54 protein-coding genes and 1 tRNA gene (2 of these 55 only partly in view) are annotated in these 56,083 nt (G+C 66.7%); 31 read left to right on the top strand and 24 right to left on the bottom strand.

Going from position 1 to position 56,083, the window contains the following annotated elements:
• From C5F75_RS16440 to lpxC, 12 genes are all read left to right on the top strand, one after another.
• Positions 1 to 1,365: the 3' portion of a UDP-N-acetylmuramoyl-tripeptide--D-alanyl-D-alanine ligase gene (locus C5F75_RS16440; protein ID WP_059580834.1), read on the top strand. It extends 42 nt beyond the left edge of the window; 1,365 of the gene's 1,407 nt are visible here — the last part of the coding sequence; its start codon lies off the left edge, out of view; the stop codon is at positions 1,363 to 1,365.
• A gap of 16 nt (positions 1,366 to 1,381) precedes the next feature.
• Positions 1,382 to 2,551 (top strand): phospho-N-acetylmuramoyl-pentapeptide-transferase, encoded by a 1,170-nt coding sequence (gene mraY / locus C5F75_RS16435; protein WP_006477019.1) that lies wholly within the window; start codon positions 1,382 to 1,384, stop codon positions 2,549 to 2,551.
• 28 nt (positions 2,552 to 2,579) lie between these two features.
• On the top strand, positions 2,580 to 4,088 hold the full coding sequence (murD, locus tag C5F75_RS16430; protein WP_059608821.1) for a UDP-N-acetylmuramoyl-L-alanine--D-glutamate ligase: 1,509 nt from the start codon (positions 2,580 to 2,582) through the stop codon (positions 4,086 to 4,088).
• The gene (gene ftsW, locus C5F75_RS16425; protein WP_059580840.1) at positions 4,085 to 5,368 is read left to right on the top strand and encodes a putative lipid II flippase FtsW; all 1,284 of its coding nucleotides are present in this window, start codon (positions 4,085 to 4,087) and stop codon (positions 5,366 to 5,368) included. The genes murD and ftsW overlap by 4 nt, the downstream gene beginning before the upstream one ends.
• Before the next feature lie 121 nt (positions 5,369 to 5,489).
• Positions 5,490 to 6,593: an undecaprenyldiphospho-muramoylpentapeptide beta-N-acetylglucosaminyltransferase gene (murG, locus tag C5F75_RS16420; protein ID WP_059580842.1), complete on the top strand. Its 1,104-nt coding sequence runs from the start codon at positions 5,490 to 5,492 to the stop codon at positions 6,591 to 6,593.
• On the top strand, positions 6,590 to 7,987 hold the full coding sequence (murC, locus tag C5F75_RS16415; protein ID WP_059580845.1) for a UDP-N-acetylmuramate--L-alanine ligase: 1,398 nt from the start codon (positions 6,590 to 6,592) through the stop codon (positions 7,985 to 7,987). The genes murG and murC overlap by 4 nt, the downstream gene beginning before the upstream one ends.
• Positions 7,988 to 8,071: 84 nt before the next feature.
• The gene (locus C5F75_RS16410; RefSeq protein WP_034206326.1) at positions 8,072 to 9,013 is read left to right on the top strand and encodes a D-alanine--D-alanine ligase; all 942 of its coding nucleotides are present in this window, start codon (positions 8,072 to 8,074) and stop codon (positions 9,011 to 9,013) included.
• A gap of 19 nt (positions 9,014 to 9,032) precedes the next feature.
• A complete protein-coding gene (locus C5F75_RS16405; RefSeq protein ID WP_034186356.1) occupies positions 9,033 to 9,785 on the top strand; it encodes a cell division protein FtsQ/DivIB in 753 nt (250 codons plus the stop codon).
• A 26-nt stretch (positions 9,786 to 9,811) separates the two neighbouring features.
• Positions 9,812 to 11,044, top strand: coding sequence for a cell division protein FtsA (ftsA, locus tag C5F75_RS16400; RefSeq protein WP_006487138.1), 1,233 nt, complete (start codon positions 9,812 to 9,814; stop codon positions 11,042 to 11,044).
• 116 nt (positions 11,045 to 11,160) lie between these two features.
• On the top strand, positions 11,161 to 12,357 hold the full coding sequence (gene ftsZ / locus C5F75_RS16395) for a cell division protein FtsZ (RefSeq protein WP_021159911.1): 1,197 nt from the start codon (positions 11,161 to 11,163) through the stop codon (positions 12,355 to 12,357).
• A 188-nt stretch (positions 12,358 to 12,545) separates the two neighbouring features.
• A complete protein-coding gene (locus tag C5F75_RS16390; protein ID WP_059580848.1) occupies positions 12,546 to 13,052 on the top strand; it encodes a peroxiredoxin in 507 nt (168 codons plus the stop codon).
• A gap of 240 nt (positions 13,053 to 13,292) precedes the next feature.
• A complete protein-coding gene (gene lpxC / locus C5F75_RS16385) occupies positions 13,293 to 14,210 on the top strand; it encodes a UDP-3-O-acyl-N-acetylglucosamine deacetylase (RefSeq protein ID WP_059580853.1) in 918 nt (305 codons plus the stop codon).
• An 80-nt stretch (positions 14,211 to 14,290) separates the two neighbouring features.
• Here the strand turns inward: lpxC and C5F75_RS16380 are convergent, their stop codons facing one another.
• The gene (locus C5F75_RS16380) at positions 14,291 to 14,767 is read right to left on the bottom strand and encodes a DUF721 domain-containing protein (RefSeq protein ID WP_059580855.1); all 477 of its coding nucleotides are present in this window, start codon (positions 14,765 to 14,767) and stop codon (positions 14,291 to 14,293) included.
• 256 nt (positions 14,768 to 15,023) lie between these two features.
• On the opposite strand from C5F75_RS16380, the gene secA reads away from it, so the two are divergent.
• The 4 genes from secA to C5F75_RS16360 all read left to right on the top strand — a co-directional run bounded on the left by secA (position 15,024) and on the right by C5F75_RS16360 (position 20,537).
• A complete protein-coding gene (gene secA / locus C5F75_RS16375; RefSeq protein WP_059580857.1) occupies positions 15,024 to 17,822 on the top strand; it encodes a preprotein translocase subunit SecA in 2,799 nt (932 codons plus the stop codon).
• Between the two features lie 144 nt (positions 17,823 to 17,966).
• The gene (argJ, locus tag C5F75_RS16370; protein ID WP_104012453.1) at positions 17,967 to 19,208 is read left to right on the top strand and encodes a bifunctional glutamate N-acetyltransferase/amino-acid acetyltransferase ArgJ; all 1,242 of its coding nucleotides are present in this window, start codon (positions 17,967 to 17,969) and stop codon (positions 19,206 to 19,208) included.
• 19 nt (positions 19,209 to 19,227) lie between these two features.
• Positions 19,228 to 20,097: an ATP-binding protein gene (locus C5F75_RS16365; protein WP_027783462.1), complete on the top strand. Its 870-nt coding sequence runs from the start codon at positions 19,228 to 19,230 to the stop codon at positions 20,095 to 20,097.
• Positions 20,094 to 20,537, top strand: coding sequence for an NUDIX domain-containing protein (locus C5F75_RS16360; RefSeq protein ID WP_059580864.1), 444 nt, complete (start codon positions 20,094 to 20,096; stop codon positions 20,535 to 20,537). Before C5F75_RS16365 ends, C5F75_RS16360 begins: the two co-directional genes overlap by 4 nt.
• A 57-nt stretch (positions 20,538 to 20,594) precedes the next feature.
• Here the strand turns inward: C5F75_RS16360 and C5F75_RS16355 are convergent, their stop codons facing one another.
• The 9 genes from C5F75_RS16355 to C5F75_RS16315 form a co-directional block, all read right to left on the bottom strand.
• Positions 20,595 to 20,795 carry a DNA gyrase inhibitor YacG gene (locus C5F75_RS16355; RefSeq protein ID WP_021159902.1) on the bottom strand — a complete coding sequence of 67 codons (201 nt, stop codon included), beginning with the start codon at positions 20,793 to 20,795 and terminating at the stop codon, positions 20,595 to 20,597.
• A gap of 28 nt (positions 20,796 to 20,823) precedes the next feature.
• Positions 20,824 to 21,579: a cell division protein ZapD gene (gene zapD / locus C5F75_RS16350; protein ID WP_059580870.1), complete on the bottom strand. Its 756-nt coding sequence runs from the start codon at positions 21,577 to 21,579 to the stop codon at positions 20,824 to 20,826.
• Positions 21,580 to 21,688: 109 nt separating this feature from the next.
• Complete coding sequence (gene coaE, locus C5F75_RS16345) at positions 21,689 to 22,294, bottom strand: dephospho-CoA kinase (protein ID WP_059580872.1); 606 nt, start codon at positions 22,292 to 22,294, stop codon at positions 21,689 to 21,691.
• A gap of 1 nt (position 22,295) precedes the next feature.
• Positions 22,296 to 23,207: a prepilin peptidase gene (locus tag C5F75_RS16340; protein WP_099316051.1), complete on the bottom strand. Its 912-nt coding sequence runs from the start codon at positions 23,205 to 23,207 to the stop codon at positions 22,296 to 22,298.
• A 46-nt stretch (positions 23,208 to 23,253) separates the two neighbouring features.
• Positions 23,254 to 24,459 (bottom strand): type II secretion system F family protein, encoded by a 1,206-nt coding sequence (locus C5F75_RS16335; protein WP_104012452.1) that lies wholly within the window; start codon positions 24,457 to 24,459, stop codon positions 23,254 to 23,256.
• Between the two features lie 2 nt (positions 24,460 to 24,461).
• On the bottom strand, positions 24,462 to 25,724 hold the full coding sequence (locus C5F75_RS16330) for a GspE/PulE family protein (RefSeq protein WP_059638018.1): 1,263 nt from the start codon (positions 25,722 to 25,724) through the stop codon (positions 24,462 to 24,464).
• 83 nt (positions 25,725 to 25,807) lie between these two features.
• Positions 25,808 to 27,100, bottom strand: a complete 1,293-nt coding sequence (locus C5F75_RS16325) for an HlyC/CorC family transporter (RefSeq protein WP_081066450.1) — start codon at positions 27,098 to 27,100, stop codon at positions 25,808 to 25,810.
• Between the two features lie 140 nt (positions 27,101 to 27,240).
• A tRNA-Pro gene (locus C5F75_RS16320) sits at positions 27,241 to 27,317 on the bottom strand.
• Between the two features lie 148 nt (positions 27,318 to 27,465).
• Positions 27,466 to 28,461 carry a polyprenyl synthetase family protein gene (locus tag C5F75_RS16315; RefSeq protein WP_059580886.1) on the bottom strand — a complete coding sequence of 332 codons (996 nt, stop codon included), beginning with the start codon at positions 28,459 to 28,461 and terminating at the stop codon, positions 27,466 to 27,468.
• A 210-nt stretch (positions 28,462 to 28,671) separates the two neighbouring features.
• Between C5F75_RS16315 and rplU the strand changes: the two genes are divergently transcribed.
• The 4 genes from rplU to proB all read left to right on the top strand — a co-directional run bounded on the left by rplU (position 28,672) and on the right by proB (position 31,780).
• The gene (gene rplU / locus C5F75_RS16310; RefSeq protein ID WP_006025184.1) at positions 28,672 to 28,983 is read left to right on the top strand and encodes a 50S ribosomal protein L21; all 312 of its coding nucleotides are present in this window, start codon (positions 28,672 to 28,674) and stop codon (positions 28,981 to 28,983) included.
• A 24-nt stretch (positions 28,984 to 29,007) separates the two neighbouring features.
• Positions 29,008 to 29,271, top strand: a complete 264-nt coding sequence (gene rpmA, locus C5F75_RS16305; protein ID WP_006476999.1) for a 50S ribosomal protein L27 — start codon at positions 29,008 to 29,010, stop codon at positions 29,269 to 29,271.
• 186 nt (positions 29,272 to 29,457) lie between these two features.
• Entirely contained in the window at positions 29,458 to 30,570 is a 1,113-nt protein-coding gene (gene obgE / locus C5F75_RS16300) for a GTPase ObgE (RefSeq protein WP_059580889.1), read from the top strand.
• 91 nt (positions 30,571 to 30,661) lie between these two features.
• A complete protein-coding gene (gene proB, locus C5F75_RS16295) occupies positions 30,662 to 31,780 on the top strand; it encodes a glutamate 5-kinase (RefSeq protein ID WP_059580892.1) in 1,119 nt (372 codons plus the stop codon).
• 96 nt (positions 31,781 to 31,876) lie between these two features.
• Here the strand turns inward: proB and C5F75_RS16290 are convergent, their stop codons facing one another.
• On the bottom strand, positions 31,877 to 32,485 hold the full coding sequence (locus tag C5F75_RS16290) for a CNP1-like family protein (protein ID WP_059580894.1): 609 nt from the start codon (positions 32,483 to 32,485) through the stop codon (positions 31,877 to 31,879).
• Positions 32,486 to 32,498: 13 nt separating this feature from the next.
• Positions 32,499 to 33,143, bottom strand: coding sequence for an RNA pyrophosphohydrolase (locus tag C5F75_RS16285; protein WP_104012451.1), 645 nt, complete (start codon positions 33,141 to 33,143; stop codon positions 32,499 to 32,501).
• A 228-nt stretch (positions 33,144 to 33,371) separates the two neighbouring features.
• Here C5F75_RS16285 and C5F75_RS16275 point away from each other — a divergent pair, with 228 nt between their 5' ends.
• Both C5F75_RS16275 and C5F75_RS16270 read left to right on the top strand, forming a co-directional pair.
• A complete protein-coding gene (locus C5F75_RS16275) occupies positions 33,372 to 35,108 on the top strand; it encodes a proline--tRNA ligase (protein WP_059580899.1) in 1,737 nt (578 codons plus the stop codon).
• Positions 35,109 to 35,128: 20 nt separating this feature from the next.
• Entirely contained in the window at positions 35,129 to 35,731 is a 603-nt protein-coding gene (locus C5F75_RS16270; protein WP_059638023.1) for a MarC family protein, read from the top strand.
• Between the two features lie 92 nt (positions 35,732 to 35,823).
• Here the strand turns inward: C5F75_RS16270 and C5F75_RS16265 are convergent, their stop codons facing one another.
• Positions 35,824 to 36,375, bottom strand: a complete 552-nt coding sequence (locus C5F75_RS16265) for a hypoxanthine-guanine phosphoribosyltransferase (protein ID WP_059580903.1) — start codon at positions 36,373 to 36,375, stop codon at positions 35,824 to 35,826.
• 94 nt (positions 36,376 to 36,469) lie between these two features.
• Complete coding sequence (gene ffh / locus C5F75_RS16260) at positions 36,470 to 37,837, bottom strand: signal recognition particle protein (RefSeq protein ID WP_059580906.1); 1,368 nt, start codon at positions 37,835 to 37,837, stop codon at positions 36,470 to 36,472.
• Between the two features lie 89 nt (positions 37,838 to 37,926).
• On the opposite strand from ffh, the gene C5F75_RS16255 reads away from it, so the two are divergent.
• From C5F75_RS16255 to C5F75_RS16215, 7 genes are all read left to right on the top strand, one after another.
• Positions 37,927 to 38,820 (top strand): cytochrome C assembly family protein, encoded by an 894-nt coding sequence (locus tag C5F75_RS16255; protein ID WP_059580909.1) that lies wholly within the window; start codon positions 37,927 to 37,929, stop codon positions 38,818 to 38,820.
• A 13-nt stretch (positions 38,821 to 38,833) separates the two neighbouring features.
• On the top strand, positions 38,834 to 39,142 hold the full coding sequence (locus C5F75_RS16250; protein WP_104012450.1) for a PP0621 family protein: 309 nt from the start codon (positions 38,834 to 38,836) through the stop codon (positions 39,140 to 39,142).
• Complete coding sequence (ampD, locus tag C5F75_RS16245) at positions 39,139 to 39,729, top strand: 1,6-anhydro-N-acetylmuramyl-L-alanine amidase AmpD (RefSeq protein WP_059580913.1); 591 nt, start codon at positions 39,139 to 39,141, stop codon at positions 39,727 to 39,729. The genes C5F75_RS16250 and ampD overlap by 4 nt, the downstream gene beginning before the upstream one ends.
• Before the next feature lie 452 nt (positions 39,730 to 40,181).
• Complete coding sequence (locus C5F75_RS16235; protein ID WP_059580916.1) at positions 40,182 to 43,196, top strand: ribonucleoside-diphosphate reductase subunit alpha; 3,015 nt, start codon at positions 40,182 to 40,184, stop codon at positions 43,194 to 43,196.
• Positions 43,197 to 43,561: 365 nt separating this feature from the next.
• The gene (locus C5F75_RS16225; protein WP_006476978.1) at positions 43,562 to 44,773 is read left to right on the top strand and encodes a ribonucleotide-diphosphate reductase subunit beta; all 1,212 of its coding nucleotides are present in this window, start codon (positions 43,562 to 43,564) and stop codon (positions 44,771 to 44,773) included.
• A gap of 82 nt (positions 44,774 to 44,855) precedes the next feature.
• Positions 44,856 to 45,182 (top strand): hypothetical protein, encoded by a 327-nt coding sequence (locus C5F75_RS16220; protein WP_081059043.1) that lies wholly within the window; start codon positions 44,856 to 44,858, stop codon positions 45,180 to 45,182.
• Between the two features lie 28 nt (positions 45,183 to 45,210).
• On the top strand, positions 45,211 to 45,858 hold the full coding sequence (locus C5F75_RS16215; protein ID WP_081059044.1) for a histone H1-like DNA-binding protein: 648 nt from the start codon (positions 45,211 to 45,213) through the stop codon (positions 45,856 to 45,858).
• Positions 45,859 to 46,100: 242 nt separating this feature from the next.
• On the opposite strand, the gene C5F75_RS16210 is transcribed toward C5F75_RS16215, so the two are convergent.
• From C5F75_RS16210 to C5F75_RS16165, 10 genes are all read right to left on the bottom strand, one after another.
• Entirely contained in the window at positions 46,101 to 46,574 is a 474-nt protein-coding gene (locus C5F75_RS16210) for an outer membrane lipoprotein (protein WP_059580922.1), read from the bottom strand.
• A 19-nt stretch (positions 46,575 to 46,593) separates the two neighbouring features.
• Positions 46,594 to 47,532 carry a carbohydrate kinase family protein gene (locus C5F75_RS16205; RefSeq protein ID WP_059580925.1) on the bottom strand — a complete coding sequence of 313 codons (939 nt, stop codon included), beginning with the start codon at positions 47,530 to 47,532 and terminating at the stop codon, positions 46,594 to 46,596.
• Positions 47,533 to 47,617: 85 nt separating this feature from the next.
• Positions 47,618 to 48,121, bottom strand: a complete 504-nt coding sequence (tpx, locus tag C5F75_RS16200; RefSeq protein ID WP_050013872.1) for a thiol peroxidase — start codon at positions 48,119 to 48,121, stop codon at positions 47,618 to 47,620.
• A gap of 71 nt (positions 48,122 to 48,192) precedes the next feature.
• Positions 48,193 to 49,602, bottom strand: a complete 1,410-nt coding sequence (locus C5F75_RS16195) for a DUF3426 domain-containing protein (protein WP_104012449.1) — start codon at positions 49,600 to 49,602, stop codon at positions 48,193 to 48,195.
• 45 nt (positions 49,603 to 49,647) lie between these two features.
• Entirely contained in the window at positions 49,648 to 50,550 is a 903-nt protein-coding gene (gene prmA / locus C5F75_RS16190; protein ID WP_034186386.1) for a 50S ribosomal protein L11 methyltransferase, read from the bottom strand.
• Positions 50,551 to 50,552: 2 nt separating this feature from the next.
• Positions 50,553 to 51,920, bottom strand: coding sequence for an acetyl-CoA carboxylase biotin carboxylase subunit (gene accC, locus C5F75_RS16185; protein ID WP_059580930.1), 1,368 nt, complete (start codon positions 51,918 to 51,920; stop codon positions 50,553 to 50,555).
• A gap of 85 nt (positions 51,921 to 52,005) precedes the next feature.
• A complete protein-coding gene (gene accB / locus C5F75_RS16180; RefSeq protein ID WP_059580933.1) occupies positions 52,006 to 52,479 on the bottom strand; it encodes an acetyl-CoA carboxylase biotin carboxyl carrier protein in 474 nt (157 codons plus the stop codon).
• A gap of 66 nt (positions 52,480 to 52,545) precedes the next feature.
• Positions 52,546 to 52,998, bottom strand: a complete 453-nt coding sequence (aroQ, locus tag C5F75_RS16175) for a type II 3-dehydroquinate dehydratase (RefSeq protein ID WP_040143361.1) — start codon at positions 52,996 to 52,998, stop codon at positions 52,546 to 52,548.
• Between the two features lie 194 nt (positions 52,999 to 53,192).
• Positions 53,193 to 53,744: a TlpA family protein disulfide reductase gene (locus C5F75_RS16170; protein ID WP_059580937.1), complete on the bottom strand. Its 552-nt coding sequence runs from the start codon at positions 53,742 to 53,744 to the stop codon at positions 53,193 to 53,195.
• A 7-nt stretch (positions 53,745 to 53,751) separates the two neighbouring features.
• On the bottom strand, positions 53,752 to 54,396 hold the full coding sequence (locus C5F75_RS16165) for a hypothetical protein (protein ID WP_059580939.1): 645 nt from the start codon (positions 54,394 to 54,396) through the stop codon (positions 53,752 to 53,754).
• Positions 54,397 to 54,643: 247 nt separating this feature from the next.
• On the opposite strand from C5F75_RS16165, the gene mpl reads away from it, so the two are divergent.
• Both mpl and C5F75_RS16155 read left to right on the top strand, forming a co-directional pair.
• Positions 54,644 to 56,029, top strand: a complete 1,386-nt coding sequence (mpl, locus tag C5F75_RS16160; RefSeq protein WP_059580941.1) for a UDP-N-acetylmuramate:L-alanyl-gamma-D-glutamyl-meso-diaminopimelate ligase — start codon at positions 54,644 to 54,646, stop codon at positions 56,027 to 56,029.
• Positions 56,026 to 56,083, top strand: the start of a protein-coding gene (locus tag C5F75_RS16155) for a YqiA/YcfP family alpha/beta fold hydrolase (RefSeq protein ID WP_059580943.1). Its footprint extends 512 nt past the window's final position; 58 of the gene's 570 nt are visible here — the first part of the coding sequence; its start codon is at positions 56,026 to 56,028; the stop codon falls past the right edge of the window. The genes mpl and C5F75_RS16155 overlap by 4 nt, the downstream gene beginning before the upstream one ends.

The raw sequence follows: 56,083 nt of genomic DNA, 5'->3' as shown, positions 1-56,083 counted from the left end.
GGCGCCACCGTCCACGGCGACGCGGGCGTCACGTTCGATCGCGTGTCGACCGACAGCCGCACGGTCGGCCCGGGCGACCTGTTCGTCGCGCTGAAGGGCGAGCGCTTCGACGCGCACGACTTTCTCGGCGACGTCGCCGCGCGCGGAGCGGCCGCGGCACTCGTCGCGCACGCGTCGGCGGGCATCGCGATGCCGATGATCGAAGGCGGCGAAACGCGTGCCGCGCTCGGCGCGCTCGCGCACGGCTGGCGGATGCGGTTCCCGCTGCCGCTCGTCGCGGTGACGGGCAGCAACGGCAAGACGACCGTCAAGGAAATGATCGCGTCGATCCTCGCGGCGGCGGTAGGCGCCGACGCGCGGCTCGCGACGGCCGGCAACCTGAACAACGATGTCGGCCTGCCGCTGACGCTGCTGCGCCTGTCGGCCGCGCATCGTCTCGCGGTGATCGAGATCGGCATGAACCACCCGGGCGAAACCGAAGTCCTCGCGCGTCTTACCGCGCCGACGGTCGCGCTCGTCAACAACGCGCAGCGCGAGCACCAGGAATTCATGGCGACGGTCGAAGCCGTCGCGCTCGAACACGCAGCCGTGATCCATGCGCTGCCGCCGGACGGCGTCGCGGTGTTCCCGGCCGACGACGCGTACGCAAGCATCTGGCGCGTCGCGGCGACCGGCAACCGGATCCTCGATTTCGCGCTGCACGACGCCGAACGGCAGAACGACGCGCAGGTCGTCGGTCGCCTGCACGGCGGCGAACTCGCGATCGACACGCCGGCGGGTGCCGTCACGGTGCGGCTGCGCGCGCTCGGCGAACACAACGCGCGCAACGCACTCGCCGCGACGGCCGCGGCGCTCGGCGCCGGCGTCGCGCTGTCGGCGATCCGGCAGGGGCTCGAATCGTTCGAACCGGTCAAGGGCCGGCTGCAGGTGAAGCAGGCGAGCGTCGGCAGCCTCGCCGGCTCGACGGTCGTCGACGATACGTACAACGCGAACCCGGATTCGATGCGCGCCGCGATCGACGTGCTCGCCGCGCATCCGGCGCCGCGCGTGCTGGTGATCGGCGACATGGGCGAGGTCGGCGACGAAGGGCCGGCCTTCCACCGCGAGATCGGCGCGTACGCGCGCGAACGCGGGATCGACGCGCTGTTCGCGCTCGGCGACGCATCGCGCGACGCGTGCACGGCCTACGGCGACACCGCACGCCATTTCGGCGACGTCGGCGCGCTCGTGTCGGCGCTGCTCGCGGCCGGTTACGGCGCGCAGGCGACGGTGCTCGTGAAGGGCTCGCGGTACATGAAGATGGAGCGCGTGGTCGACGCGCTGACGAACCAACCCGCGGCGGGCACGGTGCCCGCCGCACACTGAGTAGAAGGAAGGAAGCATGCTGCTGGCGCTGGCGCAATGGCTGCAAGGAGACGCAAGCTTTTTGCGCTTGTTCACGTACCTCACGTTCCGTGCGGTGATGGCCACCATCACCGCGCTCGGGATCGGGCTCGTGTGCGGACCGTGGGTGATCCGCAAGCTGACGCAAATGAAGGTCGGGCAGGCCGTGCGCAAGGACGGCCCGCAGACCCACCTCGTCAAGTCCGGCACGCCGACGATGGGCGGCGTGCTGATCCTGATCGGCATCGCGGTCGCGACGCTGCTGTGGGGCGACCTGACGAACCGTTTCATCTGGATCGTGATGCTCGTCACGTTCGGTTTCGGCGTGATCGGCTGGGTCGACGATTACCGCAAGGTCGTCCACAAGGACCCGCGCGGGATGTCGTCGCGCGAGAAGTATTTCTGGCAGTCGGTGATCGGACTGTTCGCGGCCGTCTATCTCGCGTTCAGCGTGTCCGAGGCGAACAACGTGCGCGTGTTCGACCTGTTCATGGCGTGGGTGAGGAGCGGCCTGTCGATGGGGCTGCCGGCGCGCGCCGACCTGATGCTGCCGTTCCTGAAGTCGATCAGCTACCCGCTCGGCGTGTGGGGCTTCATCGTGCTGACCTACTTCGTGATCGTCGGCGCGAGCAACGCGGTGAACCTGACCGACGGCCTCGACGGCCTCGTGATCATGCCGGTCGTGCTGGTCGGCGCGTCGCTGGGTGTGTTCGCGTACGTGATGGGCAGCGCGGTCTATTCAAAATACCTGCTGTTTCCGCACATCCCCGGCGCGGGCGAACTGCTGATCTTCTGTTCCGCGATGGGCGGAGCCGGGCTCGCGTTCCTCTGGTACAACACGCACCCCGCGCAGGTGTTCATGGGCGACGTCGGCGCGCTGGCGCTGGGCGGCGCGCTCGGCACGGTCGCGGTGATCGTGCGCCAGGAAATCGTGCTGTTCATCATGGGCGGCATCTTCGTCGCGGAAACGCTGTCGGTGATGCTGCAGGTGTCGTGGTTCAAGTACACGAAGAAGCGTTATGGCGAAGGCCGGCGCCTGCTGAAGATGGCGCCGCTGCATCACCATTTCGAATTGTCCGGCTGGAAGGAAACGCAGGTGGTCGTGCGTTTCTGGATCATCACGCTGATGCTGTGCCTGTTCGGTCTGACCACCCTCAAGCTGCGGTAAAGGAAAGGTAACAAGGATGTCTGGCGAGATGTTTGGAGATCGGCAACGGCCGATGGTGCTCGTACTGGGGCTCGGGGAATCGGGTCTTGCGATCGCGCGATGGTGCGCGAGGCACGGGTGCCGGCTGCGTATTGCCGATACCCGCGAGGCGCCGCCGAACCTTGCCGCGCTGCAGGCCGAAGGCATCGACGCGGAATTCGTCGGCGGGGCGTTCACGCCCGCGCTGCTCGACGGCGGCGTCGAGATCGTCGGGCTGAGCCCCGGGCTGTCGCCGCTGGAGCCGGCGCTCGCGGCGCTGGTCGCGGCCGCGAACGAGCGCGGCATCGCGGTATGGGGCGAGCTGGAATTCTTCGCGCAGGCGCTGCGCGCGCTCGGCACGAGCGGCTACCAGCCGAAGGTGCTCGCGATTACCGGCACCAACGGCAAGACCACGACGACGAGCCTCACGGGCCTGCTGTGCCAGCGCTCGGGCAAGAAGGTCGCCGTCGCGGGCAACATCAGCCCGGCGATGCTCGACCGGCTCGCGAGCGCGATCGACGAAACCGCGTTGCCGGACGTCTGGGTGCTCGAACTGTCGAGCTTCCAGCTCGAGACCGCACGCACGTTCGCGCCCGATGCGGCCGCGATCCTCAACATCACGCAGGACCACCTCGACTGGCACGGCAGCTTCGACGCGTACGCGCAGGCAAAGGGCCGGATCTTCGGCGCGACGACGACGCGCGTGCTGAACCGCGACGACGCGGCCGTGATGAAGTTCGCGCCGGCAGCCGGCGCGGCCGACGCGCCGCGCACGGTCACGTTCGGCCTGAACGAGCCGACGCAGGACGGCGACTACGGGCTGTCGCGCGACAACGGCATCGCGTGGCTGGTGGAGGCCGTCGATCGCGACGCGCCGGATGAGGCGACGACCCGCCGGCGCAAGCGCGACGCCGCGCACACGCCCGACATCGCGCAGAAGCGCCTGATGCCGGTCGACGCGCTGCGCATCCGCGGGCTGCACAACGCGGCGAACGCGCTGGCCGCGTTTGCGCTCGCTCGCGCGATCGATCTGCCGGCCGCGCCGCTGCTGCACGCGCTGCGCGAATACCGCGGCGAAGCGCATCGCGTCGAAGTGATCGCGACGATCGACGACGTCGACTACGTCGACGACAGCAAGGGGACGAACGTCGGCGCGACGGTGGCCGCGCTCGACGGGCTCGCGCAGAAGACCGTGCTGATCGCGGGCGGCGACGGCAAGGGGCAGGATTTCGCGCCGCTCGTCGCGCCGGTCGCGCGCTGGTGCCGCGCGGTGATGCTGATCGGCCGCGACGCGCCGGCGCTGCGCGACACGCTCGCCGAAACGGGCGTGCCGCTCGCCGACCACGCGACGCTCGAAGGCGCCGTGCACGCGGCGGCCGAGCTGGCCGAGCCTGGCGATGCGGTGCTGCTGTCGCCCGCGTGCGCGAGCCTCGACATGTTCAGGAACTACGCCCATCGTGCGGAAGTGTTCCGCGCGGCGGTCGACGCCATCGCCATCGACAAAGGAGCGACGCCATGAGCTGGTCCGATCGCCTCGTCTCCCGTTTCAACGACCGACGCGACACCGGCGGCAACGCCGCGGGCGGCCGCGTCGCATCGGCCACGCGCGCCGCGACGGGCGGCCTCGCCAGCGTCGTCAACGGCGTGCGTCCGACCCGTTCGCGGATGCTCGATTTCGACTATTCGCTGCTGTGGGTCGCGATCGCGCTGCTCGGGCTCGGCGTCGTGATGGTGTATTCGGCGTCGATCGCGATGCCCGATTCGCCAAAATACGCGTCGTATCACGATTACGCGTTCCTGATGCGCCACTGCGTGTCGCTCGGCGTCGCGTTCGGCGCGGCGGTGATCGCGTTCCGCGTGCCGGTGTCGACCTGGGATAAATACGCGCCGCATCTTTTCCTGATCGCGCTCGTCGGCCTCGTGATCGTGCTGATTCCGCACGTCGGCAAGGGCGTGAACGGTGCGCGCCGCTGGATTCCGCTCGGCATCACGAACATGCAGCCATCGGAAATCATGAAGCTCGCGGTGACGATTTACGCGGCGAACTACACGGTGCGCAAGCAGGAATACATGCAGAGTTTCGCGAAGGGCTTCCTGCCGATGGCCTTCGCGGTCGGTCTCGTCGGCGCGCTGCTGCTGCTCGAGCCCGACATGGGCGCGTTCATGGTGGTCGCCGCGATCGCGATGGGCGTGCTGTTCCTCGGCGGCGTGAACGGCAAGCTGTTCGGCGGCCTCGTCGCGACGGCGGTCGGCACGTTCACGATGCTCGTGTGGCTGTCGCCGTGGCGTCGCGAGCGGATCTTCGCGTATCTCGATCCGTGGGACGAACGCTACGCGCAGGGCAAGGCCTACCAGCTCACGCACTCGCTGATCGCGTTCGGCCGCGGCGAATGGTTCGGCGTCGGTCTCGGCGGTAGCGTCGAGAAGCTGAACTACCTGCCGGAAGCGCATACCGACTTCATCCTCGCGGTGATCGGCGAGGAGCTCGGTTTCATCGGCGTGCTGGTCGTGATTCTGCTGTTCTACTGGATCGTGCGCCGCGCGTTCGAGATCGGCCGCCAGGCGCTCGCGCTCGATCGCACGTTCGCGGGCCTGATGGCGAAGGGCATCGGCATCTGGTTCGGCGCGCAGACGTTCATCAACATGGGCGTGAACCTTGGGCTGCTGCCGACCAAGGGCCTGACGCTGCCGCTCGTGAGCTACGGCGGTTCGGGCATTTTGCTGAACTGCGTCGCGCTCGCGGTGCTGCTGCGGGTCGATTACGAAAATCGCGTACTGATGCGGGGAGGGAAGGTATGACCTCCCCGCGTCAGTACGCGATTTCGGTGAAGGCTAACTTCGTGCGCGAAGCGCGCGAAGTTAAGCGAAGCGGCCGTAGCCAAAACATGCGTTCATTCTTGCTGATGCGGGGAGGGAAGGTATGACCGCGTCGCAACGCACGCTGATGGTGATGGCAGGCGGCACCGGGGGCCACGTGTTCCCGGGGCTCGCGGTCGCGCACCGGATGGAAGCGGCGGGCTGGCGCGTCGTATGGCTCGGCAATCCGGCCGGGATGGAAGCGACGCTCGTGCCGAAGCACGGCATTCCGATGGAGTACGTGCGGTTCGGCGGGCTGCGCGGCAAGGGCCTGAAGACCAAGCTGACGCTGCCGGTCAACCTGCTGCGCGCATGCTGGCAGAGCCTCGGCGCGCTGCGCCGCGTGCGGCCGGACGTCGTGCTCGGGATGGGCGGCTACATCACGTTCCCGGCGGGTGTGATGACCGCGCTGTCGGGGCGTCCGCTCGTGCTGCATGAACAGAATTCGATCGCGGGCCTGACGAACAAGGTGCTCGCGAAACTCGCGAAGCGCGTGCTCGTCGCGTTCCCCGGCGCGCTGCCGCACGCGGAATGGACGGGCAACCCGATTCGCGCGGAACTTGCGCACACCGAGCCGCCCCAGGCGCGCTATGCGTCGCGCAGCGGCCCGCTGAACGTGCTGGTCGTCGGCGGCAGCCTCGGGGCGGCCGCGCTGAACGAAGTCGTGCCGCGCGCGCTGGCGCTGCTGGCGCCGGGCGAGCGCCCGCGCGTCGTGCACCAGGCCGGCGTGAAGCACATCGATGCATTGAAGGCGAATTACGAAGCGGCCGGTTTCGCGGCCGGCGAAGACGTGCGGCTCGTGCCGTTCATCGACGACATGGCGGCCGCGTATGCGGCGGCGGATCTGGTGATCTGCCGGTCGGGCGCGATGACGGTGTCGGAGATCGCGGCGGTGGGCGTGGCGGCGCTATTCGTGCCGTTCCCGTACGCGGTCGACGATCACCAGACGACCAACGCCGCGTTCCTCGCCGATGCCGGTGCGGCCGTGCTGGTGCAACAACGCGACCTGTCGGCGGAACTGCTCGCCGACTGGCTGCGCGGCCAGTCGCGGGCATCGCTCGCGGAGATGGCGGAACGTTCGCGCTCGCTCGCGAAGCCCGAGGCCACCGACGAAGTCGCGCGTGTGTGCGCGAAGGCGGCCGGCGCGAACCTGGAACAACTGCAATGAAACACATCGTCAAACACATTCATTTCGTCGGGATCGGCGGCGCGGGCATGAGCGGCATCGCCGAAGTGCTCGTCAACCTCGGCTACGCGGTCAGCGGCTCGGACCTGTCGCGCAACGCGGTGACCGATCGCCTCGCGGCGCTGGGCGCGCGGATCGCGATCGGCCACGACGCGGCGAACATCGAGGGCGCGAACGCGGTCGTCGTGTCGACGGCCGTGCGTTCGGACAATCCGGAAGTGCTGGCCGCTCGCCACCAGGGCGTGCCGATCGTGCAGCGCGCGGTGATGCTGGCGGAACTGATGCGCCTGAAGCAGGGCATCGCGATCGCCGGCACGCACGGCAAGACCACGACGACGAGCCTCGTCGCGAGCGTGCTCGCGGCGGGCGGGCTGGACCCGACGTTCGTGATCGGCGGCCGGCTGATCAGCGCCGGCGCGAATGCACGGCTCGGCACGGGCGACTTCATCGTCGCCGAGGCCGACGAGTCGGACGCGTCGTTCCTGAATCTGTATCCGGTGATCGAAGTCATCACGAACATCGACGCCGACCACATGGACACCTACGGCCACGATTTCGCGCGGCTCAAGCAGGCGTTCATCGAGTTCACGCAGCGCCTGCCGTTCTACGGCAGCGCGGTGGTGTGCGTCGACGATCCGAACGTGCGGCAGATCATTCCGTTCATTTCGAAGCCGGTCGTGCGCTACGGCCTGTCGCCGGACGCGCAGGTGCGCGCGGAGGACATCGACGCGCGCGACGGCCGGATGCATTTCAACGTGATCCGCGAAGGTCGCGCGCCGCTCGCGGTGGTGCTGAACATGCCCGGCCTGCACAACGTGCAGAACGCACTCGCGGCGATCGCGATCGCGACCGATCTCGGCGTGTCGGACGACGCGATCCAGCTGGCGCTGGCGGAATTCAACGGCGTCGGCCGGCGCTTCCAGCGTTACGGCGAAGTGCCGAGCGCGGACGGCGGCCAGTACACGCTGATCGACGACTACGGCCATCACCCGGTCGAGATGGCCGCAACGATCGCGGCCGCGCGCGGTGCGTTCCCGGGCCGCCGCCTCGTGCTGGCGTTCCAGCCGCACCGCTACACGCGCACGCGCGACTGCTTCGACGATTTCGTCAACGTGCTGTCGACGGTCGATGCGCTGGTGCTGACGGAAGTCTACGCGGCCGGCGAGGCCGCGATCCCGACGGCCAGCGGCGACGCGCTGTCGCGTGCGCTGCGCGCGGCGGGCAAGGTCGACCCGGTGTTCGTCGCGACGGTCGACGACGTGCCGGACGCATTGGCGAAAGTCGCGCAGAACGGCGACGTGGTGATCACGATGGGCGCGGGTTCGATCGGCGGCGTGCCGGCGAAGCTCGTGCAACACACTGAACAGAAGGCATGACATGAAACGACTCCCACGCTTACTTCGTTCGCTGCCCCCCGCGGGGGCGGTCAGCCTCCTTGGGGCGGCCCGGCGGAGGTCGGCATGAGCGGAATCGATCCGAAACGCTTCGGCAAGGTGGCGGTGTTGTTCGGCGGCGAATCCGCCGAGCGCGAGGTGTCGCTCACCTCGGGCCGCCTCGTGCTGCAGGGCCTGCGTGACGCGGGCGTCGACGCGCATCCGTTCGACCCGGCCGAGCGGCCGCTGTCGGCGCTGAAGGACGAAGGCTTCGTGCGCGCGTTCAACGCGCTGCACGGCGGCTACGGCGAGAACGGCCAGATCCAGGGCGCGCTCGATTTCTACGGGATCCGCTACACGGGCAGCGGCGTGCTCGGGTCGGCGCTCGGCCTCGACAAGTTCCGCACGAAGCTCGTGTGGCAGCAGACGGGCGTGCCGACGCCGCCGTTCGAGACGGTGATGCGCGGCGACGATCTGGCCGCGCGCGCGACCGACATTGTCGCGAAGCTCGGCCTGCCGCTGTTCGTGAAGCCGGCGAGCGAAGGCTCGAGCGTCGCGGTCCTGAAGGTGAAGACGGCCGACGCGCTGCCGGCCGCGCTCGCGGAAGCCGCGACGCACGACAAGATCGTGATCGTGGAGAAGAGCATCGAAGGCGGCGGCGAATACACCGCGTGCATCGCCGGCGATCTCGACCTGCCGCTGATCAAGATCGTGCCGGCGGGCGAGTTCTACGACTACCACGCGAAGTACGTCGCCGACGATACGCAGTACCTGATCCCGTGCGGCCTGCCGGCGCAACAGGAGGCGGAATTGAAGCGCATCGCGCGCCGCGCGTTCGACGTGCTCGGCTGCACCGACTGGGGCCGTGCGGATTTCATGCTCGACGCGGCCGGCAATGCGTATTTCCTGGAAGTGAACACGGCCCCCGGGATGACCGACCACTCGCTGCCGCCGAAGGCCGCGCGCGCGGTCGGCATCGGCTATTCGGAGCTGGTCGTGAAGGTGTTGTCGCTCACGCTCAACGACTGACGCAGGAACGGAACGACGTATGTGGAACAACGTTCGCCAACTCAACCTTGCCGCCAGCGCGCTGTACGCGCTGCTGCTGCTCGTGTTGGCGGCGGCCGGCTGCTACTGGCTGATCCAGCGCCCGACGTTCGCGCTGCGGGAAATCCGGATCGACGGCGACACCGAGCACATCAACTCGCCGACAGTGCGCGCGGGCGTGGTCGGCCGGCTCAAGGGCAATTTCTTCACGGTCGATCTCGATGCGGCGCGTGCCGCGTTCGAGCAGATGCCGTGGGTGCGTCACGCGAGCGTGCGCCGGGTGTGGCCGAATGCGCTGGCTGTCACGCTCGAGGAGTACAAGCCGCTCGGGACCTGGGGCAGCGATCAGCTGGTGAGCGTCGACGGCGAGCTGTTCACCGCGAACCAGGGCGAGCTGGAGCAGGAACTGCCGGCGTTCGACGGCCCGGAAGGCAGTGCGAAGGAAGTCGTCACGCGGTATCGCGACTTCGGGAAATGGTTTGCGCCGCTGAAGGCGGCGCCGGAAGAAGTGACGCTGTCGGCGCGGTACGCGTGGACGGTGAAGCTGTCGAACGGCATGCAGGTCGAGCTGGGCAAGGAACGCAACAGCGACACGCTGCATGACCGGAGCCAGCGCCTGGTGGCCGCGTGGCCGGCCGTCACGGAGCGTTGGGGCAACGACATCGAGTACGCGGATCTGCGTTATCCGAACGGATTCGCGATTCGCGCGGCAGGCATGCGGTTCCTCACCGATACCGACAAGCGCAAGAAGTAACGAGAGATCACACGCAAGAGCACTTTATGAGCAAAGACTACAAGGATCTGCTGGTTTCCCTCGACATCGGCACGTCGAAGGTAGTGGCCATCGTCGCCGAGCTGAAAGGCGAGGGCCACTACGAGGTGATCGGTCTCGGCCAGAGCGAGTCGAAGGGTCTGAAGAAAGGTGTGGTGGTCAACATCGAGGCCACCGTGCAGTCGATCCAGCGCGCGCTCGAGGAAGCCGAGCTGATGGCCGACTGCAAGATCACCAACGTGTTTACGGGGATCGCGGGCAGCCATATCCGCAGCTTCAACTCGAGCGGGATGGTCGCGATCAAGGACAAGGAGGTCACGCAGACGGACGTCGCGCGCGTGATCGAGACCGCGAAGGCGATCAACATCCCGACCGACCAGCAGGTGCTGCACATCCTCACGCAGGAATTCATCATCGACGGCCAGGAAGACGTGCGCGAGCCGATCGGGATGAGCGGCATCCGGCTGGAAGTGAAGGTGCACATCGTGACGGGCGCGGTGAGCGCCGCGCAGAACATCGTCAAGTGCGTGCGCCGCTGCGGGCTGGAAGTGAACGACCTGATCCTGCAGCCGCTCGCGTCGTCGCTGGCGGTGCTGACGGAAGACGAGAAGGATCTCGGCGTGGTGCTGGTCGACATCGGCGGCGGCACGACGGACATCGCGATCTTCGCCGAAGGCGCGATCCGCCACACAGCGGTGATTCCGATCGCCGGCGACCAGATCACGAGCGACATCGCGATGGCGCTGCGCACGCCGACGCCGGATGCGGAAGACATCAAGGTCGGCTACGGGATCGCGAAGCAGGCGCTCGCCGATCCGGACGAAATGGTCGAAGTGCCGGGCCTCGGCGAACGCGGCCCGCGCACGCTGTCGCGCCAGGCGCTCGCGGCCGTGATCGAGCCGCGCGTCGAGGAACTGTTCTCGCTCGTGCAGCAGGTCGTGCGCGAGTCCGGTTACGAAGAACTCCTGAGCTCCGGCGTGGTCATTACCGGCGGCGCGTCGATGATGCCGGGCATGGTCGAGCTCGGCGAAGACATTTTCCTGAAACCGGTGCGCATCGGCGCGCCGGAATATGCAGGCGGCCTCTCCGACGTCGTGCGCAATCCGCGCTACTCGACGGCGATGGGGTTGCTCGTCGAAGGCAGTGCGCAGCGCATGCGCGGCCGCAAGGTCGCCGTGCAGTCCGGCAACGCCGGGCAGGTGTTCTCGCGGATGAAGGAGTGGTTCCTGAGCAACTTCTGACGAGTCGAACCGAATCGAAATTCGCGCTGGTGCCGGCGGCTGGCGCGCGACAGGGGGTTGCCCGATCTCCTGCCGAATAACGGCCGAGTAGCAGTCATTCTCTTGACGGAGGCAACATGGAATTCGAAATGCTGGAAACCGAGACCAACGGCACCATCATCAAGGTGGTCGGCGTTGGCGGCGCTGGCGGCAATGCCGTCCAGCACATGATCAACCGCGGCGTGCAGGGCGTCGATTTCATCGTGATGAACACGGACGCCCAGGCGCTGTCGCGTTCGCGCGCATCGTCGGTGATCCAGCTCGGCAACACGGGTCTTGGCGCCGGTGCGAAGCCGGAAATGGGCCGTGCGGCAGCGGAAGAGGCGCGTGAGCGCATCGCCGACGCACTGCGCGGCGCGCACATGGTATTCATCACGGCCGGCATGGGTGGCGGCACGGGCACGGGCGCGGCGCCGGTGGTCGCGCAGATCGCGAAGGAGATGGGCATTCTGACGGTCGGTGTCGTCAGCAAGCCGTTCGAGTTCGAAGGCGGCAAGCGCATGCGCGTCGCCGAAGCAGGCTCGCAGCAACTGGAGGATCACGTCGACTCGCTGATCGTCGTGCTGAACGACAAGCTGTTCGACGTGATGGGCGACGACGCCGAGATGGACAAGTGCTTCCAGTGCGCGGACGACGTGTTGAACAACGCGGTGGCGGGTATCGCGGAAATCATCAACGTCGACGGCCTCGTGAACGTCGACTTCGAGGACGTGAAGACGGTGATGGGCGAGCAGGGCAAGGCGATGATGGGCACGGCGACGGTCGCCGGCGTCGATCGCGCGCGCCTCGCGGCGGAACAGGCCGTGGCGAGCCCGCTGCTCGAAGGCGTCGATCTGTCGGGCGCGCGCGGCGTGCTGGTCAACATCACGTCGAGCCGTTCGCTGCGCCTGTCGGAAACGCGCGAAGTGATGAACACGATCAAGAGCTACGCGGCGGAAGATGCGACGGTGATCTTCGGTGCGGTGTACGACGACGCGATGGGCGATGCGTTGCGCGTGACGGTCGTGGCGACGGGTCTGGGCCGTGCGGCGAAGAAGCAGCAGTCGGCACCGATGACGCTGCTGCGCACGGGTACGGACAACCAGCCGGTCAGCGCGGTGTCGCACGGCTATGCGCCGGCGCATCACGTCAGCACGGCCGACTACGGCGCGCTCGATACGCCGGCGGTGTGGCGCAACTCGCGCGAAACCGCGGCATCGCACGTGCAGGCGCTGCAGGAGAAGGGGGTCGACACGTACGACATCCCGGCTTTCCTGCGCAAGCAGGCTGACTGACGCAAACACAGGCGAAGCCGCGGCGACACCGCCGCGGTATCGCCGGCGTGACGGATGCCACGGACCACGACAGGCCGCGTCGGATGCGACGCCGGGCCGGGAAAGGTGCCCTCTTCGCTTGAGCGGAGCGGGATGGGCCGTGCTGTCCGCGACACGCTGAAAAACCGTATCGCTATGAGGGACCAGCCATGATTCAAGTGGGCGACGCGCTGCCCGACGCGCAATTGTTCGAGTTCGTCGACGACGCGCGCGAAGGGTGCACGCTGGGGCCGAATGCCTTCAGCGTGCGCGACCAGGTTGCGGGAAAGCGGGTGGTGATCTTCGGATTGCCGGGCGCGTTCACGCCGACCTGCTCGGCGCAGCATGTGCCGGGCTACGTCGAGCACGCCGAGCAACTGCGCGCGGCGGGTATCGACGAGATCTGGTGCGTGTCCGTCAACGACGCATTCGTGATGGGCGCATGGGGACGTGATCTGCACACCGCGGGCAAGGTGCGCATGATGGCGGACGGCAGCGCGGCTTTCACTCATGCGCTGGGGCTGACGCAGGATTTGTCCGCGCGTGGCATGGGAATTCGTTCCCTGCGCTACGCGATGGTGATCGACGGCGGTGTGGTCAAGACGCTGGCCGTCGAGGCGCCGGGCAAATTCGAAGTGAGCGATGCGGCGAGTGTGCTCGCGACGTTGACGTCCTGATCGTGCGGCGCGCCGTTGCCTTCCGGCAACGCTGCTCGCCGGCCTCAGGGCAGTTGTAACACGGGTCGATGACCGGAAACGCCTCCGTTCCGGGCATCGGCCCGTCCCGTATCGGCGCGGGTAAACAGTCGAAACAGATTGATACGCAGTTTCAGACAGCGTTGAATTGGGAATTACGCTATAATCGCGCCTATCGAATATAACTCCTGATTGATATCCTCAATCAAGACGAAGAAGACCATGTTGAAGCAGCGCACCATCAAATCCATCGTGAAGACCGTCGGTATCGGTCTCCACTCGGGCCGCAAGGTCGAACTGACGCTCCGTCCGGCCGCGCCGGGCACGGGTATCGTGTTCTCGCGCGTCGACCTGCCCACGCCCGTCGATATTCCGGCCTCCGCGATGTCGATCGGCGACACGCGGCTCGCGTCGGTGCTGCAGAAGGATGGCGCGCGCGTGTCGACGGTCGAGCACCTGATGTCGGCGTGCGCCGGCCTCGGCATCGACAACCTCTATGTCGACGTGACGGCCGAGGAAATCCCGATCATGGACGGCAGCGCCGCGTCCTTCGTGTTCCTGATTCAATCCGCCGGCATCGAAGAGCAGAACGCGCCGAAGCGCTTCATCCAGGTGAAGAAGCCGGTCGAAATTCGCGATGGCGACAAGTTCGCGCGTCTCGATCCGTATTTCGGCTTCAAGCTGAAGTTCACGATCGACTTCCGTCACCCGGCCGTCGACAAGACCGGCCAGGAGTTGGAGGTCGATTTCGCGAATACGTCGTACGTACGCGAGATCGCGCGCGCGCGCACGTTCGGTTTTGCCCATGAAGTCGAAATGATGCGCGAGCTGGGTCTCGCCCGCGGCGGCAGCATGGACAACGCGATCGTGCTCGACGAGTACCGGATCCTGAACAACGACGGGCTGCGCTACGACGACGAGTTCGTGAAGCACAAGATGCTCGACGCGATCGGCGACCTGTACGTGATCGGCCACCCGCTGCTGGCGTCGTACACCGCGTACAAGTCGGGCCACGGGCTGAACAACGCGTTGCTGCGCGAGCTGCTCGCGCACGAAGACGCGTACGAGATCGTGACGTTCGACGATCCGCAGGCGGCGCCGAAGGGGTTCGCGTTCGACGCGCAGACGGCCTTCGCGTGAGCTGCGTTCAGTGCAAGCGATAAAAAAGCGACCCTCGGGTCGCTTTTTTATTGGCTGGCCGCCGCCTGCGGCCCTGGCGATCAACGCGGCTTCGCGCCGTGCCGTGCCGCCATCCGCGCGAGCGCCGCCTGCAGCGGCGACGGTTCGAGGTGATCGGCGAGGTCGCGCAACGCGGCGGCGCCGGCCGAGGTCATCCGCGCCTGCTTCACATGTGGCGGTTCGGGCGCGTCCTTCGGCCGCACGCGCACCCGTAGCGTCGTCACCGGCCAGCCGCGCTTCTGGAGATCGCCGAGCAGCCGCATTTCGACCTGCCGCAGCCGTGCTGCCAGCGCATTGTGTGCGGCAAAGAGGGTCAGGGTGCCGTCCTTGATGAAGCCCGGTTCGACGTGATTCGCCAGATAATCGGGCAGGCACGCGCCGAGGTCGCGCTGCAGCGACGCGATCTGCTCGACGCCGGCGCGCAACGCCGCGAACGCGTCGGTGCGGCCGAGCACTTCGGACACGGGTTGCGGACGATAGGCGGCGAGCGGGCCGAAACGCTTGGAAAATCGGTTCATCGAGGCATTCTTCGAGCGCGTACGCGCGCGGACGTTGCAGCCGATTGTACTCGCGCCGGCTCGCGCACGCGCGGCTTTCGCCCCTGTCCGCCCGGCCCCGGCGCGCGATGGCCGTCCGGCCGGGACGCGGGCGCATGCGTCCCCGCGTGCTAAAATTCGACGTTTGAGTCCACTAATTCGCTAAGCCGCCGAGGCTCGGGCGCCGGGGCGCGCAACACGCGCCGGGCGCCGGTGCTGCGACGCAGGATCCGATCCGATGACAACCGGTTTTCTCCAGAAAATTTTTGGCAGCCGCAACCAGCGGCTCGTCAAGCAATACCAAAAGACCGTCGCGACGATCAATGCGCTCGAAACGCAGATCGAGAAGCTGACGGACGACCAGTTGCGCGGCAAGACGGACGAATTCCGCCAGCGGGTCGCGGCCGGCGAGTCGCTCGACAAGCTGCTGCCCGAAGCGTTCGCGGTCTGTCGCGAGGCAAGCCGCCGCGTGCTGAAGATGCGCCACTTCGACGTGCAGCTGATCGGCGGCATGGTGCTCCACTACGGCAAGATCGCGGAAATGCGCACCGGCGAGGGCAAGACGCTCGTCGCGACGCTGCCCGTGTACCTGAATGCGCTGGCCGGCCGCGGCGTGCACGTCGTGACCGTCAACGACTACCTCGCGCAGCGCGATGCCGAGTGGATGGCGCGCCTCTACAACTTCCTCGGTCTGTCGGTCGGCATCAACCTGTCCGGCATGGAGCACGACCAGAAGCAGCAGGCGTACGCGGCGGACATCACGTACGGCACGAACAACGAATTCGGCTTCGACTACCTGCGCGACAACATGGTCTACGAGACCGACGCGCGCGTGCAGCGGGCGCTGAATTTTGCCGTCGTCGACGAAGTGGACTCGATCCTGATCGACGAAGCGCGTACGCCGCTGATCATTTCGGGTCAGGCCGAGGATCACACCGAGCTGTACGTGCGGATGAACGCACTGCCGCCGCTGCTCGAGCGCCAGATCGGCGAAGAGAAGGCCGACGGCACGGGCGTCGAGAAGCCGGGTGACTACACGCTCGACGAAAAGTCGCGCCAGGTGTTCCTGACGGAATCGGGCCACGAGAAGGCCGAGCGCTTGCTCGCCGAATGGGGCCTGATCGGCGAGGGCGAGAGCCTGTACGCGCCGCAGAACATCACGCTGATGCACCACGTGTACGCGGCGCTGCGCGCCCACACGTTGTTCCACAAGGATCAGCACTACGTCGTGCAGAACGGCGAAGTGGTGATCGTCGACGAATTCACGGGCCGCCTGATGGCCGGCCGCCGCTGGTCCGACGGCCTGCACCAGGCGGTCGAGGCGAAGGAGCACGTGAAGATCCAGAGCGAGAACCAGACGCTCGCGTCGATCACGTTCCAGAACTACTTCCGGATGTACGCGAAGCTGGCCGGCATGACCGGTACCGCGGACACCGAAGCGTACGAATTCAACGAGATCTACGGCCTCGAGACGGTCGTGATCCCGACCAACCGCCCGCCGAAGCGGATCGACAAGCAGGACCAGATCTACAAGACGGCCAAGGAGCGCTACGACGCGGTGATCCGCGACATTCGCGACTGCTACGAGCGCGGCCAGCCGGTGCTGGTCGGCACGACGTCGATCGAGAACTCCGAACTGCTGTCGCACCTGCTGAAGCAGGCGGGGCTGCCGCACGAAGTGCTGAACGCGAAGCAGCACGAGCGTGAAGCGGCGATCGTCGCGGAAGCCGGCCGTCCGAAGCGCATCACGATCGCGACCAACATGGCCGGCCGCGGTACCGACATCGTGCTCGGCGGCAACGCGGAGAAGCAGGCGGCGTTCATCGAGGCCGACGATTCGATTCCGGCCGACGAGAAGGCACGCCGCATCAAGCAGCTTCACGACGAGTGGGAAACGCTGCACGAGGAGGTGAAGGCCGCAGGCGGCCTGCACATCATCGGCACCGAGCGCCACGAATCGCGCCGGATCGACAACCAGCTGCGCGGCCGTGCGGGCCGTCAGGGCGACCCCGGCTCGTCGCGCTTCTACCTGTCGCTCGACGATCCGCTGCTGCGCATTTTCGCGGGCGACCGCGTGCGCTCGATCATGGATCGCCTGAAGATGCCGGAAGGCGAGGCGATCGAGGCCGGCATCGTCACGCGGTCGATCGAATCGGCGCAGCGCAAGGTCGAGGCGCGCAACTTCGACATCCGCAAGCAGCTGCTCGAATACGACGACGTGTCGAACGACCAGCGCAAGGTGATCTACCAGCAGCGCAACGAACTGCTCGAAGCGCACGACATCACCGAGACGATCACCGCGATGCGTCACGGGGTGATCACCGAAGTCGTCCGCCAGTTCGTGCCGGAAGGCAGCATCGAGGAGCAGTGGGACGTGCCGGAGCTCGAGGAAGCGCTGCGCAACGACTGGCAGCTCGATCTCGCGATCCAGGAAATGGTGAACGAGTCGTCGTCGATCACGGCCGACGAGATCCTCGACGCCGTGACGACGGCCGCCGACGAACAGTACGAGGCGAAGGTCGCGATGGTCGGCCGCGAATCGTTCAGCGCGTTCGAGCGCTCGGTGATGCTGCAGACGGTCGACCGCCTGTGGCGCGAGCACCTCGCGGCGCTCGACCACCTGCGCCAGGGTATTCATCTGCGCGGCTACGCGCAGAAGAACCCGAAGCAGGAGTACAAGCGCGAGGCGTTCGAACTGTTCGCCGCGATGCTCGACGCGATCAAGCAGGAAGTCACGCGCATCGTGATGAACGTGCAGATCCAGTCGCCGGAGCAGCTCGAGGAAGCCGCCGAGCAGATCGAGGAGCGCAGCGGTCATCTCGAGAACGTCGAATACCAGCATGCCGATTACGCGGACGCCGGCGCGCCGGTGGCGAACGTCACGGCAGCCGCGGCGGCCACGGCGACGGCCGACATGGTCGGCAGCGCGATGACGCACAGCGGGCCCGGCGGCGAAATGCCGAAGGTCGGCCGCAACGATCCGTGCCCGTGCGGCAGCGGCAAGAAGTACAAGCAATGTCACGGGAAGCTGTCATGATCGGCGGCGGCGCGCATCACGCGCGCCGCGTCGTTCGCAGCTTCCAGTCAGTGACGTGAGTTGTGGCGGCCCGCGCGTGCGGCCGCCGGTTCTTCCAATCGATGCCGGCACGTGCCGGCATTTTCCATCCGGCAGGTGTGCCCCATGGCTGTCAATTTTCCGTCGATCGATCCCGCCCAGCTCCATCCCGTCGCCGGCGTCACGCTCGGCTGGGCGGAAGCGAACATCCGCAAGCCGAATCGCAAGGACGTGCTGGTCATCTCCGTCGATGAAGGCGCGACGGTCGCGGGCGTGTTCACCGAAAACCGTTTCTGCGCAGCGCCGGTCACCGTCTGCCGCGAGCACCTGGCGAAGGTGCGTGCCGGCGGCGCGGGCATTCGCGCGCTGGTCGTGAATACGGGCAATGCGAACGCGGGCACCGGCGAGCCGGGCCTCGTGAACGCACGCGAAACCTGCACGGAACTCGCCCGTCTGGCCGGCATCGAGCCGGCGCAGGTGCTGCCGTTCTCGACCGGCGTGATCCTCGAGCCGCTGCCGATCGATCGCCTGAAGGCCGGCCTGCCGGCCGCGCTCGCGAACCGCAAGGCCGCGAACTGGTTCGATGCCGCGCAGGCGATCATGACGACCGACACGCTGCCGAAGGCGACGTCGCGCCAGGTGACGATCGACGGCCACACGGTCACGCTGACGGGCATCAGCAAGGGCGCGGGCATGATCAAGCCGAACATGGCGACGATGCTCGGCTTCCTCGCGTTCGATGCGAACGTCGCGCAGCCGGTGCTCGACACGCTCGTGAAGGAAGTCGCCGACCGCTCGTTCAACTGCATCACGATCGACGGCGACACGTCCACGAACGACTCGTTCATCCTGATCGCGTCGGGCAAGAGTACGCTGCCGGCGATCACGTCGACCGATTCGCCCGCCTATGCGGCGCTGCGCGACGCGGTGACGGAAGTCGCGCAGGTGCTGTCGCAACTGATCGTGCGCGACGGCGAAGGCGCGACGAAGTTCATGACGGTGCAGGTCGAAGGCGGCAGGAGCGTCTCCGAATGCCGCCAGATCGCGTACGCGATCGGCCATTCGCCGCTCGTGAAGACCGCCTTCTACGCATCCGACCCCAACCTCGGCCGGATTCTCGCGGCGATCGGCTATGCGGGCGTCGCGGATCTCGACGTCGGCAAGATCGATCTTTATCTCGACGACGTGCTGGTCGCGAAGGCGGGCGGCCGCAATCCGGCCTACCAGGAAGAAGACGGCCAGCGCGTGATGAAGCAGAGCGAGATCACGATCCGCGTGCTGCTGGGGCGCGGCGATGCGCAGGCCACCGTCTGGACGTGCGACCTGTCGCACGATTACGTGAGCATCAACGCGGATTACCGCTCCTGATCGGGAGCGCTCGAACGACATGGACAAGCTTGAACAGTTTCTGACACGCGCGGAAGCGCTGCTCGGCCGTCTCGAAGGGATGTTGCCGCCCGCGCCGGCGGCCATCGACTGGAACGCGGCGCACGCGTTCCGCTGGCGCAAGCGCCAGGGGCGCGGTTACCTGCAGCCGGTGCCGGCCGTGTCGTCGATCACGCTCGGCGACCTGCACAACATCGACCGCCAGAAAGCGCTGATCGACCAGAACACGCGCCAGTTCGTGCAGCGCAAGCCGGCCAACAACGTGCTGCTGACCGGCGCACGCGGTACCGGCAAGTCGTCGCTGATCAAGGCGTGCCTGAATGCGTACGCGAACGACGGGCTGCGCCTGATCGAAGTGGACAAGGACGACCTGCACGATCTCGGCGACATCGTCGACCTGATCTCGCAGCGTCCGGAGCGGTTCATCGTGTTTTGCGACGACTTGTCGTTCGAGGACGGCGAATCGGGCTACAAGGCGCTGAAGGTCGCGCTCGACGGCTCGATCGCCGCGCAATCGGACAACGTGCTGATCTACGCGACGTCGAACCGCCGTCACCTGCTGCCCGAGTACATGAGCGACAACGAGTCGTACAAGCATCTGCCGGACGGCGAGATTCACCCCGGCGAAGTCGTCGAGGAGAAGATCTCGCTGTCGGAGCGTTTCGGCCTGTGGGTCAGCTTCTATCCGTTCAAGCAGGACGACTACCTCGACATCGTCGCGCACTGGCTGCGTCACTTCGGCTGTCCGGATGCGGAGATCGAGACCGCGCGCGGCGACGCGCTCGTATGGGCGCTCGAGCGCGGCTCGCGCTCGGGCCGCGTCGCGTGGCAGTTCGCGCGAGACTGGTCGGGCCGCAAGGAGCAGGCATGAGCGCGGATCAGGCACAAGGCGCCGTGCGGGCGCCTGACGGCCGCAAGGTGACCGAAGTCGCGGTCGGCGTGATGGTGCAGCCGGACGGCAGGTATCTGCTCGCGCAACGCCTGCAGGGCAAGCCGTATGAAGGTTACTGGGAGTTCCCGGGCGGCAAGCTGGAGGCCGGCGAAAGCGTCGAGGACGCACTGGCGCGCGAGCTGCACGAGGAACTCGGCATCGAAGTCACGGCCAGCCACCGCTGGCACACGCTCGAGCACGATTATCCGCACGCGTATGTGCGGCTCTATTTCTGCAAGGTGACGGGCTGGACCGGCGAGCCTCACAGCAAGGAAGGGCAGGCGTTCGTGTGGCAGCAACTGCCGGTCGAGGTCGCGCCGCTGTTGCCGGCGGCGCTGCCGGTGCTCGAACTGCTCGAGAAGGAAGCGGCGTCGCAGTGACGCCGCGGCGGCCTGCCTGAAACGCAGGCCATATTGGCGGACGGCGCCGCGCGCCGCTCAACTGTCGCGGCGATTGTCCGTGCCGTCTTCTTCCGACGACGGGCCCTCGTCGGAAGAACCGCCGATCCGATACTTTTCCGCGGCCCATGCGCCGAGGTCGAGCTGCTTGCAGCGGGCCGAACAGAAGGGACGGAACTTGTTTTCAGGCGTCCAGCGCACTTCTGCGCCGCACGAAGGACATTTCACGACGGTAGTCATACGAAAGCGTTGAACCGGCACGCGGCCGTTACAGATTACACAGGGTCAGATGGAACGGCACGTCGATGTCCACCGCGCGCGGCCGCACGTCGCCGTCCTGCATCGTGAACCGCACCCACAGCATGTATTTGTTGGCGCTCGCCTCGGGAATCACGCGCAGCTCCGGCGACACCCGCACCTGCATCAACTGATAGCTGCGCCCGGACAGCATCTGCTGGTAGCTGCCCTGCATCGCCATGACCTTCGACGCCTGACCCGATTCGCGCGCGAGCCGCAGCACGATCGCCGCTGCGTCGCGCAACGGCAGCAACGGCAGGATCCACTTCGCGATGTCCTGGCGCCGCTGCTCGGCCGGCCATTGCTGCCACGCGTAGTACGACGGCAGGTCGAACTTGCACGTCCCGCCCGGGATCACCGCGCGGCTGCGGATGCTGGCGAGCCACTCGTTGTCGACGAGGTGCTGGCCGGTCTTGCCCTGCATCTGCGCGAGATTCGCGAGCGTCTGCTCGATTTCGCCGAGCACGGCTTCGAGCGCGTTCTGCTCGATACCCGGATTGCCGCGAAAGGGGGCGAGCGTCTGGCGTTGGCGTTCGAGCTCCTTCATCAGATCCGATTTCAGGTCCGCGCGGCCCGTCACCTCGGCGATTTCGAACAGCGTCGTCAGCGCGACGTGGTGCTCACGCGGGTCCTCCTGAGCCAAAAAGAACGCGAAGCGCTCGAACAGATCTTCGAGACGCAACAGCGTGCGAATTCGCTCGTTGAACGGATACTCGTAAAGAATCAAGCGCGCTCGCCTCTTGGGTAGGGATTGAAACAATGAAGGACATTCTAATGCCCCCTCTCTACCCTAGCAACGCGCCAATTTCGTACACCATCAGGATTGCATGCGATGCTCAGTGCGCGGCTGCGAATCCGACGTAGCGTTGGTGCAGTGCATCGACCTGCGCGGCGAGCGCGTCGGGCGTGACCGCGTCGTTGACGATCACGTCGTCGGCCGCCGCGAGGCGGGCCTCGCGCGTCGCCTGTCGCGCGATGATCGCTTCGACCTGTTCGCGCGTGAAGCCGTTGCGCCGCATCACGCGCGCGATCTGCGTTTCGACCGGGCAGTCGACGACGAGCACGCGATCGCTGCGCGCCTTCCAGGTGCCCGACTCGACGAGCAGCGGCACGACGAACATCACGTACGGGCCCCGCGCCTCGCGCGCCTCGCGGTCGGTCTCCGCGCGGATCAGCGGATGCGTGATCGCTTCGAGGCGCCGGCGCGCGTCGTCGTCGCTGAAGATCAGCGTGCGCATCTTCGCGCGATCGAGCGAGCCGTCGGCGGCCACGAAGCCGCGGCCGAAAGCCTGCTCGATCGCCGGCATCGCGAGACCGCCCGGCGCGGTGATGCGGTGGGCGATCAGGTCGGTATCGACGAGCGATGCGCCACGGGCGCCGAACAGGTCGGCAACGGTCGTCTTGCCGCTGCCGATGCCGCCCGTGAGTCCTACTGAAAACATGTCAGCCTCCGAGCGCCGCATAGAAAGGGGTGCCGAAAAACAGCGTGGCGACGCCGCCGGCCGCGAGGAACGGGCCGAACGGAATCGGCTCCTCGAAGCGCATGCGGCCGCGCCAGGTCGCGACGAGCCCGACGATCGCGCCGGTCACCGCCGCGAACAGCACGACCTGCGGCAGCGCGGCCCAGCCCATCCATGCGCCGAGCGCGGCAAGCAGCTTCAGGTCGCCGAAACCGATGCCCTCGATGCCGCGCAGCCACTTGAACAGCCAGTAGATCGACCACAGGAACAGGTAGCCGGCCATCGCGCCGATCACGGCCGAGCGCAGCGACGTGAAGGTGCCGCCGAGGTTGAGCGCGAGCCCGGCCCACAGCAGCGGCAGCGTCATCGAATCGGGCAGGTAGCCGGTGCGGATGTCGATCGCGCTCATCGCGAGCAGCGCCGCGCACAGCGCGAACGCGGCAAGCGCGGCGACGGTCGGGCCGAACGCCGCGAGCGAGACGGCGGCGAGCAGCGCGCACGCGAGTTCGACGAGCACATAGCGGATGCCGATCGAATGGCCGCAGCGCCGGCAGCGCCCGCGCAGCACCAGGTAGCTGACGAGCGGGATGTTCTCCCAGGCGCGCAACACGTGGCCGCAATGCGGGCAGGCGCTGCGCGGGCGCCACAGATCGTAGCGCGGCGGATAACCGTCGTCGGGCGGCGGGGGCTCGGTGCCCGTCGCTTCGGCGATTTCGGCCTGCCACGCACGCTGCATCATCACGGGCAACCGGTGCGCGACCACGTTCAGGAAGCTGCCGACGCACAGGCCGATGACGATCGCGAACGCATACTGCAGCGCGGGCGGCAGCATCGCCAGCGCGAGCAGCGTGCTCTCGGGCGAATCGGAAACGGCGGGCAGGAGCGCTGGCGTCATGAGGATCAAGGTTCGGGGCAAAAAGGCGACAGAGTCGGTTGCGATGCTACACCACGTTGCCGAGCTGAAGGATGGGCAGGTACATCGCGATCACGAGGCCGCCGACGAGCGCGCCCAGGACGATCACGATCAACGGTTCGCCGAGCGCCGCGAGCGCATCGAGGCGCGCGTCGAGCTGACGTTCGCACAACGCGGCGATGTCGGCGAGCATCGTGTCGAGCGCACCGGTTTCCTCGGCGACGGCGATCGGTTGCACGACGTCGTCCGGAAAGCAGCCGGCCGAATGCATCGCATCGGCCAGGCGCACGCCGCGCAACACGCGTGCGGCGATGTGCGCGGTAGCCTGCGCGAACACCGGGTGGCCGGCCGTGCGCTCGAGCGTGGCGAACGCATCGGCGAGCGGCACGCCGGCGCCGAGCAGGGTCGCCAGCGAGCGGCACCAGCGTGCGGCCGCGAACCGCTCCAGTGCGCTGCCCGCGAGCGGCGCGCGCAACAGGTGTCGCGCGAGCGCATGGCGCAATGCGGACGAGCGCCGAAGCGCGTGCTGCGCGGCAAGCCCCGTGGCGGCCGCGCCGGCCAGCAGCACGCCGCCCCACGCCGACAGCGCGGAGGACAGCGCGAGCAGCGCGCGGGTCGGTGCGGGCAGGGCGGCGCCGAAACCGTCGAAGATCTGCCGGAAGGTCGGCACGATCCACACCATCAATGCTGCCGAGATCGCGAGCGCGAACAGGATGACGGCGGCCGGATACGCGAGCGCGGCACGCAGCTTGCGCCATTGCGCGTCGGCGCGCTCGCGGTGTTCCGCGACCCGCGTCAGCACGATGCCGAGCGAACCGGACGCCTCGCCGACCTCGATCAACTGACGATACAGCGTACCGAACTGCGAGGGATAACGTGCGAGTGCGTCGGCGAAGCGCCGGCCGCCGACGATCTCGCGGGCGAGCCCCGCGGCGATGCGCGGCACGCCGTCGCGCGTGCGGGTGCGCGCGAGCATCTCGAGCGACGGTGCAAGCGGCAGGCCGGCGTGCAACAGGCTCGCGAGCTGGCGCGTGAAGCGTGTGATGTCACGGGCGCCGGCCGCCGGCGGACGGGCCGGCCCGCGGACGTCGAGCGATAGTACCGCGATGCCGTCGCGCGCCAGCGTGGCGCGCGCGGCCGCCGCGTCGAAGGCGATGACGATCCCGCGGCGCGACGCGCCGTCGCGATGGCGGCCGCGCCATGCAAAGCGGGTTTCGCGCGGTGGCGTGCGCATCTTCACGCCGCGGGCGTGGCGGCGACGGCTTCAGCGATGCTCGTCGTGCCGTCCAGCACGCGCGCGAATGCCGCGTCGCGCAGGGTACGCACGCCCTCGGCCGCCACGCATTGCGCGAGTTCGCCGACGCTTGCCCGCGCGACGATGCGCTCGGCCAGCCCGGGCGATACCGGCATCGTCTGATGCAGCCCGATGCGGCCGCGATAGCCGATTCCGTGACAGGCGGAACAGCCGCGCGCCACGAACGGCCGCCAGCCGGTTGCCAGCGCCGCCGGGTCGCAGCCGGCTTCCCGCAACGCGCGCGCCGATGCGTCCGAATGCACGCGGCAGGCGACGCACAGGCGCCGGACGAGGCGCTGCGCGGTGACGAGGTGCAGCGCGGCCGCGAGGTTGTACGGTGCGACGCCGATGTCGAGCAGCCGTGCGACGGCGGCCGGCGCGTCGTTCGTATGCAGCGTCGACAGCACGAGATGGCCTGTCTGGGCGGCCTTGATCGCGACATCGGCCGTCTCCGCATCGCGAATCTCGCCGACCATGATGACGTCGGGATCCTGTCGCAACAGCGCGCGCAGCGCGGTCGCAAATGTGAGACCGGCCTTGTCGGCGACGCCGACCTGGTTGATCCCGTCGAGCTGGATCTCGGCGGGATCCTCGACCGTACAGACGTTGTGCGCGTCGCGATCGAGCATCTGCAGCGCGCAGTAGAGCGACAGCGTCTTGCCGCTGCCGGTCGGGCCGGTGACGAGCACGAGGCCATGCGGCGCGCGGATCGCGGCCTCCATCGCGGCGGCCTGCCGCGCGTCGAAGCCGAGGTTGGCAAGCGTGAGATCGGGCGGCAGCGTTTCGAGCCGCCGCAGCACGAGCTTTTCGCCGAACAGCGTCGGCAGCGAACTGACGCGGTAGTCGCCGCGCGTGCCGCCGTCGATCGCGATGCGCAGCCGGCCGTCCTGCGGAAGCCGCCGCTCGGCGATGTCCATGCGCGAGAGCACCTTGATCCGCGTCACGAGCGCATCGCGCAGGTGCAGCGGCGGTCGCGCATGTTCATGCAGTACGCCGTCGATGCGCAGACGGATGCGCCAGCCGGCTTCGAACGGCTCGACGTGGATGTCCGACGCGTCGCGCACGCGCGCCGCGTGCAGCGTGTCCGTCAGCAGCCGTACGGCCGGGGCATCGTCGAGCTGGGCCGCATCGAGTGCATGGGGCGCGGCGGCGTGCGCGGGCGCCGACTGCGTGTGCGGCGACGCCCCGGAGGAAGGGAAGTGCATGTGAGCCGGCACGCTGGCCGCCTGTTGACCGTGATGCGCAGATGATCGCGCGTCGCGGGCGGCGCCGGCAGTCGGCCGTTCGGCTAGCGGGAGGCGGCGCGCCCGCTGCGCGTGCCGCGCGGCTTGAAGAGCTTGACGGTGCGTACCGCCTGATCGTCGCTGCGCATCACTTCGAGCATCACGTCGCCAATTTTCAGGCACACGTCGTCTTCCGGAATTTCCTCGAGGATCTCGAGCACGAGCCCATTCAGCGTCTTCGGCCCGTCGGTCGGCAGTTTCAGGTGCAGCCAGCGGTTCAGTTCGCGCAGCGGCATGCTGGCCGACACGATGCATTCGCCGTTCTCGTCCCAGCCACCCGCGCGTTCGCTGCGCGGCATCGACGTCGTGAATTCGCCGATCAGCTCCTCGATGATGTCCTCGGGCGTGACGAGTCCTTCGAGCTCGCCGTACTCGTTGACGACGAGCGCGGTGCGCTGCCGCGTTTCCTGGAAGAACTGGAGCTGCTGGACCACCGGCGTGCCCGACGGCACGTAGTACGGCTCGGCGAGCAGCGTGCGCAGCGTCTCGCGGTCGAAATCCTGGTTGTGCAGCCCGGTGAGCGTCTTGCGCACGTGCAGTACGCCGAGCACCTTGTCGATGTCGCCTTCGTAGACCACCAGGCGGTTGTGATAGCAGGTTTCGAGCTGATGCAGGATGTCGTCGAGCGGCGCGTAGAAGTTGAGCGACTCGATCTGGCGGCGCGGCACCATCACGTCGTCGACCGTGATGTTCTCGAGGTCGAACAGGTTGAGCAGGATGCTGCGGTGCTTGGTCGGCATGAAACTGCTCGATTCGAGCACGATGGCGCGCAGCTCGTCGGCCGACATTCGCTGGTCGCGGCCCTTCTTCGTGTTGATGCGCAGCACCCACAGCACGCCGTTCGCGAGCGCATTGACGAACCAGACGACCGGCTTGAACACGCGCATCAACGGGGCGATCACGAGGCTCGCGGGCAGCGCGATGCGCTCGGGGAACGTCGCGCCGACGATCTTCGGCGCGATTTCCGCGAACACGATGATCAGGAACGCGACGACGCCGGTCGCGATCGACAGCGCGAGGTTGTTGCGGCCGAACGTATGGAGCGCGAGCGACGTCGTGAGGACCGGAATGATCGTGTTGAACAGGTTGTTGCCGATCAGGATCACGCTGAGCAGCAAGTCAGTGCGCGTGAGCAGCCCCTGCGTGGTTTTCGCGCCGAGCACGCCCTGGCCGGCGAGATGCTTCAGCCGATGGCGATTGAGCGCCATCATCGCGGTCTCGGAAATGGAAAAGAAGCTGGAACAGAGGAGAAGCAGGAAGACGGCGCCGATTTGCGCCCATAAGGGAATTTGGTCCACGCGTTGGAAAGGGCAGTGAAGGACAGGGATGGGGCAAATATAGCAGAGGCCGGCGACCGCGATGTGTCGCGCGCGACACGAGGGCCCGCGGCGGCTGGACGAAAAAAAACCGTGCACAAGGTGCACGGCTTTTTTAAATCTGGTCGGGGTGAGAGGATTCGAACCTCCGGCCTCTACGTCCCGAACGTAGCGCTCTACCAGGCTAAGCTACACCCCGATTTTTGCTCTTCGGACTTCGCCGTCTTCTTGAAGATCGCTGCGTCGTCACAAGCAAGAACGTAACTATAACGATGTTTTTTCTAAAAGGGAATACTTTGGTGAAGAAATTTTTCGAGACAAGGCGGCGCTTCCCGTTCGCCGCGTGTTTACGACTGCCGCGACGTCGAGTATGAACACAACCCGAGCAGGCTTTCCTTGTAGATCGAATCGGGGAACGCGGCAATCGCCGCCGCCGCCGCCTGCGCTTCCTGGCGTGCGCATTCGAGCGTATGGTCGAGCGCGCCCGAGCGCGTGATCGCTTCGAAAATCGTGTCGAAGCGATCGGTGCCGCCGTGTTCGATCGCCTCGCGGGCGAGCGCCGACTGGTCGGGCGTGCCGCGTTCGATCAGATAGATGAGCGGCAGCGTCGGCTTGCCTTCGCGCAAGTCGTCGCCGGCATTCTTGCCCATTGCCTCGGCGGTGCCCGCATAGTCGAGCCAGTCGTCCATGATCTGGAATGCGGTGCCGATCCGGCGGCCGTATTCGGCGGCGGCGGCCTCGGTCGGCGCGTCGGCGCCCGCGAGCACGGCGCCCAGGCGGGCCGATGCCTCGAACAGCTTCGCCGTCTTGTAGCGGATCACCTGCATGTAGCGCGTCTCGTCGACGTCCGCGTCGTGCATGTTCAGGAGTTGCAGCACCTCGCCTTCCGAAATGATCGTCGTCGCTTCGGACAGGATCTCCATCACGCGCATCTTGCCGACGCCGACCATCATCTCGAACGAGCGCGAGTAGAGGTAATCGCCTACCAGCACGCTCGCCGCGTTGCCGAACAGCGCATTGGCGGTCTGGCGGCCGCGGCGCAGCTCGGATTCGTCGACGACGTCGTCATGCAGCAGCGTGGCCGTATGGATGAACTCGACGACGGCGGCCAGCACGTGCCGCTGGTGCGACGTTTCGCCGAGCGCGCCGGCGACGAGCAGCAGCAACGCCGGACGCAGCCGCTTGCCGCCCGCGCCGATGATGTACTCGGCGATCTGGTTGATCAGCAGCACGTCGGACGCGAGGCTTTGCCGGATAACGCGATTCACCTGCTCCATGTCGCTGGTGATCGGGGCGAGCAGGTGGGCGGCGCTGAGGGTGGGGGAGGCGGTGGACGACGACATGATGATGGAATTGGGTGATGCGGCGGATTATAAGTCGAATCCGCGATATGCCGGTCTGTCAGACATACCCGTGGCGCGATTTTGGCCGTCCGGCCGAGGCCCGCGCGCGGCAATCGTCGATCGGCTTTGACTTGGGTGCTAACCCCATGTATAATCACGTGTTTTCCGCGCGTGGTGTGCGGAAAAATTGGATCCAGAGTGAGGTTCTCAATGTACGCGGTCATAAAAACCGGCGGCAAGCAGTACAAGGTTGCCGTTGGCGAAAAACTCAAAGTAGAACAGATACCGGCTGACATTGACGCTGAAATCACGCTCGACCAGGTTCTCGCAGTGGGCGAAGGCGAATCGATTAAGTTCGGTACGCCGCTGGTCAGTGGGGCTTCCGTCAAGGCCACCGTCGTGTCGCACGGTCGTCATGCCAAGGTCACCATCTTCAAGATGCGTCGCCGGAAGCACTACCAAAAGCACGGCGGCCACCGCCAGAACTACACTGAGCTGCGCATCGACGCGATCAACGCGTAAGCGCCTCGGTAAAGGAGCAATCAGATGGCACACAAAAAGGCAGGCGGCTCTTCCCGGAACGGCCGCGACTCCGAGTCGAAACGTCTCGGCGTGAAAGTGTACGGCGGCCAGGCAATCAACGCTGGCGGCATCATCGTGCGTCAGCGCGGCACGCGCATGCACGCTGGCGAGAACGTCGGCATGGGCAAGGATCACACCCTGTTCGCGCTGGTCGACGGTCACGTCAAGTTCGCGACGAAGGGCGCGGACAAGAAGCATCTGGTCATCGTCGTCCCGGCGGCTGCCTGAGTCAGGCACCCACGGGCTTCGTAGCCGAAAGGCCCCGCAGTCTTCGCGGGGCCTTTTTTATTGGGTCGCCGGCCGCAAATGCGGGCCGGCGACCCTCGCGCAACCGGCGTACGATCGGCCGAACGGCAGATTGTTCAAGCGTGTCGGCGCGCGGCACAATAGCGGAAATACTGGGCGGAGTGGCGAATGAAGTTCATTGACGAAGCACGAATCGAAGTCATCGCCGGCGACGGAGGCGATGGCAGCGCGTCGATGCGCCGCGAGAAATTCGTCCCGTTCGGCGGGCCGGACGGCGGCGACGGCGGCCGGGGCGGCAGCGTTTACGCGATCGCCGACCGCAACATCAACACGCTGATCGACTACCGTTACGCGAAGAAGCACCTCGCGCGCAACGGCGAAAACGGCCGCGGCTCGGATTGCTACGGCAAGGGTGGCGACGATGTCACGCTGCGCATGCCGGTCGGCACGATCATCAGCGACATGGATACCGGCGAGCTGATCGCCGATCTGACCGAGCACGACCAGCGGGTGATGCTCGCGCAGGGCGGCGCCGGCGGCCTCGGCAACCTGCATTTCAAGTCGAGCACGAACCGCGCGCCGCGCCAGAAGACGGACGGCAAGCCGGGCGAGCGGCGCATGCTGAAGCTCGAGCTGAAGGTGCTCGCCGACGTCGGCCTGCTCGGCATGCCGAACGCGGGCAAGTCGACCTTCATCTCGTCGGTGTCGAACGCGAAGCCGAAGATCGCCGACTACCCGTTCACGACGCTCGCGCCGAATCTCGGCGTGGTGCGTGTCGGGCCGAGCAAGAGCTTCGTGATCGCCGATATCCCGGGGCTGATCGAAGGGGCGGCCGAAGGCGCGGGCCTCGGGCATCAATTCCTGCGCCACCTGCAGCGTACCGGCGTGCTGCTGCATCTGGTCGATCTCGCGCCGTTCGACGAAAGCGTCGATCCGGTCGCGGAAGCGACGGCGATCGTCGGCGAGCTGCGCAAGTACGACGAGGCGCTCTACGAGAAGCCGCGCTGGCTCGTGCTCAACAAGCTGGACATGGTGCCGGAAGACGAGCGCGAGGCGCGCGTCGCGGATTTCCTCGACCGCTTCGGCTGGGACGGCCCCGTGTTCGAGATCTCCGCGCTGACGGGCCAGGGCTGCGAAGCGCTGTGCTACGCGATCTACGACTACCTCTCCGAACATTCGGACGCGCATCGCGCGGCGGAGGCGGAGGATCTCGCGGCGGACGTGCGTTTCCGCGAGGCGCCGTCGGCGAAGGGTGGTGCGGCGCCGGGCGACGACGCCTGAACGGTTCGCTGACGCGCCGGGCGTGCCGCCCGGCGTTGGCGTTCCATCGGGCCCGGCCGGGGCGGGCATCAGATACAGGAGACAGTGCAGGATGCGTTCGATCATCGCGGATTCGAAGCGATTGGTGGTGAAGGTGGGCTCCAGCCTCGTGACCAACGACGGCAAGGGGCTCGATCATGCTGCAATCGGCCGCTGGGCAGCCCAGATCGCTGCGCTGCGTGCGCAGGGCAAGGAAGTCGTGCTCGTCAGTTCGGGCGCGATCGCCGAAGGCATGCAGCGGCTCGGCTGGAGCAAGCGGCCGCGGGAAATCGACGAGTTGCAGGCCGCCGCCGCGGTCGGCCAGATGGGGCTCGCGCAAGTCTACGAAAGCCGCTTTACCGAGCACGGCATCCGCACCGCGCAGATCCTGCTCACGCACGCCGACCTGGCGGATCGCGAGCGCTATCTGAACGCGCGTTCGACGCTGCTCACGCTGCTGCGGCTCGGCGTCGTGCCGATCATCAACGAGAACGACACGGTCGTCACCGACGAAATCAAGTTCGGCGACAACGACACGCTCGGCGCGCTCGTCGCGAACCTGATCGAAGGCGATGCACTGATCATCCTCACCGACCAGTCGGGGCTGTTCACGGCCGATCCGCGCAAGGACCCGAATGCGACGCTCGTCGGCGAGGCCAACGCGGGCGCACCGGAGCTCGAGGCGATGGCCGGCGGGGCCGGTTCGAGTCTGGGCCGCGGCGGAATGCTGACGAAGATCCTCGCTGCGAAGCGGGCGGCACACAGCGGCGCGAATACCGTGATCGCAAGCGGCCGGGAGTCCGACGTGCTCGTGCGTCTGGCGGCCGGAGAGGCGATCGGCACGCAACTGATCGCACGGACCGCGCGGATGGCGGCACGCAAGCAATGGATGGCCGATCATCTGCAGGTGCGCGGCCATGTCGTGATCGATGCCGGCGCGGTCGAGAAGCTGACGGCCGGCGGCAAGAGCCTGCTGCCGATCGGCGTCACCGACGTGCAGGGCGCGTTCGCGCGCGGCGAGGTGATCGCGTGTGTCGGCCCGGACGGGCGCGAGGTGGCGCGCGGGCTCACGAACTACAGCAGCGCGGAAACGAAGCTGATTCACCGCAAGCCGAGCGGCGAGATCGAGGCCGTGCTCGGCTACATGCTGGAGCCCGAACTGATTCATCGCGACAACCTCGTGCTGGTGTGATCGCCAGCCGGTTTTCGTCGTCGAAATGAAAAAGCCCGCATCGCGCGGGCTTTTCGTTGCAGCGGGGCGATGCGGGCGACGGGCCCCCGCGCGCCGTCAGCGCAGCTGCGTCATCGCGGTGCGGTGGAACCGGATGTTTTCGAGGATCTGCCGGGTGGAGCCCTGGGGCATCTTGTTCGAACAGAAGTAGTCCTGGTAGAGCGCGGAGTGGTAGGCGTTCAGCTCGCCGTTCTCGATGCGCCGCCAGTCGTTCTCGACGGTGCGATCCCAGCCGTTGTGGTCCGCGTTCAGGCCGGCGTACTGGCGCCATTCGTAGGTGTCGCAGCGGATGCCTTCGTAGTTCACGTTGCGCGCGCCGGCGGGGCTCGTGATCACGACGGCGTAGCGCACGACGCCGTCGGTGCCGACGTCGAGCGACTTCGCATCGACGAAGAACTTGAGCGGCGTGTTCTGCGACACGTTGAATGGCAGCAGATCGCCCGTTTGCGGCAGCGGCGGCAGCGTGTCGACGGCGTTTTCCTTCCAGGTTCCCTGCCGGTCGAGCAGGTACACGAACTCGCTGTCATCCTTGTTGGACGGCGCTTTCGAGTTCGCGCAACCGGCCAGGGCGGCCATCGCGGCGATCGATGCGAGCGCGAGAGCAATCGCTTTCAATATGCATTCCTCGTAAAAAAAGGGCGCGACACCAAGGTCGCGCCCGGTCATGCAGTCCAACTCGTCATTCGCCGACGATCACGCGGGGCGGCATCTCGTCGAGCGTGCTCGCTTCCACTTCGATCTCCGAACAGACTACCGATGCGTCGACAATCGTCAGCGTCTGGGCCTGTGCGCCGATGACGCGCGGATAGCGCGACACACGCGGCCCGCGCGGCTTCTCGGCTCGCTGCGCCGGGCGGCGCAGGAAGCGCGACAGTTCCGTCAGCGCCAACTGATAGACATCCCGCTTGAACTCGATCACCGCATCGAGCGGCACCCAGTACTCGTTCCAGCGCCACGCATCGAACTCCGGGTGATCGGTCGCGCGCAAGCAAATGTCGCAATCGCGTCCGACCATCCGCAGCAGGAACCAGATCTGCTTCTGGCCGCGGTAATGACCGCGTACTTCGCGTTTGATGAACTTGTCAGGCACCTCGTAACGCAACCAGTCGCGAGTGCGGCCGATTATCTTGACGTGTTCCGGATGCAGGCCCGTTTCCTCGTGCAGTTCCCGGTACATCGCCTGCATGGGGGTCTCGCCGTACTTGATCCCACCTTGAGGAAACTGCCAGGAATGCTCGCGGAGCCGCTTGCCCCAAAACACCTCGTTGCGCGCGTTCAAGAGGATGATGCCGACGTTCGGGCGAAAGCCTTCACGATCCAGCATACAACCACCTTCGAATCCTTTAAAATTGCTTTGATTATAAACAGATAACGGGCGCTGCGCACCGTGACGGAGCGAATCCGCGCGGGGTACGCCGGCTGAATTGTCCCTGATTAGTCTGCTACGTCGTCTGCGCCATCGTCGTCCCTCGTTGTTCGCCGCGCGCAGCTTTTTCACCTTGAAACTTTTTCGGGCGCCCCGCCTGGGGGCGCCGTTTTTGGAACCGTCCGCATGAAAGCTTCCCGTTTCTTTATCGGCACCCTGAAAGAGGCACCCGCCGACGCAGAGATCGTCAGCCACAAGCTGATGGTCCGCGCCGGCATGATCCGTCGCGTCGCCGGCGGCATCTACAACTATCTGCCGGTCGGCCTGCGTTCGATTCGCAAGGTCGAGGCGATCGTGCGCGAGGAAATGAACCGGGCGGGCGCCATCGAGCTGCTGATGCCGGCCGTGCAGCCGGCCGAGCTGTGGCAGGAATCGGGCCGCTGGGAACAGTACGGCCCCGAGTTGCTGCGCTTCAAGGACCGCAAGGACAACGATTTCGTGATCGGGCCGACGCACGAGGAAGTCGTCACCGACATCGCACGCAACCAGATCAAGAGCTACCGGCAGATGCCGGTGAACTTCTACCAGATCCAGACGAAGTTCCGCGACGAGATCCGTCCGCGCTTCGGCGTGATGCGCGGCCGCGAATTCATCATGAAGGACGCGTATTCGTTCGACAAGGATGCGGCGGGCCTGAACGAGTCGTACCGCAAGATGTACGACGCGTACGTGCGCATCTTCACGCGCCTCGGCCTCGAGTTCCGCGCGGTGGCGGCCGACAGCGGCTCGATCGGCGGCAACTTCTCGCACGAATTTCACGTGATCGCCGACACCGGCGAGGACGCGATCGCGTACTGCCCGACGTCCGAATTCGCGGCGAACGTCGAGGCGGCCGAAGCGCTGCCGCTGATTGCCGAGCGCGCGGCGCCGGCCGAAACGATGGAAAAGGTCGCGACGCCCGGCAAGGCGAAGTGCGAGGCCGTCGCCGAACTGCTGTCGATCCCGCTCGAGCGCACGATCAAGTCGATCGTGCTCGCGACCGACAATGAAGGCGCCGAGCCGACCATCTGGCTCGTGATGCTGCGCGGCGATCACGATCTGAACGAGATCAAGGTGTCGAAGCTGCCGGGCCTGAAGAACCACCGCTTCGCGACCGAGCAGGAAATCGTCGAGTGGTTCGGCACGCCGCCGGGCTACCTCGGGCCGGTCGGCACGAAGAAGCCGGTGAAGGTGATCGCCGACCGCACGGTCGCGAACATGAGCGACTTCGTCGTCGGCGCGAACGAGGTCGACTATCACATCGCGGGCGTGAACTGGGGCCGCGACCTGCCGGAGCCGGAAGTTGCCGACGTGCGCAACGTGAAGAAGGGCGATCCGTCGCCGGACGGCAAGGGCGTGATCGACATCTGCCGCGGCATCGAGGTCGGCCACGTGTTCCAGCTCGGCACCAAGTACTCGGAAGCGATGGGCGCGACGTTCCTCGACGAGTCGGGCAAGCCGCAGCCGATGCTGATGGGCTGCTACGGCGTCGGCATCACGCGTATCCTCGGTGCGGCGATCGAGCAGAACTTCGACGACCGCGGCATCATCTGGCCCGAGTCGATCGCGCCGTTCGAGGTCGTGCTGTGCCCGATGGGCTACGACCGCAGCGACATGGTGCGCGAGACGGCCGACAAGCTGTACGCGGAACTCGTCGCCGCGGGCATCGACGTGATCCTCGACGATCGCGGCGAGCGCCCGGGCGTGATGTTCGCCGACTGGGAGCTGATCGGCGTGCCGCATCGTCTCGTGATCGGTGAGCGCGGCCTGAAGGAAGGCAAGGTCGAATACCAGGGCCGCCGCGACGCCGAAGCGACGCTGCTGCCGGCCGACGCGGCCGCGGCGACGGTCGCCGAGAAGATCCGCGCCGCGCTCGCGCACTGAGCGCGGCGACCGGGGACACGATGGAATACACGTTCCTGTCCGCCACCGTGCTCCTCGTGCTGATCACGGACCCGCTCGGCAACATCCCGCTGTTCATTTCGGCGATGCGGGATGTGCCGCGCGAGCGGCGCGTGAAGCTGATCCTGCGCGAAGTAGGGATCGCGTTCGTGATCCTGCTGTTCTTCATGCTGGTCGGCGATCGCTTTCTGCGGATGATGAGCCTCACCGACCTGTCGCTGCGGCTCGGCGGCGGGATCGTGCTGTTCCTGATCGCGCTGCGGATGATTTTCCCGCATCCGGACGGCGCGCTGGGCAGCGATCCGCGCGCGGGCGGCGAGCCGTTCATCGTGCCGCTCGCGATTCCGGCGCTGGCGGGGCCGTCCGCGCTCGCGACGGTGATGCTGATGACGTCGCAGGCGCCCGGCAAGATGCTCGAGTGGGTCGGCGCGCTGACGGTCACGATGCTCGTCTGCGCGATCACGCTGGTGCTGGCCGAACGGATCCAGCAGTGGCTCGGCGAGCGGACGGTCGCGGCGTTCGAGCGGCTGATGGGGCTCGTGCTCGTCGCGATCTCGGTCGAGATGCTGCTGGCCGGCATTCGCGCGTTCGTGCACCAGTTATAAGCAGGCGGCGCGGAAACAAAAAAGCGGCGCCCCGGGCAACCGGCGCGCCGCTTTCTATTTGTATGGCGGGTATATGGCGGACAGCGCGGCGATCAGACGTTCGCGGTTAGCGCGCGGATCGTCGGCAGGTTGCGCCAGTAGCCCTTCGCGTCCATCCCGCAGCCGAACACGTAGCGGTCCGGCACCGAGAAGCCGCAGAAGTCGGGGTGCAGCGGTTTCGCCTTCGTGAGCGTCTTCTCGCACAGCACGGCGGACATGAAGCGCTTCGCGCCCATGTCGAGGATGCGGTCGCGGATCGCGGCCATCGTCTCGCCTTCGTCGAGGATGTCGTCGAGTACGAGCACGATGCGGTCCTTCACCGATTCGCGCGGTGCGACGCGCCAGTGCATCTCCGGGCTGCCCTGCGTCGTGTTGCGGTAGCGGGTCAGGTGGATGTAGTCGAATTCGAGCGGGAAATCGAGATGCGGCAGCAGCATCCCGGTAAACACTGCGGCGCCGCCCATCACCGAGAGAACGAGCGGGAACGCGTCGCCGATCTCGGCGCGGATCGCGTCGGCCATCTTCGAGATCGACGCGTTGACGGCGTCGGCCGAGACGATCTCTTCGGAGTGGTCGAAAATGTGGAGGGCTTCTTCGCGGTTCATGTGTTCTGGCGGGCAGTCGGTATACAAATAAGGATGAAGCAGAACGGCCGGCGCGCGCTACGGCAAAAACCCGCGCGCCGGCCGACGGGCGAAATCAGCGCATGCCGGGCATCATGCCCTTCAGCCCGCGCATCATCTTCTGCATGTTGCCGCCCTTCAGCTTCTTCATCATCGTACGCATCTGGTCGTACTGGTTCAGCATCCGGTTGACTTCCTGCACCGGCACGCCCGCGCCGGCTGCAATGCGGCGCTTGCGCGTCGCCTTGATGATTTCGGGTTTCGCGCGCTCGGCGGGCGTCATCGAGCTGATGATGCCTTCCATCCGGCGGATCGACTTCTCGGCCTGGCCCATGTCGGCGCCGGCCGCCGCCTGCTGGAACTGCGCGGGCAGTTTGTCCATCAGCGACGACAGGCCGCCCATGTTCTTCATCTGCGAGATCTGCGCGCGGAAATCGTTCAGGTCGAAGTCGCCGCCTTTCTTGACCTTGTCGGCGAGCTTCTGCGCGGCCTGGACGTCGACGCCGCGCTGCGCCTCCTCGACGAGCGCGAGGATGTCGCCCATGCCGAGGATCCGGTTCGCCATCCGGTCGGGGTGGAACACCTCGAGGCCGTCGAGCTTCTCGGCGACGCCGACGAACTTGATCGGCTTGCCCGTGATGTGGCGCACCGACAGCGCGGCGCCGCCGCGCGAGTCGCCGTCGAGCTTGGTCAGCACGACGCCGGTGAGCGGCAGCGTGTCGTTGAAGGCCTTCGCGGTGTTGACCGCGTCCTGGCCGAGCATCGCGTCGACGACGAACAGCGTTTCGGCCGGCTTCAGCACGCCGTGCAGCGCGGCGATTTCCTGCATCATCGCCTCGTCGATGCCGAGGCGGCCGGCCGTGTCGACGATCAGCACGTCATGGTAGTGGCGCTTCGCCCAGTCGACGGCCGCGAGCGCGATGTCGACGGGCTTCTGGTCCGGCGTGGACGGGAAGAAATCGGCGCCGACCTGTTCGCTCACCGTTTTCAGCTGCATGATCGCGGCCGGGCGATACACGTCGCACGACACGGTCAGCACCTTCTTCTTGTACTTCTCGCGCAGCAGCTTCGCGAGCTTGCCGGCGGTCGTGGTCTTGCCCGCGCCTTGCAGGCCGGCCATCAGGATCACCGCGGGCGGCGTGACCGCGAGGTTCAGCTCGGCGGCCTTGCCTTCGTAGTCGCCGCCGATCACGGCGGTGAGTTCCTTCTGGACCACGCCGACGAGCGCCTGGCCCGGCGACAGGCTGCTGATCACTTCTTCGCCGAGCGCCTTTTCCTTGACCTTGGCGATGAATTCGCGGACGACCGGCAGCGACACGTCGGCTTCCAGCAGCGCGAGACGCACCTCGCGGAGCATCTCCTGCGTATTCGCCTCGGTGAGCCGGGCCTCGCCGCGCAGCGTCTTGACGACGCGCGCCATCCGTTGAGTGAGATTGTCGAGCATGGGGAGCGATGGACAGTGGGGCCCGAAGGCGCGGCGGAACCGAACAAAGGGAGCCGTCGCGGGGAGGGGGCCTAGTGTAAACTTCGAACATGGATATTGTACTGTATGCCCTCACCGCATTCCTGTACGGCGGCCTCGCCGTCGCAGGCTGGCGTGCGCACCGCCAGGGTGCGACGCCGCTCGTCGCGAGCGTGCCGGCCGTGCCGGTCCCGGCGTCCGCCGCGTCCGGGATGAGCGGGGCCGGCCGCGCGCTGCTGTTCGCCGCGCTAGTCGCGCACGGCGTGCTGCTGCACATGACGATCTTTCCGAACGACGCGATGGTGTTCGGCTTCGCGTTCGCGCTGTCCGCGATGTTCTGGCTCGGCGCCGGCATCTACTGGATCGAGAGCTTCTTCTTCCCGCTCGACAGCCTGCGCCTGCTGGTGCTGCCGCTCGCGTGCGGCGCGTCGCTGCTGCCGCTGATATTCGGCGGCGTGCGGGTGCTGCCCTATGCCGCGGCGCCGCTGTTCAAGCTGCATTTCCTGATCGCGAACATCGCGTACGGCCTCTTCGCGATCGCCGCGCTGCACGCGATCCTGATGCTGATGGTCGAGCGGCGTCTGCAGTCGCTCAGGAGCGGCGGGCGCGACGGCTCGACGGGCTGGATCGCGAGCTGGCTCGAAACGCTGCCGCCGCTGCTCACGCTCGAGAAGCTGCTGTTCCGCCTGATCGGCGCCGGCTTCGTGCTGCTGACGCTGACGCTCGCGTCGGGCATCCTGTTCAGCGAGCAGGTCGACGCGCGCGCGTTGCGGCTCGATCACAAGACGGTGTTCGCGATCCTGTCGTGGCTGATGTTCGGCGGCCTGCTGGTCGCCCGCAAGACGTCGGGCTGGCGTGGCCGCGGGGCCGCGCGCTGGGTGCTCGTGTCGTTCGCCGCGCTGCTGCTCGCGTATGTCGGCAGCCGGTTCGTTTTCGAGGTGCTGCTGCACCGCTCCGTGGTTTGACCGCAGGTTTCCGATGCGACAGATTCTTCTCCTGATTCTTCTCTTCTTCGCGGGTTCGTGGCTTGCGCGCAAGCTGCGCCACGCGCAGGAACAGGCGCAGGCGCGCGGCGGTCGCGGCACCGGTAACGGCGGTGCGCCCGGCGCCGGTGCCGCGCGCCCGAACGGCGACGCGCGCTCGCTGCCCGAACCGATGGTGCGCTGCGCCGAGTGCGGCGTGCATGCGCCGAAGGGCGATGCCATCGCCGCGAGCGGCGAATACTTCTGCAGCGCCGAGCATGCGCAGCGCCACGCCGCGCGCGTGAACGGCCGCGACGCGCGATGAGCGACGCGCCGGTGTTGTCGGTCGACGCGAACGGCTGGGTGCGCGAAGCGCGCCATGCGCCGTCGCCGAACTTCGAGGCGCGGCCCGCGGGTGCGGTGCCGACGCTCGTGGTCGTCCACAACATCAGCCTGCCGCCCGGCGAATTCGGCGGCGACGCGATCGAGGCGCTGTTCCTGAATCGCCTCGACTGCGATGCGCACCCCTATTACCAGAGCCACCTGCGCGGCGTGCGCGTGTCCGCCCATTTCCTGATCCGCCGCGGCGGCGAGCTCGTGCAGTTCGTGTCGTGCGACGAGCGCGCATGGCATGCGGGCTCGTCCGAGTTCTTCGGCCGCACGCGCTGCAACGACTTCTCGATCGGCATCGAGCTCGAGGGGGCCGACGACGTGCCGTTCGACGATGCGCAATACGCGGTGCTCGCCGCGCTCTCGCGCGCGCTCGCCGCGCGCTACCCGGTCGATGCGTTCGCCGGGCATTCGGACGTCGCGCCGGGCCGCAAGACCGACCCGGGCCCGCATTTCGATTGGCAACGCTTCGCGAGCGATGCCGGTTTTTCCGCCGAATACTTTCCTTTCCGTCAGCACTGATCGCGGGGTTTTTTGATCGGAGAAAGTTTTTTCTCCGATCAATGCCTTGCCGCGTCTGCGCGTGAGCGATGTCAAGACCTCTATCGCAAATTATCCGTTTGGACGTCCTCCGAATGTCCACTATACTTGGTGCCAGTTGAGCGGTTCTGTACTAGATATAGTGTGTGTCGCAGGGGAAAACCCGAGCGGCACCGGCCGGCGGGCAACGTCGGCGGACAGGGTTCTCAAGGCGGCGCGTCAGGCCGGGCGGTCCGGGCGTCGCGACCAGCGCAGCGAACATCGACGGGGCAGGGTACACATGACGAAGCACACGACCGGCCGGGTTGTCGCGCATCGACCGAACCGGCTTCCCCGGCGCATCGCTCGCCTCTTACCGCTCGCGCACCGCATTGCGCAGCGTTCGTTTTAATCCGCGGTTCTCTCCGCACCATCCAACACCAGGAGCTTTGCACATGCAAACCACCGACAACGCGACGTCCCAGTACGAGAGCGCCTCGAGCCGTCCGCTCGGCGGGACCGAACAGGGCGCGAAGGCGCTCGCGCCGCAGGCCACGTTCGCCGACTACAAGGTGATCCGCCGCAACGGCAGCGTGGTGTCGTTCGAACCCTCGAAGATCGCGATCGCGGTGACCAAGGCTTTCCTGGCCGTCAATGGCGGGCAGGGCGCGGCATCGGCGCGCGTACGCGAGCAGGTCGAGCAACTGACGCACAACGTCGTTCGCGCGCTCGTGCGCAGCCGCCCGAACGGCGGTACGTTCCATATCGAAGACATCCAGGATCAGGTCGAACTCGCGCTGATGCGCGGCGGCGAGCACAACGTCGCGCGTGCGTACGTGCTGTACCGCGAGAAGCGTCACCTCGAGCGCCAGCATGCGGGCGAGGAAGCGGCGGCAGCGGGCGGCGAGTCGACCACCGGCATCAACGTCGTCGACAACGGCGTCACGCGTCCGCTCGACCTGAACGCGCTGCGCGCGCTGATCGTGTCGGCGTGCGACGGCCTCGGCGCTGCGGTTAACCCTGACCCGATCGTCGCGGAGACGGTGAAGAACCTGTACGACGGCGTGCCGATGAGCCAGGTCTACGACTCGGCGATCCTCGCGGCGCGCACGATGATCGAAAAGGATCCGGCATACAGCCAGGTCACGGCCCGCATCCTGCTGCACACGATCCGTCGCGAGATCCTCGGCGAGGAAGTCGTGCAGGCCGAGATGTCGACCCGCTACGCCGAATACTTCCCGCAGTTCCTGAAGCGCGGCGTGGACGCCGGCCTGCTCGACGACAAGCTGCTGCAGTTCGACCTGAAGCGCCTCGGCGAAGCGCTCGACGCGAACCGCGACCTGCAGTTCGGCTACCTCGGCCTGCAGACGCTGTACGACCGCTACTTCCTGCACGTCGAAGGCACCCGCATCGAAATGCCGCAGGCATTCTTCATGCGCGTCGCGATGGGCCTGTCGCTGAACGAGATCGACCGCGAAACGCGCGCGATCGAGTTCTACAACGTGCTGTCGAGCTTCGACTTCATGAGCTCGACGCCGACGCTGTTCAACTCGGGCACGCACCGCTCGCAGCTGTCGTCGTGCTACCTGACGACGGTCGCCGACGATCTCGACGGCATCTATGAGGCGCTGAAGGAAAACGCGCTGCTGTCGAAGTTCGCCGGCGGCCTCGGCAACGACTGGACGCGCGTGCGCGCACTCGGCTCGCATATCAAGGGCACGAACGGCAAGTCGCAAGGCGTGGTCCCGTTCCTGAAGGTCGTGAACGACACGGCCGTCGCGGTGAACCAGGGCGGCAAGCGCAAGGGCGCGGTCTGCGCGTACCTCGAATCGTGGCACCTCGACATCGAGGAGTTCCTGGAGCTGCGCAAGAACACCGGTGACGACCGTCGCCGCACGCACGACATGAACACGGCGAACTGGATTCCCGACCTGTTCATGAAGCGCGTGATGGAAGGCGCCGACTGGACGCTGTTCTCGCCGTCGACCTGCCCGGACCTGCACGACAAGTTCGGCGCGGAATTCGAGGCGGCTTACACGGCTTACGAAGACAAGGTCGCGCGCGGCGAGATCAAGCTGTTCAAGAAGATCCCGGCGCAGCAGCTCTGGCGCAAGATGCTCGGCATGCTGTTCGAGACGGGCCACCCGTGGATCACGTTCAAGGATCCGTGCAACGTGCGCTCGCCGCAGCAGCACGTCGGCGTCGTCCACTCGTCGAACCTGTGCACGGAAATCACGCTGAACACGAGCGACACCGAAATCGCGGTGTGCAACCTCGGCTCGGTGAACCTCGTCGCCCACCTGGTGAAGCAGGCCGACGGCAGCTACGCGCTCGACCATGACAAGCTCAAGCGCACGATCAGCGTCGCGATGCGCATGCTCGACAACGTGATCGACATCAACTACTACGCGGTGCCGAAGGCGCGTAACTCGAACCTGAAGCACCGCCCGGTCGGCATGGGCATCATGGGCTTCCAGGACTGCCTGCACCTGCTGCGCACGCCGTACGCGTCGCAAGCGGCGGTCGAGTTCGCCGACCGTTCGATGGAAGCCGTCTGCTACTACGCGTACTACGCGTCGACCGAGCTGGCCGAGGAGCGCGGCCGCTACTCGAGCTACCGCGGCTCGCTGTGGGATCGCGGCATCCTCCCGCAGGACACGCTGAAGCTGCTGACGGAAGCGCGCGGCGGCTACGTCGAGGTCGACACGTCGGAATCGCTCGACTGGACGACGCTGCGTGCGCGGATCGCCACGCACGGCATGCGCAACTCGAACTGCGTCGCGATCGCGCCGACGGCGACGATCTCGAACATCATCGGCGTGTCGGCCTGTATCGAGCCGACCTTCCAGAACCTGTACGTGAAGTCGAACCTGTCGGGCGAATTCACGGTGGTGAACGAATATCTCGTCCGCGACCTGAAGGAGCGCGGCCTGTGGGACGAAGTGATGGTCGCCGACCTGAAGTACTTCGACGGCATGCTGTCGCGCATCGACCGCATCCCGGCCGACCTGCGCGCGATCTACGCGACCGCGTTCGAGGTCGACCCGACGTGGCTGGTCGAAGCGGCATCGCGTCGCCAGAAGTGGATCGACCAGGCGCAGTCGCTGAACATCTACATGGGCGGCGCGTCGGGCAAGAAGCTCGACGAGGTGTACAAGCTCGCATGGCTGCGCGGCCTGAAGACGACCTACTACCTCCGCACGATGGCGGCGACGCACGTCGAGAAGTCGACGGTCGCGCACGGCGCGCTGAACGCGGTGCCGACGGGCGGTGCGGGCAGCGGCGGTGCAGGCGGTTCGGGCAGCGGCGGCGCGCAAGGCGCGGCGGGCGGCTTCGGTGCGGCAGGCGGCGCTGCATCGTCGGGTACGGTCAACGCGGCGCCGGCGCTCGCGCCGGTGGAAGCAGACGGTCCGGTGTGCACGATGCGTCCGGGCGACCCCGGCTTCGACGAGTGCGAAGCGTGCCAGTAACGCAGTGCGCCTGACCTGAGAAGCAGGCCTGGGCGGCGCGCACGACGACCGATCGAGGTTGAAGTGTGCGCCGCTCTCAACTAAAAAAATGATAAGGAATCTGTAACGCGACACCTGCGTTGCAGGCAGTGACAAGCGATCGAAACAGCCCCGACGACGTCGCGTTTCGATCAGCGTTCGACGCGTCGAGCGCACCTCGCGATACAAGCGCGACTCACGTCGCGCGCTGCATGAATGACGATGCGTTGCTCAAAGTGTTGTATCGAGGTCGCAACGCGAATCGAAAAAAGGATTTTTCGTGAGCGAACCCTTTTATCGCTCAGGAAAAGATGGTACAAACCGTTCTAAATTGATGGTGAGAATTTATGCTCAACTGGGATGACGAGAAGACTGCCGTAACCCCCGCGAGCGGAGCGCAGCAAAACGCGATGCGCACCTCCGCCGGGATGGCTGTCGGAATGCAGGCTGCAACGCCTGCCGCCCATCAGGTCCGTGACATTTTCGAAGGCGATCTTGCGGTGCCGCCGCAAGCATCGGCTGTTCCCGCCGGCGGTACGGAAGCGCGGGTCAATGTCGCCGACAAGCGCATCATCAACGGCCAGACTGACGTCAATCAGCTGGTGCCGTTCAAGTACAAGTGGGCGTGGGAAAAGTATCTGGCCGGTTGCGCGAACCACTGGATGCCGCAGGAAATCAACATGTCCCGCGACATCGCACTGTGGAAGGACCCGAACGGTCTGACCGAGGACGAGCGCCGCATCGTGAAGCGCAACCTCGGCTTCTTCGTGACGGCCGATTCGCTCGCGGCGAACAACATCGTGCTCGGCACGTACCGCCACATCACGGCGCCCGAGTGCCGGCAGTTCCTGCTGCGCCAGGCGTTCGAGGAAGCGATCCACACGCACGCGTACCAATACATCGTCGAATCGCTCGGCCTCGACGAAGGCGAGATCTTCAACGCATACCACGAGGTCACGTCGATCCGCGCGAAGGACGAATTCCTGATCCCGTTCATTCATACGCTGACGGACCCGGCCTTCAAGACCGGCACGCTCGAAGCGGATCAGAAGCTGCTGAAGTCGTTGATCGTGTTCGCCTGCATCATGGAAGGCCTGTTCTTCTATGTCGGGTTTACGCAGATCCTCGCACTCGGCCGCCAGAACAAGATGACGGGTGCTGCGGAGCAATATCAGTACATCCTGCGCGACGAGTCGATGCACTGCAACTTCGGCATCGACCTGATCAACCAGATCAAGCTCGAGAACCCGCATCTCTGGACCGCCGAATTCCGCGCCGAGATCCGCGAGCTGTTCAAGCAGGCTGTCGAACTCGAATACCGCTACGCCGAGGACACGATGCCGCGCGGCGTGCTGGGTTTGAACGCGTCGATGTTCAAGAGCTATCTGCGCTTCATCAGCAACCGCCGTTGCCAGCAGATCGGCCTCGACCCGCTGTTCCCGAACGAGGAAAACCCGTTCCCGTGGATGAGCGAGATGATCGACCTGAAGAAGGAACGCAACTTCTTCGAGACGCGTGTGATCGAGTATCAGACGGGGGGCGCGCTGTCCTGGGAATAACCCGCAGCAGCGAACCCGTTACATGATGGAGCAGCCGGTGGCCTCTCGGCCCCGGCCCAAGGTTTAGGAGCAAGAACGCCTGATGCAAAGCATGCCCGGTGCCTTAGCGGCCCAACGATACGACAGGCACTTTGCGAACCCTTCAGTGGGATGGGCAAACTTCCCTCCGGAAAAAGCGGACGGCCGTGTGGCGGTCCGCTTGATCAAGCGATTAGGGGTAGCGGCGCGAGGTGCGCCGGCTACCGACTTGATTTGGCGCGCGAGGCCGGGTGGTCACGCGCGCCATACCGTATTCATTAGCGTAAGCGCGCGGTATCTGCGTACGCCGATGAATAGCCCGCTTCGAAGCGCACGTCCTGAACAGCGTCCGCGGGAAGCGGGTTTTGACGAAGGGTGTAGTTTGAACTGACTCTCATCTGAACCTGAAGGAGAACAACATGGCTACTGCCAAGAAGAAACCGGCTGCTAAGAAGGTTGCTGCAAAGAAGACCGTTGCGAAGAAGGCTGCTGCTCCGGCGAAGAAGGCCGCGGTGAAGAAGGTTGCTGCGAAGAAGGTCGCGGTGAAGAAGGTTGCCGCGAAGAAGGCAGCACCGGCTAAGAAGGCCGCTGCAAAGAAGGTCGCAGCCAAGAAGGTCGCAACGAAGAAGGTTGCAGCCAAGAAAGTCGCAGCGAAGAAGGTCGCGGTGAAGAAGGTTGCTGCAAAGAAGGCAGCACCGGCCAAGAAGGCCGCCGCGAAGAAGGTTGCAGCCAAGAAAGTCGCGGTGAAGAAGGTTGCCGCGAAGAAGGCCGCACCGGCGAAGAAGGCTGCCGCGAAGAAGGCCGCGCCCGCGAAGAAGGCTGCCGCGAAGAAGGCCGCGCCGGCGAAGAAGGCTGCCGCGAAGAAGGCTGCGCCCGCCAAGAAGGCTGCCCCTGCGAAGACGGCGGCCGCACCGGCGAAGAAGGCTGCTGCCCCGAAGAAGGCCGTCGTGAAGAAGGCCGCGCCGGCAACGACCGCGTCGACCGCATCGGTTGCGCCGGCATCGGGCGTGAAGACCGCGCTCAACCCGGCAGCCGCATGGCCGTTCCCGACCGGCAGCCGTCCGTAATCGCGGCTGAGCAGCATCACCCGGACACTCATGTGTCCGTGGGTTGAGTAGCGCTACTCAATCAGTCCCGCCATCTGGCTCAGCTCAGGTGGCGGGATTTTTTTCGTCCGTATTCGTCCGTATGGGTCATCGATCGGCGGGCCGACGCGAGCGCGGACGAAAACGGGCGGACGAAAAAAAACGCATGCGCGGCTTCGCACATGCGTTCGACCGCGGCTTGCGCCGCGTGCTGAGGATATCGGTTAGTGCGTGACGCGCGTGACGCCGCCGCTCGACAGCAGGCGTACGCGCTCGCCGGCGCGGAACGCTTCGCCGCTCGCTGCCTGCGTGATCGAGCGCAGGTCGCCGTTGTCGAGACGCACGGTGATTTCGACACCGTTCGCCGTGCTGAGGTTTTCGCCGACCGCGTTGCCGGCGACTGCACCGACGAGGCCGCCGGCGATCGCCGTCAGGATCGAACCTTTGCCGCCGCCGATCGCGCTGCCCGCGACCGCACCGAGTGCGCCGCCGCCGAGCGTGCCGATCGCGCTGCCGCCGCCGTCGGACTGGATGCGCACCGCGCGGACGCTTTCGACCGTGCCCATGCGGACAGTTTGTTCGCGCTGCGCCTGGCCGACGCTATAGACATCCGCCGAACCGGGTGCCGTGAAGCAGCCGGCGAGGGTCAGCGTGGCCGTCAGCATGGCCGCGAGCGTGAGGGTTTTTCTGGTCAACATCTTTGCTCTCCCACAATATTCATTTGAGACTGTAACCGAATGCAGTCTCGAAGCGTGCGTCGATTTCCTCGCGCGTCAGTACGTAAGTCTGGGGCCCTTGATGAGCGATCTTGAGCGAGCCCAACAGGCTCGCGAGGCGGCCCGTGGTTGCCCAGTCGAGACCGTGCTCGATGCCGTACAGCAAGCCGCCCCGGAAAGCGTCGCCGCAGCCGGTCGGATCGGCGATGCGCTCGGCCGGCACGACCGGAATCTGCTCCGTGCCCTGCTTGTGGCGGATGGTCGCGCCGTGCTCGCCGCGCGTAATGACGAGAGCGTCGACCCGGCTGGCGATTTCGTCTTCGGACCATCCCGTCTTGTCGCTCACCAGCTTGGCCTCGTAGTCGTTGACCGCTACATAGGTCGCAAGTTCAATGCTGCGGCGCAGCGTCGCACCGTCGAACAGCGGCAGGCCCTGGCCCGGATCGAACACGAACGGCACACCGGCGCGGGCGAGTTCTTCCACGTGCTGCACCATTCCGTCGAAACCGTCCGGGCCGACGATCGCGAGCTTGATGTCCGGCGCGTCGCCCGCATGGTTCAGGTGCGACTGCATCATCGCGCCCGGGTGGAATGCGGTGATCTGGTTGTTGTCGAGATCGGTCGTGATCATCGCCTGCGCGGTGTACGTATCGGGCAGCACGCGCACATGGTCGCGGCGCAGGCCGAGTTGGTCGAACCGGTCGAGATACGGCTGCGCGTCGAACGCGCCCATCGTGGCCATGATGCGCGCATCGCCGCCGAGCAGGTGCAGCGCGTACGCGATGTTGCCCGCACAGCCGCCGAACTCGCGGCGCATCGTCGGCACGAGGAAGCTCAGGTTGATGAGGTGCACCTGGTCGGGCAGGATGTGCTCGCGGAACCGCCCTTCGAAGGTCATGATGGAGTCGTAGGCGATCGAGCCGCAAATCAGCGTAGCCAAGGTGTGCGTTCCTGTAGAAATGAGGGGCCCTGCGCGACAACGCCGCGCGAAGGGCGCGGCGCGGCAGGGGAAAGCGGAAGAAAGCTTACTTCAGTGCGGCGAGCGCTGCATCGTAGTTCGGCTCGTCCTTGATTTCGCCGACGAGTTCCGCGTGGATCACCTTGTCCTGCGCGTCGAGCACCACCACCGCACGCGCGGTCAGGCCGTTCAGCGGGCCGCTCGTCACGTCGACGCCGTACGCGTTCGCGAATGCGCGGCCGGTGCGGAACGTCGACGCCGTCACGACGTTCGCGAGGCCTTCGGTCGTGCAGAAGCGCGTGGCGGCGAACGGCAGGTCGGCGGACACGACGATCACGACCGTGTTGTCGAGCGACGACGCGGCTTCGTTGAACTTGCGGGTGGACGTCGCGCAGGTCGGCGTGTCGAGGCTCGGCACGATGTTCAGCACCTTGCGCTTGCCGGCGAAGCTGGCGAGCGTCAGATCGGCGAGATCCTTGCCGACCAGCTTGAAATCGGCGGCTTGCGCGCCGACGGCCGGGAACGTGCCGGCGAGATCGATCGGGTTGCCACCCAGCGTAACTTTGCTCATGTTCGTGCTCCGAAATAGCGCGCCGCTCGGGCGCGCGGGTTGAGACGGGCGCGCAAGCGCGCCGCGGCGCGTCACGGATAGAAGATCTGGACGCGGAAATTCGAGGCCGGCGTGCCGTTCGTTTCGAGGCGGACGACCATCGTCTGCGTCGTGCCGGGCGGCAGCCCGGCGTCGATCGGCGTGCCCGGGCGCACGTAGTCGCGCGGCGCGAGCACGCGACGCACGGTGACGTGGTTGGTGTCGTCGAGCAGCGTGAGTTCGAGCGACGGGTACGCGAGTGCGACGCGGTAGCGGTTCGTCAGCGGCACCTTGAGTTCGAGCTCGCGCGGGCCGTCGAGCTGGCGCAGGTCGGTCGCGTCGAGCCGCAATCCGTCGATCGCGCGCGGCGGCGCGACCGTGCAGCCGAGCGGCGCGCACGCCTGCCGGAACCAGCCCTGCGTGGCGGGCCAGGAGATCATCAGCGTTTCGCGCTGCCACCACGCCAGTTGCGCGGCGAGCAGGGCGACCAGCGCGGCCGCGACGAGGCCGCCGAAAAAGCCGCCGAGCATCCCGCGCCGCTGCGGCGCGCGCGTCTCGCGCGTGACGGCGAACTGGGGACGATCGTCATCGGTCGGTGCGGCGGGGAACGGGACGGCCAGTTGGACGGCCGGTTGGTCGGCCGGCTGGACGTCTGGCTGGATGATCGGTTCGTCGGCCGCTGCTGTCGTCGGGGCCTTGTCGTGCCGGGCGAAGGTATCGGGTTCCGATGCGGTTTCGGTTTCGGTAACGGCGGGCGCGGGCCTGAACGCAAAGCGCGGTTCGCGCGGCGCGCGTTCGTCGTCGGGCGCCGCGAAGTGCGCGGGCACGACGGGTTCGACCGGTTCGGCGGCGGTTTCCGTTTCGGGCGGCAGGTGAGCGACGAAGCGCGGCTCGCGCGGGTCGCGCTCGACGGGCGCGGGCGACGACGCGGCTTCCCCGGTTTCCTGCGGTTCGTGCGGTTGCGGCGAATGCGGTTCGGCCGGTTGCTCGACGGCTGCCGAGGCATCGAGCTCGGCCGGAGACGACGCGAACGGCTCGGGCGTACCCGACAGATGGACGACGCCGGCTTCCGTGGACGGAAGCGCGAGCGGTATCAGCGGTTCGGTGCGCACGGTCTCGGCGCTGTGCTGCAGCGACGGATCGACGCCGCCGTCTAGCCACGGCGCCCACATGTCCCAGCCTTCCGGCTTGTAATCGGTGCCGGTCGGCAATTCGGGCGGCGCGTCGGTGGCGAACAGCCGAGCCGGGGCGGCCTGCTGGCGTGCGTCGCCGCCCTGCGGCGCGGCAGCCGGTTCGGTCAAGGCCGGCTCGGGCTGCCGCGCGTACTCGGGAACGAGCGATTCGGCGGCGTTGAAGACTTCGTGGCAATGCCCGCAGCGCACGAGCCCCTGGTGCAGCGAGAGCTGTTCCTGCTGCAGCCGGAAGACGGTTTCGCAATGAGGGCAGCGCGTCGCAAGAAGCATGTCGAGCCGGGCGGCCTGCTGGCCAGAGTGAAGGACAGCGCTATTCTAATGGCTTTCGCGGCGGGTTCCGGCGAGGCATACCCAACCTTCGTGCTCGCGCCAGACCGAGATGTCGACGTAGCGCGCATAGACGGCCGCCACTTCGTCGGCCTGGCGCGCGAGCACGCCGGACAGCGCGATGCGCCCGCCCGGCTTGACCTTCGACGCGAGCATCGACGCCATCAGCTTCAGCGGGTTCGACAGGATGTTCGCGACGACGATGTCGAATTCGCCGTCCGGGCAGGCGTCGGGCAGCCCGTACGTGACTTCCGCACGGTTGCGTTCGCTGTTCTGGCGCGCCGATTCGACCGCCTGCGGATCGATGTCGATCCCGATCACGGGGTTCGCCCCGCATTTCTTCGCCAGGATCGCGAGGATGCCCGAGCCGCAGCCGTAGTCGAGCACCGACTGGCCCGGCTTCACCGACTGCTCGAGCCATTCCATGCACAGCCGGGTAGTGGGGTGGCTGCCGGTACCGAACGCGAGGCCGGGATCGAGCTCGAGGACGAGCGCATCGGGATCGGGCGCATCGTGCCACGACGGCACGACCCAGATCCGCTCGCCGATCGGGATCGGCTCGAACTGCGACTGCGTGAGCCGCACCCAGTCCTGCTCCTCGACTTCGCGCACGACGAACTTCGGCGTTTCGGCGATGCCGATCTCGTTCGCGGCCGCCGCGAGCAGCACGGCCGGCTCGTGGTCGGCCGACAGCAGCGCGACCACGCGCGAATGCTGCCACGCGGTGCGATCGGGCACGAGGCCCGGCTCGCCGAAGAGCGGCTGTTCGTCGGGCGTGTCGGCGTCGGCGTCCTCGACGGACACCGACAGCGCGCCGAGATCGAGCAGCGCGTCGGACAGGGCCTCCGCATGCTCGCGGGCCAGTTCGACGACGAGTTCGCGATAACTCATGCTTACGCTTCTTCCGGTGCGACCTGCTGCTTCTGCGCGAGCCGGTTTTCGAGGTAGTGGATGCTGGTGCCGCCTTCGACGAACTTCGAGTCGATCATCAGCTCGCGGTGCAGCGGGATGTTGGTCTGGATGCCTTCGACGACCATTTCCGACAGCGCGATGCGCATCCGGCGGATCGCCTGTTCGCGCGTCGCGCCGTAGGTGATCAGCTTGCCGATCATCGAATCGTAGTTCGGCGGGACGAAATAACCATTGTACGCGTGCGAATCGACGCGCACGCCGGGGCCGCCCGGTGTATGCCACGACGTGATCCGGCCCGGCGACGGCGTGAACTTGAACGGATCTTCGGCGTTGATCCGGCATTCGATCGCATGCCCGCGGAACTGGATGTCGCGCTGGCGCAGCGCGAGCTTCTCGCCGGCCGCGATGCGGATCTGTTCCTGCACGATGTCGACGCCCGTGATCAGCTCCGATACCGGATGCTCGACCTGCACGCGCGTGTTCATCTCGATGAAGTAGAACTCGCCGTTTTCGTACAGGAATTCGAACGTGCCCGCACCGAGGTAGCCCATCTTCTTGCACGCGTCCGCGCAGCGGTCGCCGATGCGGTCGATCAGGCGGCGCGGAATGCCGGGCGCCGGCGCTTCCTCGATCACCTTCTGGTGGCGGCGCTGCATCGAGCAGTCGCGCTCGCCGAGCCAGATCGCGTTCTTGTGCGCGTCCGACAGCACCTGGATCTCGATGTGGCGCGGGTTCTCGAGGAACTTCTCCATGTACACCTGCGGGTTGCCGAACGCACGGCCGGCTTCCTCGCGGGTCATGTTGACCGCGTTGACGAGCGCGGCTTCGGTGTGCACGACGCGCATCCCGCGCCCGCCGCCGCCGCCAGCCGCCTTGATGATGACCGGATAGCCGATCGTGCGCGCAATCTTGACGATCTCCTTCGGATCGTCCGGCAACGCGCCTTCCGAGCCCGGCACGCACGGCACGCCGGTCTTGATCATCGTCTGCTTCGCGGTGACCTTGTCGCCCATCATGCGGATCGTTTCCGGACGCGGGCCGATGAACGTGAAGCCCGACTGCTCGACGCGCTCCGCGAAATCGGCGTTCTCCGACAGGAAGCCGTAGCCGGGGTGGATCGCCTCGGCATCGGTGACTTCCGCGGCGCTGATCAGCGCCGGCATGTTCAGGTAGCTCAGGTTCGACGGGGCCGGGCCGATGCAGACGGCTTCGTCCGCGAGGCGCACGTACTTGGCTTCCTTGTCGGCTTCCGAGTAGACGACCACCGTCTTGACGCCGAGTTCGCGGCACGCACGCTGGATGCGCAGCGCGATTTCACCGCGGTTGGCAATGAGGATTTTTTCAAACATAGCGAGTATTCGTCTCTTCGAGGGGCGCGCGAACGGCGCCTGGCGAGCATCGGCGGCGCGCGGCCGGCTGGGCCGCGCGGCGGGCTTAGCCGATCACGAAAAGCGGCTGGCCGTATTCGACGGCCTGGCCGTTCTCGACGAGGATTTCCTTGATCACGCCGGCCTTGTCCGACTCGATCTCGTTGAGCAGCTTCATCGCTTCGATGATGCAGATCGTCTGGCCTTCCTTGACCGTGTCGCCGGCCTGCACGAACGGGTCGGCGCCCGGCGACGGCGCGCGATAGAACGTGCCGACCATCGGCGACGTCACGACGTGGCCCTGCGGAGCGGCCGGTGCGGCTGCGGCGCCGGCGGCCGGCGCGGCAGCGCCTTCGGTCGGCAGCGCGGCCGACGGAGCGGGCGCGCTGACTTGCGGGGCATACCCAGCCGTCGGCTGCACGTAGACCGGCGGCGCGTTCTTGACGATACGCACCTTGCCTTCGCCTTCCGTCACTTCCAGCTCGGAGATGCCGGATTCGGAAACGAGGTCGATCAGAGTTTTCAGCTTACGAAGATCCATCGGGAATTCCCCTTTCAATACGTGAAAGCGCCGGTTAGCGGCCGGCGCTGAATCTAGATCGCGAAATCAGCCGCGCGACGCGCCTTGCAGCTTGTCCAGCGCGTACTCGAGCGCGTACAGATAACCCTTCCAGCCGAGCCCGCAGATCACGCCTTCGGCCTGGTCGGAAAAGTAGGAGTGGTGCCTGAACGCTTCGCGGCGATGCACGTTCGACAGGTGAACCTCGACGAACGGAATGCCAACGCCGGCGATCGCGTCCCGGATCGCAACGCTCGTATGCGTGTACGCGGCCGGATTGATCAGGATGAAGTCGGTCTGTTCCTCCCGCGCGGCCTGGATGCGGTCGACCAGCGCACCTTCATGGTTGCTCTGGAACGACGACAGCTCGGCGCCGGCCTCCTGGGCGCGCGCGGCAAGCGCCTGATCGATCTGCGCGAGCGTGACGCGGCCGTACACCTCCGGTTCCCGGGTGCCGAGAAGGTTCAGGTTGGGGCCGTGCAACACCAGCAATCGTGTCATGGTCGCTTCTATTTCTGCGGAATTGCGCGAACTTTAGCGCTATTTAGAGAAATTTGTCTAGTTTTGCCGAACGGCCAGACGCGTCGGACCCGCAAGAATTACCGGTGCGGATGCAAAGTATCGGCGAATTCACGCGAAATTGCGGCGAATGACCGGCAAATCGCCGCGAACGCGCAGGCCGTCGCTTGCGCAGATTACAGCGCGTCGAGCGTCTTTTTCAGCTCGGCCGGCTGGATTTGTCCTAATTTTGTCTCGCGGATCTTGCCGGTTTCGTCGATGACGACGGTAAACGGCAGCGCGCCGGCGGTATTTCCGAAATTGCGGGCCAGATCGGCGCCCGCATAGCCGCTGACGAAGACCGGATAATCGACCTTCACCTTCTGCAGGAAATTCTTCACGTTCTGCTCGGAATCCACGCCGATTCCGACGAAGCGGATGCCTTTCTGCTTGTACTGATGCGACAGCGCGACGAGCTCGGGCATTTCCTCGACGCACGGGCCGCACCACGACGCCCAGAAATTGACGACGACTTTCTGGCCCTTGAAGGCGGCCAGCGTGGCCGGCTTGCCGTCGACGCCGGTGAGCGACGACGCCCACAGCTGGTCGACCGGATTGCCGTGGGCGGCCGGCGCGGCGACGGCGACGCCGTCGTCCGTCGTGCCGCGGAACCAGTGGCCGGCGGCGATCCCGCCGGCAACGGCGGCGGCCGCGACCACCGCGAGCGCCAACATGCGTTTCATCATCATCGTTGAATCATTCCGGTTCGGAAGGGGCCTCGCCTGCCGCGACGAGTGCGCGCAGCGCGGCGGCGTCCGCGCGGGCGACGCGGCCGCGCGCGTCGGCCTTCACCGCGCCGCGCAGGTCGTCGCTCGCATACAGCGCGAGATGGATGCCGATCGCGTCCACGTCGCGCCGCGGGCGCCACAGGAAACTGAGCGTCTCGACGTCGCCGCGGCCCGCGAAATGCCGCGTCTCGGACACGTCGTACTGGACGTTCTGGTTCAGCAGGTAGATCGCGACGTCCTTCGGGTTGTCGGTGAATGCCTGCAAATGGATATCCGAATGCGCGTTCGCGGTGCCGTTCAGCACGGCGCCCGTCACATAAGGATGGAACTCGGCGAGCCGGCGCATCCAGTCGAGCGCGATCTCGCGCAGGCGGCGCAGTTCGTCCGGCTGCGTGTCGCTCTGGAACAGCGCGAGGTACTCGCGCAGTTCTTCCTCGATCTGGTCGTTATCCGGCAGCCATTCGCCCGCAACGCGCGAATCGCCCAGCAACTGGCGCGCGGCCTTGCGTTTCGCGCCGGCGTAGTCCAGCCCGTCCTCCGCGATCAGGCGGGCGGCGGACTGGGCGATTTCCTCGCGGACGCGCCGCGGGTCGACAAGAGGTTTGCGAGACATGATCCGGCAATCATACTCGATCGTCGCGGCGCCCGAGCACGGGTGCGGCGGCCCGCCGCCCGAGGGTGACGGCGCCGTTCGCCCGCATCGTTCGGGCCGCCGGGCATCGCAGGCCGTCAGTTACAATAGTGCTCTTTTGTGTCGCGGCCAGGTCGTTGGCCGGGCGCCGGCCGCACGGCCTCGCCGGCGCGCCGCGCACGCATCCTTTCCGAATCGACGGCGCCCGGCGGCGCGAAAGCATTCATCTATGCACATCCACATTCTTGGCATCTGCGGCACCTTCATGGGCGGTCTCGCCGTACTCGCACGCGCGGCGGGCCACACGGTGACGGGTTGCGACGCGGGCGTCTATCCGCCGATGAGCACGCAGCTCGAGGCGCAGGGCATCACGCTGATCGAGGGCTACGGCGCGGAGCAGATCGACCTGAAGCCGGACCTGTTCGTGATCGGCAACGTCGTCACGCGCGGCAATCCGCTGATGGAGGCGATCCTCGATCGCGGCCTGCCTTACGTGTCCGGCCCGCAGTGGCTTGGCGAGCACGTGCTGGCCGGCAAGTGGGTGCTCGCCGTGGCGGGCACGCACGGCAAGACGACCACGTCGTCGATGCTCGCGTGGCTGCTGGAAGACGCGGGGCTGAACCCGGGCTTCCTGATCGGCGGCGTGCCGCTGAACTTCGGCGTGTCCGCGCGGCTCACCGATTCGAGCTTCTTCGTGATCGAGGCGGACGAGTACGACACGGCATTCTTCGACAAGCGCTCGAAGTTCGTGCACTACCGGCCGCGCACCGCGGTGCTGAACAACCTGGAATTCGATCACGCCGACATCTTCCCCGATCTCGCCGCGATCGAGACGCAATTCCATCATCTGGTGCGCACCGTGCCCGGCGTCGGGCGGATCGTCACGAACGGCCGCTCCGACGCGCTCGAGCGCGTGCTGGCGCGCGGCTGCTGGAGCGAGGTCGAACGCTTCGGCGTCGACGGCGGCTGGCGGGCGCTGCCGGCCGAGGACGGCGTGCCGGTGGACGAACGCTTCGCGGTGTATCGCCAAGCCGAGCGTGTCGGCGAAGTCGCGTGGCAGGTGCAGGGCGACCACAACCGGATGAACGCGCTCGCGGCGATCGCCGCCGCGCGCCACGTCGGCGTGCCGCCCGCGCAGGCGGCCGTTTCGCTCGCCTCGTTCCGCAACGTGAAGCGCCGCATGGAAGTGCGCGGCAGCGTGGACGGCGTGACCGTCTATGACGATTTCGCCCACCATCCGACCGCGATCGACACCACGATCGCCGGCCTTCGCGCGCGCATCGGCCGCAAGAATGCCCGCATCCTCGCGGTGCTGGAGCCGCGCTCGAACACGATGAAGCTCGGCGTGATGAAGTCGCAATTGCCGTCGAGCCTCGCCGACGCCGATCTCGTGTTCGGCTACGGCGCGCCGACCGGGCGCGATGCGCTCGGCTGGAATCTCGCCGAAGCGCTCGCGCCGCTCGGCGAGCGTGCGCGCGCATTCGACGACCTGCACGTGCTGGTGAAGGCGGTAGTGGAGGCCGCGCGCCCGGGCGACCACGTGCTCGTGATGAGCAACGGCGGTTTCGGCGGCGTGCACCAGAAGCTGCTCGACGCGCTCGGGAGCCGCACGTGATCCTGTATCTGCACGGCTTCCGGTCGTCGCCGGAATCGCAGAAGTCACGGCTGC

The organism is Burkholderia anthinoferrum (assembly GCF_002925705.1).
In the GTDB taxonomy this organism is placed as follows: Bacteria; Pseudomonadota; Gammaproteobacteria; order Burkholderiales; family Burkholderiaceae; genus Burkholderia; species Burkholderia semiarida.
The sequence above is the reverse complement of the archived record's forward strand: the minus strand, read 5'-3'. Positions and strand labels throughout refer to the sequence as shown.

Excerpts from the sequence above, each read along its gene's own strand:
- ftsZ (WP_021159911.1), top strand. The coding sequence starts at position 11,161 with ATGGAATTCGAAATGCTGGAAACCGAGACCAACGGCACCATCATCAAG.
- ftsW (WP_059580840.1), top strand. The coding sequence starts at position 4,085 with ATGAGCTGGTCCGATCGCCTCGTCTCCCGTTTCAACGACCGACGCGAC.
- ffh (WP_059580906.1), bottom strand. The coding sequence starts at position 37,837 with ATGCTCGACAATCTCACTCAACGGATGGCGCGCGTCGTCAAGACGCTG.
- C5F75_RS16290 (WP_059580894.1), bottom strand. The coding sequence starts at position 32,485 with ATGACCGGGCGCGACCTTGGTGTCGCGCCCTTTTTTTACGAGGAATGC.
- aroQ (WP_040143361.1), bottom strand. The coding sequence starts at position 52,998 with ATGACACGATTGCTGGTGTTGCACGGCCCCAACCTGAACCTTCTCGGC.
- C5F75_RS16390 (WP_059580848.1), top strand. The coding sequence starts at position 12,546 with ATGATTCAAGTGGGCGACGCGCTGCCCGACGCGCAATTGTTCGAGTTC.
- ampD (WP_059580913.1), top strand. The coding sequence starts at position 39,139 with ATGAGCGACGCGCCGGTGTTGTCGGTCGACGCGAACGGCTGGGTGCGC.
- C5F75_RS16265 (WP_059580903.1), bottom strand. The coding sequence starts at position 36,375 with ATGAACCGCGAAGAAGCCCTCCACATTTTCGACCACTCCGAAGAGATC.
- C5F75_RS16360 (WP_059580864.1), top strand. The coding sequence starts at position 20,094 with ATGAGCGCGGATCAGGCACAAGGCGCCGTGCGGGCGCCTGACGGCCGC.
- C5F75_RS16220 (WP_081059043.1), top strand. The coding sequence starts at position 44,856 with ATGCAAAGCATGCCCGGTGCCTTAGCGGCCCAACGATACGACAGGCAC.
- prmA (WP_034186386.1), bottom strand. The coding sequence starts at position 50,550 with ATGAGTTATCGCGAACTCGTCGTCGAACTGGCCCGCGAGCATGCGGAG.
- C5F75_RS16195 (WP_104012449.1), bottom strand. The coding sequence starts at position 49,602 with ATGCTTCTTGCGACGCGCTGCCCTCATTGCGAAACCGTCTTCCGGCTG.
- C5F75_RS16250 (WP_104012450.1), top strand. The coding sequence starts at position 38,834 with ATGCGACAGATTCTTCTCCTGATTCTTCTCTTCTTCGCGGGTTCGTGG.
- murG (WP_059580842.1), top strand. The coding sequence starts at position 5,490 with ATGACCGCGTCGCAACGCACGCTGATGGTGATGGCAGGCGGCACCGGG.
- argJ (WP_104012453.1), top strand. The coding sequence starts at position 17,967 with ATGGCTGTCAATTTTCCGTCGATCGATCCCGCCCAGCTCCATCCCGTC.
- C5F75_RS16285 (WP_104012451.1), bottom strand. The coding sequence starts at position 33,143 with ATGCTGGATCGTGAAGGCTTTCGCCCGAACGTCGGCATCATCCTCTTG.
- mpl (WP_059580941.1), top strand. The coding sequence starts at position 54,644 with ATGCACATCCACATTCTTGGCATCTGCGGCACCTTCATGGGCGGTCTC.
- proB (WP_059580892.1), top strand. The coding sequence starts at position 30,662 with ATGCGTTCGATCATCGCGGATTCGAAGCGATTGGTGGTGAAGGTGGGC.
- C5F75_RS16270 (WP_059638023.1), top strand. The coding sequence starts at position 35,129 with ATGGAATACACGTTCCTGTCCGCCACCGTGCTCCTCGTGCTGATCACG.
- C5F75_RS16405 (WP_034186356.1), top strand. The coding sequence starts at position 9,033 with ATGTGGAACAACGTTCGCCAACTCAACCTTGCCGCCAGCGCGCTGTAC.
- rpmA (WP_006476999.1), top strand. The coding sequence starts at position 29,008 with ATGGCACACAAAAAGGCAGGCGGCTCTTCCCGGAACGGCCGCGACTCC.
- C5F75_RS16330 (WP_059638018.1), bottom strand. The coding sequence starts at position 25,724 with ATGCACTTCCCTTCCTCCGGGGCGTCGCCGCACACGCAGTCGGCGCCC.
- C5F75_RS16340 (WP_099316051.1), bottom strand. The coding sequence starts at position 23,207 with ATGACGCCAGCGCTCCTGCCCGCCGTTTCCGATTCGCCCGAGAGCACG.
- C5F75_RS16165 (WP_059580939.1), bottom strand. The coding sequence starts at position 54,396 with ATGTCTCGCAAACCTCTTGTCGACCCGCGGCGCGTCCGCGAGGAAATC.
- C5F75_RS16315 (WP_059580886.1), bottom strand. The coding sequence starts at position 28,461 with ATGTCGTCGTCCACCGCCTCCCCCACCCTCAGCGCCGCCCACCTGCTC.
- ftsA (WP_006487138.1), top strand. The coding sequence starts at position 9,812 with ATGAGCAAAGACTACAAGGATCTGCTGGTTTCCCTCGACATCGGCACG.
- obgE (WP_059580889.1), top strand. The coding sequence starts at position 29,458 with ATGAAGTTCATTGACGAAGCACGAATCGAAGTCATCGCCGGCGACGGA.
- murC (WP_059580845.1), top strand. The coding sequence starts at position 6,590 with ATGAAACACATCGTCAAACACATTCATTTCGTCGGGATCGGCGGCGCG.
- C5F75_RS16335 (WP_104012452.1), bottom strand. The coding sequence starts at position 24,459 with ATGCGCACGCCACCGCGCGAAACCCGCTTTGCATGGCGCGGCCGCCAT.
- accC (WP_059580930.1), bottom strand. The coding sequence starts at position 51,920 with ATGTTTGAAAAAATCCTCATTGCCAACCGCGGTGAAATCGCGCTGCGC.
- C5F75_RS16215 (WP_081059044.1), top strand. The coding sequence starts at position 45,211 with ATGGCTACTGCCAAGAAGAAACCGGCTGCTAAGAAGGTTGCTGCAAAG.
- secA (WP_059580857.1), top strand. The coding sequence starts at position 15,024 with ATGACAACCGGTTTTCTCCAGAAAATTTTTGGCAGCCGCAACCAGCGG.
- C5F75_RS16170 (WP_059580937.1), bottom strand. The coding sequence starts at position 53,744 with ATGATGATGAAACGCATGTTGGCGCTCGCGGTGGTCGCGGCCGCCGCC.
- tpx (WP_050013872.1), bottom strand. The coding sequence starts at position 48,121 with ATGAGCAAAGTTACGCTGGGTGGCAACCCGATCGATCTCGCCGGCACG.
- C5F75_RS16275 (WP_059580899.1), top strand. The coding sequence starts at position 33,372 with ATGAAAGCTTCCCGTTTCTTTATCGGCACCCTGAAAGAGGCACCCGCC.
- rplU (WP_006025184.1), top strand. The coding sequence starts at position 28,672 with ATGTACGCGGTCATAAAAACCGGCGGCAAGCAGTACAAGGTTGCCGTT.
- C5F75_RS16410 (WP_034206326.1), top strand. The coding sequence starts at position 8,072 with ATGAGCGGAATCGATCCGAAACGCTTCGGCAAGGTGGCGGTGTTGTTC.
- C5F75_RS16380 (WP_059580855.1), bottom strand. The coding sequence starts at position 14,767 with ATGAACCGATTTTCCAAGCGTTTCGGCCCGCTCGCCGCCTATCGTCCG.
- mraY (WP_006477019.1), top strand. The coding sequence starts at position 1,382 with ATGCTGCTGGCGCTGGCGCAATGGCTGCAAGGAGACGCAAGCTTTTTG.
- murD (WP_059608821.1), top strand. The coding sequence starts at position 2,580 with ATGTTTGGAGATCGGCAACGGCCGATGGTGCTCGTACTGGGGCTCGGG.
- lpxC (WP_059580853.1), top strand. The coding sequence starts at position 13,293 with ATGTTGAAGCAGCGCACCATCAAATCCATCGTGAAGACCGTCGGTATC.
- coaE (WP_059580872.1), bottom strand. The coding sequence starts at position 22,294 with ATGTTTTCAGTAGGACTCACGGGCGGCATCGGCAGCGGCAAGACGACC.
- C5F75_RS16225 (WP_006476978.1), top strand. The coding sequence starts at position 43,562 with ATGCTCAACTGGGATGACGAGAAGACTGCCGTAACCCCCGCGAGCGGA.
- C5F75_RS16210 (WP_059580922.1), bottom strand. The coding sequence starts at position 46,574 with ATGTTGACCAGAAAAACCCTCACGCTCGCGGCCATGCTGACGGCCACG.
- C5F75_RS16235 (WP_059580916.1), top strand. The coding sequence starts at position 40,182 with ATGCAAACCACCGACAACGCGACGTCCCAGTACGAGAGCGCCTCGAGC.
- C5F75_RS16255 (WP_059580909.1), top strand. The coding sequence starts at position 37,927 with ATGGATATTGTACTGTATGCCCTCACCGCATTCCTGTACGGCGGCCTC.
- accB (WP_059580933.1), bottom strand. The coding sequence starts at position 52,479 with ATGGATCTTCGTAAGCTGAAAACTCTGATCGACCTCGTTTCCGAATCC.
- C5F75_RS16355 (WP_021159902.1), bottom strand. The coding sequence starts at position 20,795 with ATGACTACCGTCGTGAAATGTCCTTCGTGCGGCGCAGAAGTGCGCTGG.
- C5F75_RS16365 (WP_027783462.1), top strand. The coding sequence starts at position 19,228 with ATGGACAAGCTTGAACAGTTTCTGACACGCGCGGAAGCGCTGCTCGGC.